Source organism: Niastella caeni, assembly GCF_004834005.1.
Classification (GTDB): domain Bacteria; phylum Bacteroidota; class Bacteroidia; order Chitinophagales; family Chitinophagaceae; genus Niastella; species Niastella caeni.
The window spans coordinates 115,344-173,014 of record NZ_STFF01000012.1 but is presented as its reverse complement, the minus strand read 5'-3'; the positions used below and the strand labels follow the sequence as shown (position 1 = coordinate 173,014).

Sequence of the window (57,671 nt, the reverse complement as noted above, 5' to 3'; positions counted from 1 at the left end):
ACAGTCAACCGGCGGCCCTACCAACATCACGTTCATTGTAAAGGACCAGTATACCGGGTTTGCCGTACCCGGTGCTGTTGTACAGGTAAAAGCGCCCAATGGCAGCACCAGCCAGGTAACAGCGGCCAACGGTAAAGTAGTATTTACAGCCGTGAACGGGAAGTATGACTTCTCCATTGCGGCCAACGGCTACAAACCATTAGCCACTTACTTTTCATCGGGCGAGGTAACCAACATAGAAGCCCGCATTAACCTGGAGCCGGCCAATGAAAACGTGCAACTGCAGCAGCTAGCCCAGTTACGGGTAAGTGCCAATCAAACTACCATCAGCGGGTATGTAAGAGATGAAGAAAAAAACACCCCGCTGGGGGGTGTGCTCGTAAGCACCGGCTCAAACTCTGCAGTAACAGACAGCAAGGGTTATTTCATACTGGTGGTGCCCGCTCCTTCGGCGGCCATTACACCTACGGCTGCACCTGCTAAAACAACGATCACTTTTACGAAGAGCGGGTATGCGCCTTTTACTGTTCAGCGCTATTCCATGCCCGACTCGTATATGATGAAGGTGGCCCTTACGCCCATCGGTTCAGCCCGGATGCAACAGAACGGGCAGCCTGCCATGATAACAGAAAAGGAGGTGCATGGGTTGTACGACAGAACTGCGACAGATGAGCAACAGCGTTATGCAGGACCATCAAATCCCCAGGCAAGAATTGAGGGAGCCCTGGCAGCTACCGTGCCATCGAGCATTCGCGTGGGTTATAGTTGTAACTGTACAAACTGCAGCTACGTTGAAGTAATGAGCCTGGAAGAATATGTACAATCAGGCCTCGATGATGAGTGGATCTCCGGTTGGGCATCCGCTTCCTTACAAGCCGGTGCTGTGGCCTACCGTACCTATGGCGCCTGGTATGTATTGCACCCGGTTAAAAGTAATTACGATATCGCCGCCACTACCTGTAACCAGGCATGGGAAGCCGATAGATTTACCAGAACTATAGATGCCGCCAAAGCTACAGCCGGTATTGTGCTGATAAAGAACGGCGCTATACCCAGAGCGGAATATTCTGCAGAAAATAACAACTCCGGCTGTGGCAATGGATACAGCGGTACTGGTACTTCCAATGGCTGGCCCTGCATTTCCGATGCCCGCTGCGCAGGTTATACACCGGCCGGGCATGGCCGTGGAATGTGTCAATGGGGTTCAAGCCGTTGGGCCAGCGACAAAACCTATACCTGGATCCTGAACCATTATTATAGCCCGGGTAACTACACTATTCAACTGCCACCTGCACCGGCCCTTACCATTCTGTCGTTCTCGGTGAAAAACCAAAGCACCGGCGTGGCCATTGCGAGCGCAGCAGTATCCATTACAAAGCCCAATGGTACTACTGCCACTGCTACTACCGATGCCAATGGTAAACTGGTATATGGACTTGATGCTGGTAAGTACACCTTTAAATTTTCAAAGAGCGGGTATACTGCACTTACCACCTTCTTTACCGGCGGGCCCGATGACAGCGTGTATGCCGACATCAACCTGGATGTTCCCGGTACTGCAAGGATCGCTACCAACACATCTCCCCTGCTTGCTTCTACCGGCAATAATATGGTGCTTACCGGTTATGTACGCGATGCAGATATCAATAGTCCATTAGCAGGCGCGCAAATAAAATCAGGCAACTACACGGCTACAACAGATGCCCGTGGTTTCTTCTCTTTAACCATTCCTGCAGAAACCGTAGCCCCCGGTAAAACACCAGCAACTGTTTCAATACAATCTGCCAAAGCAGGTTATATCACCAACAGCATTCAGCATTTCTACGCTATCCCCGATACCTATGAAATGCAGATTGCCCTTACGGCTGCAGGGTCTGCCCGTTCGCTGACAGCAACCACCAGCGAAGAACTGGTAGTACGCCGTCACGGGTTGTTCGATAAAACCCTGGCTGAACAACTGGAATTTGCCGGCAATCCGGTTCCTTCCACTTCCCGCCAGGAATCATTAACAACGACCACCGCGGTGTTGGCTGTTCCTGCAACCATTCGTGTAGCCACCAGTTGCGCTTGTGCAACTTGCGCCAGTCCACGGGTACAGGTAATGAGCCTGGAATCGTATGTGCAAACCGGTGTGGATGACGAATGGGTGAGCAGTTGGAATGCCGCTTCACTGCAGGCAGGTACCGTTGCCTACCGTTCACGCGGCGCCTGGTTTGTGCAGAATCCGGCCGACGACAACTATGATCTATCGGCTGCGGCCTGTCACCAGACCTGGCAAACCGATCGCGCTGCTTCTGTGAAGAATGCGGCTATTGCTACCGCCGGCATTGTGCTGATCAAGAACGGCGCTATTTACAAAGCAGAGTACTGCGCTGAATCGAACAACTCCGGTTGTGGCGATGGGTTCAGTGGTACCAGCACCGATTATCCCTGTATTGCAGATTCCCGTTGCGCCGGCAGAACTAAGAGTGGACATGGCCGCGGTATGTGCCAATGGGGTTCCAGCTTCTGGGGTACCGATCAAACCTATACCTGGATCCTGGACCACTACTACAATCCGGATGGCGTTGCCATTCAAACGTCTGCCGCCGCTGCTACCAGCAGCACCAGCGATAGCCGCAAGGCAGAAGCAGATGGCACCCTGAAGATCGCACCGAACCCGGTTACCGGAAGCGCTATCACCATCGAATATACGCTGGCTGATGTTAGTCAACCTGCCAGCATTGTTATCACCGACAACTTTGGACAAATAGCGCAACAACGCAATGTGGTATTGCAACAAGGTCTTAACCGCCTTACGGTTAATACCAGCGGTTTAAAAGCCGGCGTATATAACGTAACTGTTCGCCCAGGCACTACCGGCAAGGCGACCAGCAGAAAGTTATTAATAGTGAAATAGTGAGTGGTGAGTGGTTCATCAAATTTTTGCATCCCGCCAACCTATAAGCCCCCAAATTATTGGCAGGGTTGGCGGGTTAATATTCCAAATACAATTTCTAAACACAAACAGAACAACTATGAAAAGAAACACCGCAAGAAATGTGTCTTTAGGTCTTTTGGCACTTATGCTAACAGTACTGTCCTGTAACAAGGCTGAAAATTCAACTGTCACCCCGGGTGCAAATGATATTGAACCGGACCAAACACCGATAACGGTGCCAGTAGAAACCCCGGAAACCGCAGCCGCCGCTGCCGCCAGAGTAGCATCACCGGTTCCGGGTTATAGGGTCACCTATCCGTATGGTATACGGAACCCGGATTATGCGGCCGGGTACCATACCGGTGATGATTATGCTGCTCCCGCTGGTAAACCAGTAGTAGCCGTGCTGGGTGGCACCATCGCATGGTCGAACAACAACGGCGGCGCTTATGGAAGATGGATTGGTCTGCGGGCTACCAACGGCCGCGATTATGTGTATTGTCATCTTTCTGTACGCTCTGTTAGCACCGGCGCTACAGTGGTTGCCGGTCAAAAAATAGGCGAAGTAGGCCGTACCGGCAATGCCACCGGTCCACACCTGCATTTTGAAGATCGTCCAAGAGGTGGTGGCTACGGACAGGTTCGCAAACCTACCTGGTAAGTCGTAAAGAAAGCTGCAAGCCACAAGCTGTAAGCAAACCACAACGCCTGTCAGGTCATAGCGACCTACATGATACCAGCAACACAACCGTACAAGACACCCCTTCTCTTCCGGGAAAATTGGAGGGTTCACCAATGTCTGTTTAAACGGTTTGTTTCAATTGAGTAATGCTCATTAATCACGTGCCCGGTAAGTTCAAAGAGAGCGCCGGGCACCTTTTATTTACTAAACATCAAAACAGAACAAATGAAACAAACAAGATTCATGAACAACATGTTCACTAACAGAGTGCCCGGCCTGTTCACCCTCATTGCATTGATTACTTTTTCCTCCACCGCCTGTAAAAAAGGCGTAGCAGATCAACCGGCAGCTCCCGGGGATGATAACCCGCCTGCTATTACTGAAGTCGCGGAAACCCATACCTATACTAAAATTTTTGATGGTGGAACAAACGGTTATCACTCCTTCCGCATTCCCTCCATCATTCGTACAAACGCCAACACGCTGATCGCTTTTGTAGAAGGACGCATGAGCAGCAACAAAGACCATGGTAATATTAACGTAGAGTATAAACGATCTACCGATCATGGCGCCACCTGGTCATCGATGATGGAAGTAGTAGGTGCAGGACAAGGGACCTGGGGCAACCCAACCGCAGTGGTGGATCGCACAACCGGTCGCATTTGGGTATTTATGAACTGGAACTCTGCCACCAAGAACCTGGGTGGAACAGATGGCTACGATCCCATTGATACCTGGGGCGATCGCCGTGTATACTATTCTTACAGCGACAACGATGGCCTTAGCTTTTCCACCCCTACAGATATGACCAATACTTTGCTGCCACCCAATTATAAATGGGATGCAGTGGGGCCCGGTACTGGTATTCAAACCAGCAACGGCACACTGGTGATCCCGGCCACCGGCAGAAATATTTACAGCACCGATCATGGCGCCACCTGGCATTACCAAATGATCCCCGGCGGCACCAGCGAAGGCGCTATTGTAGAATTAAACGATGGCCGCCTGATGCGCAACGACCGCGCCAGTGGCAGTACATGGGAAACCGCCAAACGCCGTTGGGTATCCCGTGGTACCATCGCCGGTGGTTTCAGCGCTTTTGCACCTGACAATACATTGCTCGATCCTTACTGCCAGGGCTCTATTGTACGGTACACCGGTTCGCCCGATCGTATTATGGTATTGAATTCGGCCAGCACAGAAACCCGTTGTAAAATGCGGGTGCGCATAAGTTATGATGGCGGCGTTACCTGGCCCATCAGCCGTAAAATTTATGACTGGTTAACAGACAGCGAGGCTTTTGCACAAGGCAAGGGCGGTTATTCGAGCATGGTAAAAACAGCCGATTATACCATCGGCGCTCTTATTGAGGTAAATGAAAACACGGGGAGCAGCTCAACAAGCAACCGCTCTATTGAGTTCCACAAATTCAATCTTCCGTGGATGTTAAATGGTAATGCAGAGCCGATTCAATAGATCGTCAGGCGTGACACGGTTCTCCTTCGACTTCGCTCAGGACCGTGTCACGCTTATTACTATAAAGGTACTTGCACCAGCAACCGGCAACCACGCATCGGTTGGGAATCAATATTCATAGTGCCACCCAGGGTTTCGGCCCGGTTGTGGATGTTCAGTAATCCGATACCTTTTGTTTGCTGGTTCACATCAAATCCTTTTCCATTATCCATTATCAACAGGCTTAGCCAACCATTGCTTTTATCAATGGCGATCTTTACATAGCTGGCCTCAGCATACCGTAAAATGTTATTGGTTTGTTCCTGGATGATACGGTACAACATCAACTGAACCTCATGCGACAATTCATCTTCAAGGAAAGGATCGCAATGAAACGTTACTTCTATTGGCCTTACCAATTGCATATTCTTAATGATATCTTCCACCGGATCAATAAACCCAATTTCTTTAATGATAGAGGAGTTGAGCGATTTAGAGATCTTACGGATCTCCTGAATGGCCAGGTCGATGTATTTGGTGGTTTTATCAATCAGGTATTCCTGGTCGTCGGGATTCTGGCGCGACGAGGATAACAAGATCATGGCCGAGGATAAGATCTGGTTCACGTTATCGTGCAACTCCTTCGAGATCTCATTCCGCTCATATTCCTGGCCGGCGATCATGGCCTGTTTAATGCGTAAGCGCTCCTTTTCTTTTTGTTGTTCCAGTTCCGCTTCCAGCTTTCTTTTTTCGGTAAGGTCCTGTATAGCGCCGATGGCCCGCACCGCATTTCCATTCTTATAAATAATATAGCCTTTATCTGATAAATATTTATAACTGCCGTCGGCACAACGGAACCGGTATTCATCATGCCAGTAATTATTACGGGCCATTAAGCAGGCATTGATATGGTGCATCACCCGTTGCCGGTCTTCCACATGGATCTTTTCCAACAGCCAGTACAGATCGTTATCCATATCATTCTGCAAATACCCGGTTAACCGGCTAAATGGTTCGCTGCGATAGATAGTTCCTTTTTCAATATTCCAGTCCCAGATGTAATCGGACGTTGCTTTGGTAGTATAATAAAAACGTTCATTGATCTTTATGATCTCTTCCTGGGCATTTTTTTCTTCGGTGATATCAATAGACTGTCCGCCGATGAGCCGTTTGTTGGTGGCCGTTTGCAACAGGAATTTGAACACCAGGTATACCCCGGGAGAACCATCGCGCCGCAATGAGTTTTCAATAGTGATCAACGGTTGGCCAGTCTCCAGTACTTTGAGGTTATTGGCCACATACTCTTCCACCATGCCGGCCGGCATCAGGTCGCGTATGTTGGTATACAGGTGCCCATCGTTCAGCTTCCACACCCGCTTGAAGGTATCATTCATATAAATGATATAGCCATCTTCATCGAGGATCCACGCAGGGCTGTGGGTATTATTCATGAATGACTGAAAGATGTGCTGACTTTCCGTTAACCGCGACTCCGCTTCCTTGCGGGCCGTAATATCATTAAAGGTAACCGCTACCAGTCCGGGCACTTCGGCATTGAATTCCTCCAGCAAACAGGTATTCACCGACAACCAGGTGAGTTTACCTCTGGCATTAACGAACCCCACCACAATGTGTTGAATAATTTCTCCGGTCTTTAAGGTGATCATGACCGGATATTCCTGTATTGACAAGGTGGAACCATCTTCCTTAAATGCCTTGCCGCCTAATTCCGATAAATTTTTACCGATCAATTGCTCGTGGCTGAAGCCGATGATCTCGCAGGCTTTGGTGTTGGCAGAAACAATGGTACCCTGTTCGCCCTGGAGCAGCATTACCCCCTCCTCTAGGGAGTTGAGCAGGGTTTTATATAACACGCCGGGCTTTATTTCTTTTTTACGGTGAATAGTGGCCTGCAGATCGCGCAGGATGATCACTACATCAAGCAGGTACCGGGTGCCCGGAAATTTATGCGTATAACACGAAATGCGGAAAGTTCTGTCATGGGGCGTAGCCACAAAAATATCTTCTACCTGTTCATCGAGGGCAATGCCTCGCTGGATCTGGGCATGCACTTCAGAATGACCGGGAAACAACAGGTTGAGGAAGTCGACAACATTCTTTTTAGCAGGCCGCCTGGATTGTTTAAACCACAACTCTTCTGCTGCCACATTCCAGTGGACTAAATTAAAATGCCGGTCGGTAATAAATACGGCATCCTGGCAGTCGTTCAAAATAGTTTCCAGCCAGGGAGCCATTTCTCGATAGTTGGTTGTAAATGAAGAATTCATAGGGCTCTCATAAAAAATTAAAGGTCACAGAAACATTTTCTTCACCCCCTAAACTGTGCCAATAACATAACCACTTTACTATCAACGCTGTTCAAATCAGGCACCGGGCTTACTATTCCCACAAATAGAAAAACGTTCCCATGTAATAGTATCTTATATGAACCTTTTGTTTGTGCCTGAAATTTTATTTATCTATGAATTACATAATTTTACTTATCACACGATACATAAAAGTTCAACCCCTGTAGATGCAGGTCTACTATACAAACTTCTTCCATTCTTCCTTCAGCAGTGAATACACACACAGGTCAATAAACTGGTTGTTTATGAATTCGCCCTGCCTGATAATGCCTTCCCGTGTAAAGCCCAGCCTTATGGGGATAGCCTGGCTTTTGTAGTTTGTTGTGGCGGCACGGATCTCGATGCGGTTCAAATGCAGGCGGGAAAAACCTTCATCGATCACTACTTTACAGCACCGGGTGATGATGCCTTTACCCAGGTTTTCCTTATCGAGCCAGTAGCCGATGGAGGCGCTTTTATTGATAAGATCAATGTTGTATAAGCCGAGTCTACCGATCATGACATGGTTGGCCATGATCACATATCCCATTTCCGTATGATTGGCATATCGCTGTTTTGAGCCATTAATGTATTTTCTAAAATCTTCTACCGACCGCATATGGTCAACCCATGGAAGCCACTTCCGCAAATGCAGCCGGTTGATCTTCACCAATTGATACAAGATCTCTGCGTGATGAGAATCTATCAGTTCAAGCAAAAGAGAATCATCTACTTTTAATTTACTGCCCATATTCAATAGCATGCAATTTTCGATTTTGGGATTTCGAGATTTCTGAATTTAATAATTAATCAGGTGTTACCAACAAGAAAATCGAAAAATCTCAAAATCAGAAATCAGATCATTTTCTGTAAACAAGTCGTCAAGAACCATTAACACATTTACACCCCTTCAATATAAATTCGTACATGTTGAGGGAGTACATTTCTTCTGACCCACAACTACAGATCAGGCTTGTCCTGTACTCTAACGACTGCGGCTATTCAGACTTCCGAAAACACCTTCCGTAGTTTTTACGACATACAACCAAAATATTACAACATGCAATCAAAACTGCTATGTATTATCGCGTTTATTGTAGGATTATTTATTTATTCGGGTTCATGGGCGCAAAACAAAATTGTAAAAGGAAAAGTACTGGATGAAAATGGAAGTCCCGTGCCGAAAGCCTCTGTAGTGATCAAGGGATCAAACGCAGGAACCAGTACAACCGATGACGGTTCATTCGAGATCAGCGTTCCATCCAATGCTACCCTGATCATCAGCGCCATTGGTTTTAACAAAAGCGAAGTAAAAACCAGTGGAGAGGGCGCCTTAACCGTTGCCCTTACGGCCGACAACAAACAGTTGAATGAAGTTGTTGTGACTGCCCTCGGTGTAAAGCGGGAAAAAAGAAACCTCACGTTCAGTTCACAGGAGATCAAAGCAGATGAACTGGTTCGCGCTAAAGAATCGAATATTCTCAATGCCATGACGGGTAAAGTAGCCGGTGTTCAAATTACCAGCTCATCCGGTACGCCCGGTTCATCGAGCCGCATAGTTGTGAGAGGCGTTACCTCTATCATTGGCAATAACGAAGCATTGATCGTGGTGGATGGTATACCGGTAAACAATTCCGAAACAGGCGCTGTGAACAGCGGTCCGGGTAGTAACCGGTTGATCGATTTTGATCCTTCCATTATTGAAAGCGTGAACGTATTGAAGGGCGCTGCCGCTACCGCCCTGTATGGTTCAGCAGGCGCCCGCGGGGTGGTTATGATCACCACCAAAAGCGGCGCAGGCAGTAAAAAACCGGCGATCACCATTTCGCAGGACCTGTCGTTCGAGAGCGGCATTTTCCCTGAAATACAAAACAAATACGCACAGGGCGATCGCAAGGAAATAAACGGCGTGGTATACGACAACGTATATTATAATGGTGAAACAGATAAAACCAGCAGCTCGTGGGGACCGTTGATGGATACGCTAAGAGTAAACGGCCAACCGGTAAAGAAAAGAAATCAACTAAAAGACTTTTTTCAAACAGGCGTTACGTCTAACAGCACCATCAGCTTCTCCGGCGTAAACGGTCCGGGCTCCAGTTATTTTGCTTCTTATTCTTACCTCGATCAAAAAGGTATTGCACCAACAACGTATTTAAAAAGACATACGGTGTTCACTAAATTCACTACCAAACTTACCGACAAAATAACCGGTACTTTCCAATTCAATTATGCCAACAGCCGCACCAACCGGATGCCGGAGGGATATATTCTGGAAAGTCCCATCTGGACCATTTATTCAGCGCCCATTTCCTGGGACCCCCAGCCTACAGTGAATGCGGATGGTACGCAGCGTGTTTTCCGTTTTTCGCGCAATAACCCATATTGGGTACTCGACAATATCTATACAAAGGGTACGGTTAACCGCTTTCTGCCGGTAATTACGCTGAACTATGCGCCGTTTACCTGGCTGAATATTACGGAGAGAATGGGAGCTGATATGTACAATGAGCAGGTGAAATATTTTGAGGCTCGCGGTTCGGTAGCCAACCCCAATGGCGTGATCGTTGATCGCACCAATTCTTTCCGGCAGTTTAATCACGACCTCATCATCGATGCCCACAAACAGTTTAACAAATTCAATGTACAGTTGTTGCTGGGTAATAATGTGCTTTCTACTTACAGCCAGAATGTAGAAGGCCGGGGTGTTGGTTTATCTATCACCGGCGGATATGATAATGTAGCCAATGCATCAACGCAAACATATAGTGAAAAACATTACCTCTCCCGCAAAACAGGTTTTTACTCCCAGGCAAATATTGAATACAACCGCATCCTCAACCTGGCATTAACAGGCCGGTACGATGGCAGCTCAGTTTTAGCCAAAGGCAACAATTTCTACCCCTATGGTTCTGTTGCCGCCGGATTTGTTTTTTCTGAATTATTAGATCCCAAACTGTTTTCCATGCTGAACTTTGGGAAATTACGGCTTTCTTATGCTACCGTAGGTAATGATAACGTAGACGTTTATTCGCTCACTACGCCTTACCTGAGCATCAGTAACACAAATGGCAATTTGATTGGCGGCATATCTTTTCCGTTCCAGGAAAACAATGGTTTTTTGCTGAGGGATGTGTTGGGAAATCCTTTGCTTAAGAACGAACTGGTAAATGAATTTGAAGTAGGTCTCGAATTGAAAGGGTTGAACAATCGCCTTGGTTTGGAGGTTTCCTGGTTCAATAAAAAAATACAGGATGGCCTGATACCGGTTACTATTCCTCCTTCTACCGGGTATAACCGCACCACCATCAACACGGCCCGGATGCAAACCAAAGGCATTGAAATACTCCTGAATGCCAACCCGGTTAAAGCAGGCAAATTCAATTGGGACCTGGTATTCAGCTTTACCAAACTCAACAATAAAGTATTGGCATTGCGCGAAAACCTTACCAGCGTAAACCTTGGGTTTACCCAGGCGATCGTTGGTGAGCCCTATGGCGTTAAATTCGGGAACCGCTATGCCCGCGACAGCGCAACCGGTGAACTGTTGATCGATGCCAGCGGATTGCCTTTTGTAGCACCCAAACAAGGCATTCTGGGCAATATTACCCCCGACTGGATCGCCGGCCTGACCAACAACCTGAGCTATGGGCCATTCAGCCTTAGCTTCTTCTTTGATATGAAAAAAGGCGGCGTTACCGAAAATAACGTTGATGGGTACGGTTATTTTTACGGAACGCCAAAAGTTACTGAAGACCGCGAAACACGGGTAGTGGAAGGCATCAATATTACCGACAATAAGCCCAACACCATACCGGTTAAAGGACAAGATTACTGGAGAAGGGTTTCGGGCATTCTTGAATCGGTTATCCAGGATGCCACCTATCTTAAACTCCGCAACGTAAGTATAGGCTATGTGCTGCCGGCAAAACTTATTCAGAAAACACCGCTTAAATCGGCTTCCTTAACCATTACGGGCAGAAACCTTTGGATCCACAGTCCGCACTTTACAGGCGGTGATCCGGAAAACAATTCCTTCGGTTCCTCCAACGGATCGCTAGGTATGTTCTCTTTTTCAACCCCTACCCCACGATCGGTCAATATCAGTTTGAAAGTTGGATTGTAAAAAAGAGTTGTTTTCATTGATTCATTTAAACAAGACCATTATGCGCACAATACTATATACAGTTCTCATCGCTTTTTGTATAGCACCTGCCACCGGATGCAAAAAATTCATTGATGTTAACAACGATCCCAATAACCCTACCAGCGTACAGGAATCACTGATCCTGTCGCCGGTGGAACTGAATGTTTCTTCTGTACTTACCGGCGGCGCAGGTACTGACGGACTGGCCGCCATACTGGTTAATCACTACATGCAAAATGTAGCCTTGAACCAGCCGGTACCGAACCATGGCACCTATTTACTTTTCAATGTAGACCTGGATGAAACCTGGCGAACGATCTATGTGAAAAGCCTGAACAACCTGAAGGTGTTGAACGATAAGGCCACTGCCAATGGTAATTATAACTATTCGGGCATTGCCAGGATCATGAGTGCTTTTTGCTTAGGCATTGCTACTGATTATTGGGGCGATATTCCTTACACCGAAGCACTTAACGGAAGCAACAAATTGCAACCGGCGTATGATTCGCAGGAAAGCATTTATAAAGCCATACAACAATTGCTTGATGATGGCATTGCCGACATCAACAAAAATGCGCTCCTCAAACCTGGCAAGGACGATTACTTTTATAAAGGCAATATGGACCAGTGGAAACGGTTGGCCTATACGTTAAAGGCGCGTTATTACATGCATCTTACCAAAGCGCCGGGTTATACGGCATTGGCGCAAGCAGACCTGGCCTTAACGGCTTTACAAAATGGTTTGCAGGCAAACAGCGACGATATGAAAATGACCTATGCCGGCGGTGCAGGAAATGAGAATCCGTATTATACTGATTTTTTACCGGTGTCTACGCTGGTATTGTCATCGGCTTGTGTAGATACGCTGGTAACGCGTAACGATCCACGGTTGCCCAAACTGATAGCCAAAGCCAAACAAACAGACCAGTACACAGGCCGGCCCATTGGTTCGGTGAACATCAGCGGCAGCCTGAATATATATTCATTGCCCGGTACAGCAGTTGGCGCTGCCAGCTCACCGGTTTATGTGTTCAACTATTCAGAAGCATTATTCCTGAAAGCAGAAGCTACGTTGATAAAATCGGGATATGCCGCCGCAGAACCTGTTTACCAGGACGCCATCAGATCGCACATGACAAAGCTGGGCATAGCAGATGCCGACGTGAATACTTATCTCAACAGTCGGGGTACCTTGACTGCGGCCAATGCCTTGCAGCGGATCATGGAAGAAAAGAAAATAGCCAACTTCTTTTCTCTTGAGAATTTTAACGATTGGCGGCGGACCGGTTACCCTACATTGACCAAGGTTCCCAATGCAACATCGGAGATCCCCCGCCGGATGCTGTATCCGCAGGTAGAGATCCTATCGAATCCGCAGGCGGTACAATCGGCCAGGATCACTGACAGGGTGTGGTGGGATAAGTAGGTTTGTTGTTTGTTGTTTTTGGTTTGAGGTTTGTGGTTTGTGGTTTGTGGTTTGTTGTTATGGCTTCTGTGCAACAGATTGAGTAAAGGATAAATTTCTGACGGTCGAGGTCAGATGAAAACAGTTAAAAGTTTCGCAGTTAGATATCGTATGGCAGAGTCAGAGGTGAGTTCTTTTTTAAGGGCTCACCTTTTTAGTTGCCGGTTACCAGGTACCGGTTGCCTGTTCTCGCTGCCTTGCTGCCTTCTGCCTTGTTGCCTCGTTGCCTTGTTGCCTTCTGCTTGCAGCCTGAAGCTTGCAGCGTGTAGCTCGATGCCTCGTTGCCTTCTGCTTGCAGCTTGAAGCTTGCAGCTTGAAGCTTGCAGCGTGTAGCTTTTGCCATTCGGTTCCCCTCGATGCCTCGTTGCCTTGTTGCCTTCTGCTTGCAGCTTGAAGCTTGCAGCGTGTAGCTCGAGGCCTCGTTGCCTTCTGCTTGCAGCCTGAAGCTTGCAGCGTGTAGCTTTTGCCTTTCGGTTCTCCTCGCTGCCTTGTTGCCTTCTGCTTGCAGCCTGAAGCTTGCAGCTTGTAGCTTTTGCCTTTCTGTTCCCCTCGATGCCTTGATGCCTCGTTGCCTCATTACCTCGATGCCTATTGATTTCTTTTTGTGGCCATTGGTTTTAATTTTACATTTGTAGCCGCCTTTTTGTAAGGTGCGTTCTTTGGCCATTGCCCGATAGTATAATGGTAGTACGACAGATTCTGGCTCTGTATGTAGGGGTTCGAGCCCTCTTCGGGCAACTTTTCTTGCATGCCAAATAAGGAGGCAACCTGTATGATATCGAAGGATTTCGTAAGTTGTAGCCTCAAACATTAAACGGCCGTCTTTTTGAACGAACTGGAACTGATACAATTACTCCGGGCGGGAGACGAACTGGCATTCAAATCATTGGTAGCAAGCTATCAGGACCTGGTATACAATACGGCACTGGGTGTTGTACAAAACAGTGAAGATGCCGAGGACGTTACCCAGGAAGTGTTCATACAGGTATACAAATCAATTGATCAATTCAAGGGCGATGCCCGCCTTTCTACCTGGATCTATCGCATTACCACCACCAAAGCATTGGACCACATCCGCAGCCGGAAGCGAAAAAAGCGCTTTGCCTTTATTACCAGTCTTTTTGGCCCCAACGATGAATTGGTGCACGAACCCGTTGATTTTCAACATCCCGGAGTGGCATTGGATAGAAAGGAACAGGCGGCCCTGCTATTTCGCATGATTGATCAACTGCCTGAAAACCAGAAAGTAGCATTTACTTTGCACAAAACGGAGGAACTGAGTTACCAGGAAATTGCCGAGGTAATGCAATTGTCGGTATCGGCGGTGGAATCGCTGCTGTTCAGAGCGCGGCAAAACCTGCGTAAATTGCTGGAAAAGTATTATCAACAGAATAATTCACAAGACAAGTAGACGGCACGAAGGATTTGCCATTTATTAGCGTCAAATATCTTAGTTTAGATCGTAAATTACATTTATGTCAATCGACTCACAAAACGACCCCAGGATAGATGCGGTGCTGAATAGCCTGGATGGGATACAGCGGGCCAAAGCGCCTGACTTCCTGTATACCCGCCTGCAAAGCAGAATGGAGAAGGAGTTCGACCAGGGTGGTCCGCTTGGCCGTTGGCTGACCAGGCCGGTGCTGGCATTAACGATTGCAGCTATTATTCTCATCGCAAATGCTACCACAGTACTTAAAATGTGGGAACAACATACCGTCTCCAACAATCCCAATGAATCTGGTCAAATAGTAGCCGCTGAATACCCGGCAGGCATCTACCCCGTATATAATGAAAATTCACTGGAACCATGATTAAGCCCCCCCGACAAAGATGGCTTTTGGTACTTGTAGCGATCTTATTATTGACCAACATTGCCACACTTTCTATTTACTGGTTTAAAAAACCCGACCGCGATGGTGGTTTCGGCCGCGATCGTGAAAAAAGAATGGGTCAGTTCCTGGTAGACCAAATGAAATTCGATACTGCCCAGGAAGCCGCCTACTGGAAGTTGCGCGATTCCATAATTGTTATTCAAAAGCCGGTGATGGATTCTATCCGCAACGCTAAGAAAAGATTTTTCGATCTGTTGAAACAACCCGATGCAACAGACTCTATGTTGACCGCCCGCAGTAATGAAATTGGCGTTCTTCAAAAAAGGCTCGACAGCGTCACCTTCCGTCATTTCCAAAAAGTACGTGCTATATGTCGCCCCGATCAATTGCAAAAATTTGATACGGTCATTAAAGAGATCGTTAACCGTATGACCCCTTTCAGAAGAAAGCTGGGAGGTGATTCTTCCATGAAGAAATAAACTCTGAAAATTCAGGAATCCCAAAGCACCAAATAACAAATAATAAGAACCAAATAACAAATAACAAGAACTAAAAGCAAATACCAAAACCCAAAGAAGAGCAAATCCAGTAAAGTAAAATCCTAAAACTGTATTTATTTGGAACCTGATTTTTGTAATTTGGAATTTCATCCAGGCAATAACCTTATAGCGCCTACATCCAGCCTAACCACTTACCACCAATCTTTCATTTTTACCACGAATAGGGTATTAATTGGTACTCATTTTGGTCGTTACTTTGTTTTGCAATAACACCAAAACATTGTTTTATGCGAACAACCTACTTGCTAGCCGGTTTTATTTGCCTGCTCACGAACGCCAGCCTTGGGCAGAATTGCAACGACTACTATTTCCTGCAAAAGAACAAAACCATTGAAATGACCATCTACAATAAAAAAGGAGATGCCAATGGAAAGCAGGTGTATACCGTATCGGATGTCAATAATAGCGGAGGCAGTACTTCCGCCTCAGTTAATTCGGAAATGCTTGACAAAAAAGGCAAATCAATTGCCAAAGGTCATAGTGAAATTGTATGCAGAGATGGCGTTATAATGGTTGATATGACCATGCAATTGCCACAACAACAACAGGAACAGTTTGCCAAGGCAGATGTAAAAGCCGATAAGATCTATATTGAATACCCCAACAATATGAAAGTGGGCGACAAATTAAAAGATGCCACTTTAGATATGACCATAGACAACTCAGGCATGAAACAATCCGTAAATATGGTTACCAGCGATCGCACGGTAACCGGAAAAGAAAGTGTTACAACAACGGCGGGAACCTGGGAGTGTTTCAAGATCACGTTTAAAAGCAAGATCACCATAAAAACGATGGGCATTGGAATGCCATTTAACATGGAAGGAACAGAATGGTTTGCCCCCGGATTCGGCATTGTAAAAACAGAAAGCAAACATGGCGGCACTGCCATTACAGCCATCAAATAAGTAATATCCTCAGTACGGAAACCAGGCCCCGACCTTAGTCGGGGCATTTTCTTTTTAAGCTAACAGCTTAATACATTGCTGCAATGAATCTTTCCATGCAGGAATAGCGCATTGAAATGTTTGTTGAATTTTACCTGTATCCAATAAAGAAAAAGAAGGCCTTTTGGCCGGTGTAGGAAATTGTTCGGAAGGAATGGGATTTACAACACACGCACTACCTGTTAACTCCTTTATCGCAACCGCAAAATCATACCAGCTAATGCGGCCCTGGTTGCTGTAATGATAAATTCCGGGAAACCAGCTGGCAACTGACAATTTACAATTGGCAATTATCTGTAGTATACATTTCGCAAGATCTGCTGCATATGTTGGTGAACCAACCTGGTCGTTCACCACATTGATGGCCGACCGGTCCTGCATCAGCTTCATCATGGTCTTTACAAAGTTCTTACCAAAGGATGAATATACCCAGGCCGTTCTGATGATGATGGCATGGGGATTTGTTTGCAGGCAAAGCTGCTCTCCTTTTAACTTGGAAGCGCCGTACAGGTTCACCGGGTCGGTAGGTGCGTCTTCTTTATATGGAACGGGCGACTGGCCGTTAAATACATAGTCTGTTGAAATATGAATGAACCGCGTATCATATGCTTTGCAGGCGGCGGCCAGCATACGCGTGCCTTCTGCATTCACCTGGAAGGCCATCTCCTGTTCGGTTTCTGCTTTATCTACTGCCGTATACGCTGCACAATTTATACAGTAGGCCGGGCGATGTTCTGCAAATACTTTCTGTACAGCAGCCTCGTCATTCACCGGCATATTTTCATGCGTAGTAAAAATAAAATCAAATGAGGGATGCGATGCCGCCAATACCCGCAACTCCTGTCCTACCTGTCCATTGGCGCCGGTCACTAAAATAACTGGTTGCGACATAAACGACAATTATCCATTAAATTCAAAAGGGTTCACGCAATTGGCAAACACAGGAAGTATGATGTCTTTTTCCGACACAATAGCCTGCTCTAAAGGAATTTTCCAATCTATTTGCAATGCCGGGTCATTGTATAAAATGCCATGTTCATTGACCTTGCTATAAAACTGGTCGCATTTATACATTACTTCCGCCACATCACTGAGCACAGAAAAACCATGTGCGAAGCCGGCAGGAATAAATAACTGCTTTTTATTATCAGCCGATAATTCAATAGAATATACTTTACCGTAAGTGGGTGAGCCTTTCCTGATATCAACTACTACATCGAGGATGGAACCAACCAATGCACGCACCAGTTTTGCCTGGGCGAAGGGCGGAACCTGGTAATGCAATCCCCTGATAACGCCGTACGTTGAGCGGGATTGATTATCCTGTACAAATTGATTTTCAATTCCTGCACCGCCAAAGATTTTCTGATTATATGCTTCGTAAAAAAATCCGCGGCTATCATCAAATACCATAGGTTCAAAAACCAATAAACCTGGAAATCCTGTATCTATAAAAGGCACTATTTTATATTTTGAGATTTTTTGATTTTTTGATTTTGAGATTTTGAGTGCTTCAGTTTTTGAAGTCTCCAGTTAAATCCCGAAATCTCAAAATCCCGAAACCTGCCTGCCGGCAGGCAGGTCAGAAATTTATATTACTTATCATCTCTTCGCGTACTGTTCTTCATAATAATGCTGATAATCGCCCGAAGTTACATGTTTTATCCAATCTTCATTATTCAGGTACCAGTCCACTGTTTTTTCGAGGCCTTCTTCAAACTGAAGCGATGGTTCCCAGCCCAGTTCTTTATTCAGTTTTGTAGCATCGATGGCATACCGCAAATCATGACCGGGGCGGTCTGTTACATAGGTGATGAGTTTGGCAGAAGTACCTTCGGGCCGGCCCAGTTTGGTATCCATTATTTTACACAACAGATGCACCAGGTCAATGTTCTTCCATTCGTTAAAGCCGCCGACATTATACTTATCGCCTGTTTTTCCTTTATGAAAGATCGTATCAATAGCCCTTGCATGATCTTCAACAAACAACCAGTCGCGCACATTTTCGCCCTTACCATAAACAGGCAGCGTTTTATTATTCTTAATGTTGTTGATCATTAATGGAATGAGCTTCTCAGGAAAATGGTATGAACCGTAATTATTGCTACAGTTGCTCATTACCACCGGTAAGCCATACGTATGATAGTATGCCATTACAAAATGATCTGATGATGCTTTGGAAGCCGAATAGGGTGAACGGGGATCGTAGGCGGTTTCTTCCGTAAAGAACCCTTCCTCACCCAATGAACCATATACTTCATCAGTGGAAACGTGGAAAAAACGTTTCCCTTCCATTTTATTAGCTGATTTAGTCCAATACTTACGAGCGATATTAAGCAAGGTAGCCGTACCCAATACATTGGTCTTTACAAACGCCAGCGGATCGATGATCGAACGGTCTACATGACTTTCCGCCGCCAGGTGAATTACGGCATCAAATGCATACTTATCAAACAAAGCCTCCATGCCAGCCGCATCCGTAATATCAGCTCTTTCGAACCGGTAATTGGAAGCGCTTTCCACATCTTTCAGGTTCTCGAGGTTGCCTGCGTAGGTCAATGCATCGGCATTCACGATCAAATAATCGGGATATTTATTTACAAATAACCGCACCACATGCGAACCGATAAACCCGGCCCCACCAGTGACCATGATTGTTTTTGAAAAGGAACTCATAGAATATAAATAATGCGGAACGCTTAACGCTAAATGCTTAACGCATTTTTCCCAGCGTTAAGCGTTCCGCGTTTTGTGTTAGGCCTTAGCAATAAACTCTTTCGGTTGTTTAAACCATTCTTCTTTCGGCAATGATTTAAAATACTCGTAGGTTACTTTCAATCCGTCTTTACGGCTTACTTTAGGGATCCAGCCCAGGATCTCTTTCGCCCGGGTAATATCTGGCTGCCGTTGCTTGGGATCATCCACCGGCAGCGGTTTGTACACAATTTTTTGTGTTGTGGCTGTAAGCGCGATGATCTCTTCGGCAAATTCTTTCAGCGAAATTTCATCAGGATTACCAACATTCACAGGCAAATGATAATCGCTCATCAATAACCGGTATATTCCTTCAATGAGGTCGTCTACGAAACAAAAGCTTCTTGTTTGCGACCCATCGCCAAACACGGTCAGGTCTTCGCCGCGTAATGCCTGTCCAATGAATGCCGGCAGGGCGCGACCGTCGTTCAATCGCATCCGTGGGCCGTAGGTATTGAAAATACGTACGATGCGGGTTTCAACACCATGAAACGTATGATACGCCATGGTCATTGCTTCCTGAAAACGTTTGGCTTCATCATACACACCGCGGGGTCCTACCGGGTTTACATTACCCCAGTATTCTTCGTTTTGCGGATGCACCAGCGGATCGCCATAAATTTCTGAAGTAGAGGCTACCAGAATGCGTGCGCCTTTTGCTTTGGCAAGGCCCAGGCAATTATGGGTGCCCAGCGATCCTACCTTCAATGTTTGAATAGGAATTTTCAGGTAGTCGATCGGACTGGCAGGAGAAGCAAAATGTAAAATATAATGCAGCTCGCCGGGAACATGAATGAATTTCGAAACATCATGATGATAAAATTCAAAATGTTCCAGCTTGAATAAATGTTCAATATTGCGCAGATCACCCGTGATCAGGTTGTCCATGCCAATAACATGGAAGCCTTCTTTTATAAAGCGGTCGCATAAGTGTGAACCTAAAAAACCGGCAGCCCCGGTGATCAATACTCTTTTCTTAGACATAGAAACAGGTAGTTTATTAATGTTTAACACCAGTGGCAGGAACAGCTACAGCCCGGCCCACACTTTCGTAGTAAAATCCTAATTCTTTAATAGCATCGGTTTCAAACAGGTTGCGCCCGTCGAAGATCACTTTATTTTTAAGTGCTGTTACGATCTTCAGGAAGTTAGGCGTGCGAAACTCATTCCACTCGGTGGCAATGATCAACGCATCAGCGCCTTCCAGGCAATCGTATTGATTTTCGGCATACTCGATCTTATTGCCTAACAAATTGCGCACGTTATTGATCGCTTCGGGGTCATACGCACAAACACGGGCGCCTTCTTTTACCAGTTCATCAATGATATATAAAGCCGGAGCTTCGCGAATGTCATCGGTATTGGGTTTGAACGCCAATCCCCACAATGCGAACCGCTTTCCTTTCAGATCATTCTTAAAAAACTTTTTGATCTTGGGAAGCAGGTGCAGCTTTTGTTTTTTGTTTACTTCCATTACCGCATTGAGGATCTGAAAATCATAATCCACTTCGTTGGATGACTTAACCAATGCCTGCACGTCTTTAGGGAAACAGCTTCCACCGTAACCGATACCCGGGAACAGGAAGCGTTTACCAATGCGATCGTCACTGCCAATACCCCGGCGCACCATGTCAACATCGGCGCCTAACCGCTCGCACAACTGGGCTACTTCATTCATGAAGGATATCTTGGTAGCCAGGAACGAGTTAGCGGCATATTTGGTAAGCTCGGCTGAGCGAACGTCCATGAAAATAATGGGGTTGCCTGAACGCACAAACGGCGCATACAGCTCACCCATAACTTTGCGGGCTCTTTCAGAAGAAGCGCCGATCACCACGCGGTCGGGCTTCATAAAATCTTCCACCGCTACCCCTTCGCGTAAGAACTCAGGGTTCGATACTACATCGAAATCGCCTACGTATGTTTTGGAAATCGCTGCGTATACTTTTTCAGCCGTACCTACCGGTACAGTGCTTTTATCAACGATCACTTTATAATCGGTCATCAGTTCGCCCAGGTCTTTGGCTACGCCAAGGATATATTTCAAATCGGCGCTTCCATCTTCACCCGGCGGTGTTGGCAATGCCAGGAAAACGATCTCGGCATCTTTCACGCCCTCATATAAACTGGTGGTAAAGCGTAACCGTTCTTCTTTCACATTACGCAGAAATAATTTTTCCAGTCCTGGCTCATAAATAGTTATTTGACCGGAAGAGAGTTTTTCAACTTTTGTTTTATCGATATCTACGCATGTTACATCGTTACCTGTTTCAGCAAAACAGGTTCCCGTTACTAACCCTACGTAGCCCGTGCCTACTACTGCAATTTTCATTTTGAGGATGTTTTAATAGTGCCTTAATGCAAATAAGGTTACTGTTTATTAATAAACTCCAATACTTTACTGGTAATGAACTGGAGTTGTTCATTACTCAGTTCGGTATGCATAGGTAGGGATAATACACGTTCAGTCAACCAGTCGGTAGTTTTCAACTCAAATGTAGCGCCACCAAAGGCCGCAAACATTTTCTGGCGATGAGCAGGTACAGGATAATAGATCATAGACGGAATACCATGCCCGGCCAGGAACTGGTTCAGGGCATCGCGATCTACACCTTCGAGCAACAACGTATATTGATGGAACACGTGGGTGCTGTAGGGCGCTCTGTACGGAACGGTGATCTTTGGGTGATTGGCAAAGGCCTTGTCGTAAAATTCTGCAGCGCTTTGACGTGCGGCAATATATTCATCCAAATGCGGCAGCTTAACATTTAAGATAGCAGCCTGTATGGAATCGAGCCGGCTGTTGCAGCCAACGCGATCATGGTAATATCTTTTCGCCATACCATGATTGGCAACCATTCTCAATGCTTCAGCCAGCGCATCGTCATTGGTAAAAAGAGCGCCGCCATCACCAAAGCAACCTAAGTTTTTAGAGGGAAAGAAGGATGTGGTACCTATAGTTCCCAGGGTGCCGGTTTTCTTTACGGTACCATTGCTTAAACGGATATCGCCGCCAATAGCCTGGGCGTTATCTTCAATAACGGGAATGTTGTGACGATTGGCTATTTCCAGGAGAGCTTCCATATTAGCCGCCTGCCCATATAAGTGAACCGGTATAATTGCTTTTGTTTTAGGCGTAATGGCCTTTTCAACAGCTATGGGATCAATGCAAAATGTTTTTGGATCTACTTCTACAAAAACAGGTTTCAATTGCAACAGGGCAATAACTTCTGTGGTTGCAATGAAAGTAAAAGAAGGGGTGATCACTTCATCGCCCGGTTGCAGGTTCAATGCCATTAAAGCAATCTGCAGGGCATCTGTTCCATTGGCACAAGGTATAACATGCTTTACACCCAGGTATTTGCTCAGCCCGGCAGCAAAGTCCTGAACAGCCTTTCCATGTATGAAAGAAGTGGTGTTTATCACCTCCTGAATAGCTAAATCTACCTCGGTTTTAATTTTTGCGTACTGCTGCTTTAAATCAACCATTTGTATGGGCTGCATACTATTCCTTTTTTAGTCAAAATGGGCACAAACGTACTGCAAAAAAATGGTGTTAGCAAGCACATCCGTAGGTGCGGCAACACAGAACGCGGGAAGGCACAACCATATGTAAATTTATTGTGGTGTAAATTTAGTGCCGAATGGAAATGTGTTTTATTGGGTAGCGCTATTTGACAATTCTCACGATAAAAACGACATTTGTTTTTTTGAATCCAAACTATTACCGTGCACCTTTTTATTTATAATATCTTTTTGTTTTTATATTCTATTGGAATCCGTGTTACCGCCCTTTGGAACCCTAAAGCCCGTTTATGGCTCAATGGCCGGAGGGATATATGGACTGAGTTACAGGAAACGCTTAATGCAGAACGCTTAATGCAGAACGCAGAAGGCGAAACAAGTAAAACAAAAGGCCATAAAAGAACACCGAAAATTGATTCAACCGGCGCCAAAAGCGAAGCAGAAAATACAGCCGGCAATGCCCGGCAACTGGAAACCGGTATCCGGAAACTGGTATGGATGCATTGTTCTTCCCTGGGCGAATTTGAACAGGGCCGGCCAGTGCTGGAAGCCATCAGGCAACAATACCCCCACACTAAGGTCCTGCTTACCTTCTTCTCCCCCAGCGGCTATGAAGTGCGCAAAAACAGTTCCGGCGCCGATTATGTGATGTACCTGCCGATGGATTCAAAAGCCAATGCCCGCAAGTTCATCAACCTGGTGCAGCCCGACCTGGTGTTATGGATCAAATACGAATACTGGTTTTATTATTTAACCGAATTAAAGAAAAAGCACATTCCATTGGTATTGATCTCAGGCATTTTTCGAAAAGACCAGCCTTTCTTTAAATGGTATGGCCGGTTGCACTGGTATATGCTGGAGAGTTTCAATCACCTGTTTGTGCAAACACCCAAGTCCAAACAACTGCTGGGAACTATTGGCTTTACCAATAATGTAAGCATCAGCGGTGATACCCGCTTCGACCGGGTGGTACAGATAGCCGAACAATTCAAACCAATTGATGCCATTGAGCAGTTTTGTGGAAACAGCCAGGTTATTGTTGCCGGAAGCACCTGGCCCGAAGATGAAGAAGAAATGGACCATTTTGCCAATACCAATCCTCATATAAAATTTATCATTGCGCCGCATGAAATAAACGAGGAACACCTGAAAGAAATAGAGAAGTTATTTAAAAACAGTATCCGGTTCTCGAAATTACCAACTTCCGATTCACCGGTACCCGTTCCCAGGAACCGGCAGTTGAACAGCACCCCGCCCAATACATTGATCATTGATAACATTGGCATGTTATCTAAACTGTACCAATACGCTACTATTGCTTATGTAGGTGGTGGATTTGGCGATGATGGCGTACATAATGTACTGGAAGCGGCGGTATATGGCAAACCGGTGGTATTTGGCCCTGTGTACGACAAATACATTGAAGCTGTTGAACTGGCGCAACAGGGCGGCGCATTTGTGATCAATACGGCCCTTGAACTGGAAAAAACGTTCAATGACCTACTCACAGATACCAGCGCATACCAGGCAGGTTGCCAGGCGGCCCGTAATTACGTTTATAATAATAAAGGAGCCACAGACAGGGTGATGCAGTACATTCAGGAGAACCGTCTTTTAACCAGTTGATAAAAGTGGCGGGTGCTTTCTTTATTTTCATCCCAACCCAGTTTTACCTTCAATTCTCTTTCAATCCAGTACTGGGCCTCGGGCAATATGCGAAAACTATTGATGGTTTTTATACTGCGTTCATACATCACTTCGTCGTTGCGGAACAGTTCGCTGATGAACACAAACCGGTCGTTGATGCCAATGGCGCGGCGCAGGTCGCGAACCGGTGCATCGTTCAACACATGGGCTACTTCCTTCACTTCTTCTTTTAACTTTTCATTAAGGGAGGCCTCCCGGGTTGCCATTGCTTCATTCAGTTCTTTTACCGCTTGTTGATGGGCAAGGGTAGGAATTTCCCGCAGGGGATCAAATTTATAACCGTTTTCGACCAGTTCGGTTTCGTGATGGTGGCCATTGGCGCCGTTATGGCCAGTATGACCGTTATTTTTTTCCACAGTGCCATTCACCACAGCAGAAGTGCTTACCATTGCGGGGATCTCTTCAACCACGGGGTTATCCACAACCACAGGGACCACCGCCGGGGTGGCTATTTCTTCCACTGCAGGCCTATCCGCTGTATGTCGGTTTTGATAGCTATGACCATTAGCCGCCGGCATCACCACTGCCACTTTGCTGGAGTTAACAGTTCGGTGTGTGGACGTCGACATCTGTACCAATTCTGTTTCAATTAATTGGGTAGTCACTAATAGTTGAAACGGATCGGCATTTTGTGCAAATTGTTCATTTAATTTGCCAATAAGTTGTGCTAAACGTTCCATAATAAGCGGGTACTTTTTTATGGTTAGAGTTAATTGATAAAGTTAACAATTATTGTACCTATTTCCGTTAAGATGTTTATAGAACCTAATATATCGGGTGAACGCCGGGGCAGTATTGAAGTAATTTGCGGGTCTATGTTTTCCGGAAAAACCGAAGAATTGATCCGGAGACTAAAACGGGCAAAGATCGCCAACCTGCGGGTAGAAATCTTTAAGCCTAAGATAGATGTGCGGTATGATGTGCAGAACATCGTATCACACGATGAAAACGCCATTCTGAGTACTCCTATTGATAACTCCCAAACCATATTATTATTGCATGGGGAGGCGGATGTAATTGGCATCGACGAAGCGCAATTCTTCGATGATCAGTTACCGGATGTTTGCGACCAGTTGGCATTCAAAGGAATTCGGGTAATTGTTGCCGGTTTAGACATGGATTATACCGGTAAACCATTTGGGCAAATACCATTTATGCTGGCTAAGGCCGATTACATAACCAAACTGCACGCCATTTGCGTAAAATGCGGCACAATTGCCAATTATTCCTATCGTAAACAAGCGAATACTACGCAGGTTTTGCTGGGCGAAAAGGACCTGTACGAACCGCGTTGCAGGAAATGTTATTATGAGAGGAGATGAATTAACAATTTAACATGTTAAAAAGTAAATAATAGTCAATTGAAGCACATACTGGCTTTAGTAAAAAAAGACCTGCTGCTCGAGATCAGGCAGCAATACACTTTTTATGGCATTTTACTATATGTAGCGTCAACCATATTTGTATTATACCTGGCCATGAACCAGCCTGAAGAAAAAGTGTGGAACGGGCTGTTCTGGATGATACAGTTGTTTATTTGTGTGAATGCAGTAGCCAAAAGTTTTCTGCAGGAAAGCCAGGGCCGGATGTTATACTTTTATACAGTTGCCGGCGCGCGCGATTTTATTCTTTCCAAATTATTATTCAATGCCGGGTTAATGATACTCATGAGCCTGGTTAGCCTGTTGTTATTTCAATTGCTGATGGGTAATCCGCTGCAAAACCCTTTTCGGTTCGTAGGCTTTGTTTGCCTTGGCGGCTGTAGTTTGAGCCTGGTATTTACTTTTCTGGCCGCTATTGCTGCCCGTGCACGCCAGGGTGCCGCTCTGATGGCCATACTGGGCTTTCCATTAATTATTCCGCAGGTATTGTTACTGATGCGCATGTCGAACACCGCTTTTGCCGATGTGATACAAGCCGGATTATTACAAATAATATTATTACTGGTTGCACTTGATATACTGGTGATTGTACTGGCTATTATTCTGTTTCCTTTTCTCTGGAAAGATTGAAGCTGGTTACAGGTTACCAGATGCCGGTTACCGGGCCCTGGAAACTGGAAACCGGGAACTGGAAACTTGCCTCCTTTCCCCTAATTTTGCCCCACCTATTTCGGATTATTGGGTTATTCGATTGCTTTTCAGGTACCAATGATCATACAATAAACTACAGGACTCTATGCGCCAGTACTGGTGGAAAATACTGACTATTATACTATTGCTCTATACTTTTATTGCAGGTCTTTTGGTACCGCTCCCGCATGAAACAGCTTATGTAAACAGCAACCTGTACGAGAGCATGCGCAATTTCTTCTTTCATGTGCCCATGTGGTTCGGTCAGTTAGGGCTGATCACCGTTTCCCTGGTTTATTCCATCAAATACCTGCGCAAGCCCGATCCTGTTTACGACATTTACGCCACAGAATTTGCCCGTACCGGAACCGTATTTGGCATCCTGGGATTGATCACCGGCGCCATTTGGGCCAATTATACCTGGGGAGCAGCCTGGAGCAACGACCCCAAGCAAATTGGCGCTGCCATAGCACTGCTTATTTATGTAGCCTATTTTGTATTGCGTAATTCCATGCCCGATATTGATAAAAGAAGCCGGGTGGCGGCGGTTTATAACATATTCGCTTATTTTATCTATATACCCATGATCCTGATCTTACCCCGGTTAACAGAATCTCTGCACCCTGGCGGTAAAGGATCAGAAGGCAACCCGGGTATGGGTGGCAACAGTCTCGACGCCACGTTGAAGCTTGTATTCTGGCCCGGCGTATTGGGCTGGACACTTTTAGCCACCTGGATCTCCACCCTTCGGCTACGCGTTCGATTACTGGAAGAGAAAAAACACACCGCTTAATTTTTAGTATGAAGCAACTAATTGTAACCATGATCGTTTTATTTGTCCAATTACTGGCCAATGCCCAGGATACTGTGCATAATGTTGAAAGAACACCTACCGGTTTGTATACCGGTAACAAGATCTACGTGGTGATGGTAGTGGCTGTAACTATCCTGGTCGGTTTGTTCCTGTACGTGATCCGGCTCGACAGAAAAATTTCAAAGCTCGAAAAGAGCTAGTGGTAAGTGGCGAGTGGCTAGTGGGATTTCTCATAAGACACTCTCCACATACTTACTGGCATTCTTTATAAGCGATAAAGGCAATGGGGAAGTGGCGGGCTAAAACCCTACTAGCCACTAACTACTAGCCACTAGCTTGCTATATACTGCTCAATACATAAACAAAAACAGCTTAGTCATGTCAGATTACAGTTTTTTTGGCGCGGTGGAAAAGAGTTTCGATAAAGCCGCGCAATTCACCACCTGGGATCCCGGTATCCTGGAACAGATCAAACAATGCAATGCCGTATACCGCATGCATTTCCCGGTAAAAATTGGCGATAAGATAGAAGTGATCAAAGCTTATCGCGTACAACACTCTCATCACAAACTGCCTTGTAAAGGCGGTATTCGGTTCGCCCTTTCCGTAAACCTCGATGAAGTAATGGCCCTCGCCGCCCTGATGACGTACAAATGTGCCATCGTAAACGTTCCGTTTGCAGGCGCCAAAGGCGGCATCACCATCGACCCCAAAAAGTATACGCCTTATGAACTGGAAAAAATTACCCGGCGTTATACCTCAGAACTAATTAAGAAGAATTTTATTGGACCTGGCATTGACGTACCCGCTCCTGATTATGGAACCGGCGAACGTGAAATGGCCTGGATCGTTGATACCTATGCAAGTATGCGCCCCGGCGAAATAGATGCTCTGGGTTGCGTAACCGGAAAGCCCGTTACACAAGGTGGTGTACGCGGCCGTCGCGAAGCAACCGGGCTGGGTGTTTTCTATGGCTTGCGCGAAGTGTTGTCGATGAAAGAGGTGATGGACAAAATAGGTTTACCGGTTGGCGTGGAAGGCAAACGGGTAGTTGTACAAGGCTTAGGTAATGTAGGTTACCACACCGCTAAGTTCTTCCAGGAACACGGCGCCAAAATTGTTGGATTGAGTGAATGGGAAGGCGCTATTTACGATATGAATGGACTGGATGTAGATAAAGTAGTAGAACACCGCAAGGTAAAAGGCTCCATATTAAATTTCCCCGGCAGTACCAACTTTGCCAAAAATACCGATGCGCTGGAAATGGAATGCGATATCCTGATCCCTGCTGCATTGGAAAATGTGGTCAATGGCACCAATGCGCCCAATGTAAAAGCAAAGATCATTGGCGAAGCCGCCAACGGACCGCTCACCCCTGAGGCTGATGAAATATTTGCGAAAAGAGGCATCCTGGTGGTACCTGATATGTACCTCAATGCCGGTGGTGTTACGGTATCGTACTTCGAATGGCTGAAGAACCTTAGCCATGTGCGTTATGGCCGGATGGAAAAACGCTTTACAGAGAACCTCAACACACACATCCTGGGGCAAATTGAAAGCCTTACAGGCAAGAAAGTGAACGGAAAGGAAAAAGAGTTGATCCTGCATGGCCCTGAAGAGGTAGACCTGGTTCGCAGTGGTTTGGAAGAAACGATGATCACCGCTACCCGCGAGATCATGGAGGTTTGGAAAAAGAATCCGCAAATACCTGATATGCGTACAGCCGCCTACGTGGTAGCTATTAATAAAGTAGGCACCAGCTATGCCGAGTTGGGGATCTTCCCATAAAGGTTAACAGCAAAAAGTCTTACATCCCATTCGCCAAAGCGGGTGGGATTTTTTTTGGCCCACACGATATATTAAATATTTTCATAACTTCAAACTTTACTGATTTTCTTCTACTTAGGTCTAAAGGTTCCCGCAAAACCATTGTTAACAGTAAAAAGGAAGTTGTCTGATCGGACTACTTTTATTAACTTTATGGCCAACGACAAAATACGGGAACTATTCTTCTACAAAGGCTATTTCAAAGAATTTTATGATCGGTTATGAGGCATTTAAATTAGGGGTGCTTCTTCAGGAAGCAAGGCAAAAAAAAGGGTTAACCCAAGAACAGGTTGCTGAACTTTCAGGAACCAATAAATCGTATATCTCTAAACTGGAAAAAGACCTGAAAGATGTTCGGTTTTCTACACTGCAACGAATAATTAAAGATGGCCTTGGCGGGCATCTGGAAATATCCATCAGGTTTTAAACTTTACTTTATTCCTTCTACTTATACAACGCCTGGTCCTTCACATAATCAATGCCATTCTCCTTCAGGTAGGTAATCCCCCACTCGCTTATAAAAAGGTACAGGGGCGACAAGGATCTTCCAAATACAGTTAAACTATATTCTACGCGAAAAGGCTTGGCCGACAATACTTTCTTTTCAATTAGTTTATCACGCTCCAGTTCCTTCAATTGCTGACTCAACATCTTTTCTGATACACCCGGCAGGTTATCCCTGATCTCACTGAATCCCTTTTTTTCAAACCGGTGAAGATGAGAAAGTATCAGCAACTTCCACTTACCGCCAATAAAGCTGAGGGTAACATCAACAGGACAGGTATATGTTTTATTATGCAGACTGATCATTGAAAACAGTTTCTGCAAATTAATAAACAAAATATTGGCCGGGCTTACTTTCAGGTAAGTTATTGTTTCCCCCACCTGTACCCGCTAACTTGGGCCGAAAATCAATTACATACATGAAACAGATAATATTACTGCTGTTTGTAACAGGATGTATTTCGATCAACAATTTTGCACAAACAAATCGTAACAATATGGAGAAGAAAAAGAATTACTCGGTTGAAATTATCCGGTACAACATTGCTACCGATCAACAAAAGAACTTTGAACAGGCTTATACCAATGCCGCCAGATACCTACAATCATCGCCTTATTGCCTGGGCTATAAAGTGATTCACGGAAAAGAAGAACCGAATCATTACATCGTGGTCATTCATTGGACGTCGATGGAAGAGCATTTAAATGGCTTTAGAAAAAGCGCCGACTTTATGCCCTTCCTTAACCTGGTAAGGCCCTATTACAACAACATTGAAGAAATGAAACACTACGATACCACGGCCATTGAATGGGAAAAAGAATAAAAGAGATTAATTGTTTGATGGCTGAATGGTTTGATTGTTATGATTTCCGAAATTTGGCTAGGTTGAATAAATTCAAACACCCCCATGCCTTCACCCCAGCCATCTAACAATTCAACCATTCAGCCATCTGTGCTTTTCTACGGCCATAAATTAGTTATTGGTTAAGCTAAAGAAAGCATAAATAGCGTTAAGAACAACTTAAAACCCAAAGTCGGGCAAACCGTCAAGCAATTGCAACTGGTTATTTTTTCTTAAATAACCAAAACAGGACGAACCATTGGTGATCACGAGGTAAGGTACCGGTACGGCTATGTTATACCGTAATACCTGTTGCAATACGGCATCGTTCAATAAAACATCCATGCCTTTGCATTCTACCATCAGCCAGGGTTGATGCTGTGCATCGTATACCAATATATCAAACCGTTTTTTTAACTCCCCCAACCTGATCTCTTTTTCAATAGCGGTAAGCGAAGCCGGGTATTTCTTTACCTGGAGTAAGTATTGCAGAAAATTCTGACGCACCCATTCTTCCGGAGTCAGCCGAAGCCATTGACGGCGGTTCTCATCAAAAATAAATTCTTTGCCGTCCTCTTCTTTCATGCGAAAGGGGAAAGAAGGATATTCGATCCTGATCATAGCGTCAAAACTACTATTTGTTACTTCTATTATTAAAAAACTACATGATTTGCCGAAAATAAACGAAATTTATTGAGTATCTTAAACCTTATCGCCATCTAACGACCAGGTGCTTACCTGCCCGCCGAATCTGCCAGCTGGCGGAGAGCGAGGGCCCAATTCCCTTCGCGACAAATCCCTACCGGGATTAATGATTGACCCAACTAAAAAAAGCAATGATATAAAAGATGAAAACAAAAGAGGAAATTGTCAAAAACTGGCTGCCCCGCTACACAGGAGAGTCCCTGGAAAATTTCGGAGAATACATTCTGCTCACCAACTTCAGCAATTATGTAAAGATGTTTGCCGAATGGAACAACGTTCCTATTATCGGCGTAGACCGCCCCATGCAATGCGCTACCGCAGAAAACATTACCATCATCAATTTTGGTATGGGCAGCCCTACCGCTGCCACCGTTATGGACCTGCTAACCGCCATTGAACCCAAAGCCGCCCTGTTCCTGGGTAAATGCGGCGGATTGAAAAAACGCAACAATATCGGCGACCTGATCTTACCCATCGCAGCCATCCGCGGCGAAGGTACTTCCAACGATTACTTTCCGCCCGAAGTGCCCGCCCTGCCGGCATTCGCCCTGCAAAAAGCAGTCTCCACCACCATTCGTGATTATGGTGTTGATTACTGGACCGGCACCGTGTATTCTACCAACCGCCGGGTATGGGAGCATGATGAAAATTTTAAAGAATACCTGCAAAAAGTAAGAGCCATGGCCATTGATATGGAAACGGCCACCATTTTCTCGGTAGGCTTTTATAATAAAGTGCCAACCGGCGCCCTGTTACTTGTTAGTGATTCGCCCATGATACCAGAAGGCGTAAAAACCGAAGAAAGCGACAAAAAGGTTACCGCCAACTATGTAGAACGCCATGTACGCATAGGCATCGATTCGCTGAAACAATTGATCAATGATGGGTTAACGGTTAGGCACCTGAAGTTTTAGGTTACCGGTTTCCAGTTACCGGATACCGGGGATGCAAAATACAGTTACAGGTTGCAGGTTACAGGGAAAACAAAATACAGTTACCAGTTACCGGGTTCCGGTTACCGGGAATACAAAATACAGTTACCGGTTATTAAGTTTAAGAGTTCGCCTAACAACTCAATAACTTAATAACTATCGAACTACCCGGTAAACAGGATATCTCAGGTAATCTGGCTCAAAATAGGGTGAGTTTCTATATACAAAATCCAGTTGGGCAGATGCGCTTCTGGCAAACGCCGTATCACTTGCCCGGCGTTCTTCCAACTGCTTTTTAATATCAGGATGCCCGTTGAGGTATTGCGCGGCAGTATCTTCAAATGCATACGAACTGAACCCTTCTTTGCGGCCCAGGATAGCGTCGAAATAATTCCAGGCAAAGTAAGAGTCATCGCTCTGGGGTTCCAGCACCGTTACCAGGAAACGATTGGCCACCTGAGTTACCGGAATATAATAATCCCCTTTCCTGAATTTCATCACCTGCTTGCTGGTACTTACTTTCACCTCGGTGTTCGGGTGATGCATCTCGTACTGGCGGGGCCAGGTTTTATAATCTTCGATATGATATACCTCCACTTGTATGCTGGTATCTTTGGGCAACGTGATCATCTGCACCTTATTTATCTTCAGCAGATCGATCACTTTCCACCAGCCTTGTGGAATGATGTAAGCTACCGGCTTTTCGATGATAGTCTTAGGCGTATAAAAATTATAGTAAGGCAATTGCTTTTCGTACGGTTTGCTGCGATCGTAATACAGGCGTGGCAGACCCGAAACCTCGCTGTTTTTCTGACCAGCTTCATACCCTTTGAACAGCACCTGCTCGTGCCGGGTAGTATCGAGTTTCCAACTCACCGGGAAACTGGTTTGTGTAAGCGCCGCGGCTTTCCCTTCCAGCCTCAACTGTTTTATGGCAGCACTGTGCACTGCCGTAAATTCTATGGCCGTTTGCATGAAGGCGTAGGTAGCCTTTACCCGTTGGTCGTAGGGTTTCAGCATATGCGTTTCGGGCACAAAAGCAAAGCTGTGCCACAAAGTAGCATAGCCACTGCTGTAACGCGGACCGTCAAAATAAGCGGTGAGACCGGCATCGGGTGTATTCCCGGCAAAATCAACATACGGCACCAGATCGTATCCCTTTTTTTTCATCAGTATGTACAATCCGGGTTCAAATTCCTGATGTAAATAATCGCCCATTATACCGCCTAGTTTATTATACTGGGTAGCGAGCAGGGTCATGATGTGCTGGTAGTCGGCGCCATTGCTAACATGGTTATCTATAAATACATCGGGATCGCATTGGTGAAAGATGGCCGCAAAGGAGCGGGCTTCTTTGGAATCGCATTTTATAAAATCACGGTTCAGGTCGAGGTTTTGCGAATTGCCGCGGGAGCCAAATTGGTCCGGTCCGTTTTGATCGGCGCGGTACCAGGCGCTGCGGTTGAGGCAACCGCCAATATTGTACACCGGTATGATGGCCAGCACCACATTATCGGGCAATTTTGTTTTGCGAACGGCAATGTCGCGCACCAGTAACATGCTGGCATCGATGCCATCGGGTTCGCCGGGGTGAATACCATTATTAATAAGGATGATGCGTTTGTTCTTCCGGTGCAGACTGGCCATATCAAAATCGCCGTCGTTCGATACCAGCACCAGGTGCAGCGGAAAACCAGCATCGGTGGGGCCCATGGACTGCATTTTAATGGTAGCGAAACGGTCGTCCATCATTTTCCACCAGGAAATGATCTCGCTATAGGTAGGTGTTTCCTTAGCGTGGGTTTGTTCGTATTTCGTGAGAATGGGTTGGCTGAAGAGAGATACTGGAAATAATAGAATAAGCAATATTCTCATAGTGTGACTGTTGGAGGCTAAATATACGGAGAAGAAATATTGAATATCGGATTTTGGATATCGAATGTAGAAGTAAAGAAGGAAGTTGGAAGTCGGAAGCCGGAAGCCAAAAATCGGGAACCTGAAATAATAGCGAGCACCCTCTATGCCTTGTTGCCTCGTTGCCTTGCTTTCCCCCAAATAAAAAAACCTCCCGCGTGAACGGGAGGAAAAAACAAAAAAAAATAATATCGTTTTGATCTGGTTGGCGACTCGTTGTACAAGCGCTTAACCAGCCAATAGGAATCTAAACTTATTTTGCCAGGGTATTGATCTTCTTAGCCAGCTTGCTTTTCAGGTTAGCGGCTTTGTTCTTATGGATAATACCTCTTTTAGCTAATTTGTCGATCATTGAAGCTACTTCAGGAAACTCTTTAGCAGCTTCCGCGCCACCCTTAATTTCTTTCAGGTCACGGATGGCATTACGGGTAGTTTTACCGTAATACTTATTTCTTTCACGTCTTTTAGCGGCTTGACGCACGTCTTTTTTGGTAGCTTTATGATTTGCCATTTCGTTCCAATGTTTAAATCCGAATAATTTTCGGGGATGCAAAGTTAAGGATTTGCACCAAAAAACGAAAAATAATACAGGAAAATTCTTGAACCTATTTCCGCCAGTATGAAAAACAGGCAATTATCGGTTCTTTTTTCCACTAAATTACCATAGAATGCACGTTGGGTGCGGGTTTTAGCTCCCCACCGCGATAAATGCCGTCAAAAAACACAAAATCAGGCAAATTGGCTTTCGTTCCTACCTTTTTTGACCGATATTTGTACCCCGATTTTAAATAACTCAATACACTTTAAGCTTCAATTGCATCCTCATGAAGGATTTTTCGTATATCACCAATTCCCACCCGGCCTTTATTGAAAACCTGTATCAGGATTTCTTACAAGACCCAAACAGTGTTGATCCCGACCTTAAAAAATTTTTTGAAGGATTTGACTTTGCCGTGGGACAAGGCAAAAATGGGACAAATGGTGCCGCTTCTTCAACAGAAGCCGGCGCAGCCACAGAAAGTATCGATTGGAAAAAAGAAGTGGGCGCCTACCGCCTTATTTTGGGTTACCGCAACAAAGGCCACCTGATCGCTAAAACCAACCCCATTCGCCCGCGTAAAGACCGCGGCGCCAATCTCGACCTCGGGTTCTATGGTTTTACGGAAGCCGACCTCGATAAAACATTCCACGCAGGCAATATGATCGGGCTGGGCACCACTACCCTGCGTAATATTCTGCAGCATATGCAGAAAACCTACGCCTCGCATGTGGGTATCGAGTTCAAATACATCAGCGATCAGAAAAAAGTTGACTGGCTCACCAATGAAATGGAACGGAACTTCAGCAAGCCGTTGCCCATCAACAAGAAAAAACGCATCCTGGAAAAACTCAACCAGGGCGTTATATTCGAAAAGTTTCTCCATACCAAATATATCGGCCAGAAAAGGTTCTCGCTCGAAGGCGGAGAAACCACTATTGCCGCCCTTGACGAAATAATCACCACCGGCGCCAACAACGACGTACAGGAAGTGGTGATCGGTATGGCGCACCGGGGTCGCCTGAACGTGCTGGCCAACATCATGGGTAAAACCTATGAGCAGATCTTCAGCGAATTTGAAGGCACAGCCAAGCTCGACCAAACCATGGGTAGCGGCGACGTAAAATACCACATGGGTTATGGCAGTGAAGTGCAAACAGCCGATGGCAAGACCGTTCACCTGAAGCTGATGCCCAACCCTTCGCACCTGGAAGCAGTAGACCCTGTAGTGGTTGGTTTTGCAAGAGCAAAAGCAGACGTTTTATACAACAGCGAATTCGATAAAATATTACCCATCTTAATACATGGCGACGCTTCTGTTGCCGGCCAGGGTGTGGTATACGAAGTGGTGCAAATGAGCGACCTCGATGGTTACTATACCGGAGGCACCATTCACTTCGTGATCAACAACCAGATCGGGTTCACTACCGATTTTGAAGATGCCCGCAGTTCTGATTACTGTACTTCACTGGCAGCCATGATACAGGCGCCGGTATTGCACGTAAATGGCGATGATGCAGAAGCGGTTGTTAAATGCGCTGAAATAGCTACCCGCTACCGCCAGGAGTTTAATTCAGATGTATTCATTGACATGGTTTGTTACCGCCGTCATGGACACAACGAAGGCGACGACCCTAAATTCACGCAGCCGCACCTGTATGCGCTGATTGAAAAGCACGTTAACCCACGCGAAGTATACACCAATTATTTGCTGGAAAACGGAGAAGCAGATGCGAAAGACCTGGCGAAGGAAATGGAGAAGAAATTCTGGGGCGACCTGCAGGAACGCCTCGACGAAATAAAGCAGAACCCGCTGCCCTACCATTATCAACAGCCTGAATTAGCCTGGAAAAGCTTACGCAAAGCCACCGAAGACGACTTCGACAAATCGCCGGTTACTGCTGTAAAAGAAGATGATTTCAAAAAAGTGTTTGAAGCCCTCATGAAATGGCCTGATGATTTTAAGCCATTGAAAAAGGTGGAAAAGATCATTCAGGATAAAATAAAATTATATAACGAAGAAGGTAAGATTGACTGGGCAACCGGTGAACTGCTGGCCTACGGCAGCCTGTTACTGGAAGGAAAAGATGTTCGGATGAGCGGACAGGATGTACGCCGCGGCACCTTCTCGCACCGCCATGCTGTATTGCGCGACGAAAACAACGACAAAGCATACAGCCGGCTAAGCAACATACCCGGCGCCAATGGCCAATTCAGAATATACAACTCCTTACTGAGCGAATATGGCGTATTGGGCTTTGAATATGGTTACGCCATGGCCAATCCCAATGCACTGGTATTATGGGAAGCACAATTTGGTGATTTCTGTAACGGTGCGCAAACCATGATCGACCAGTTCATTTCAGCCGGTGAACAAAAATGGAATCGCATGAATGGCATTACCATGTTGTTACCGCACGGTTATGAAGGACAGGGCCCCGAGCACAGCAGCGCCCGTATGGAGCGTTTCCTGCAAATGTGCGCAGAATTAAATATGGTGGTAACCAATATTACAACTGCTGCCAACTTCTTCCACGCATTGCGCCGTCAGGAAGCATGGCCTTTCCGCAAACCACTGATCAATTTCTCACCAAAAGCCAACCTGCGCCATCCCGGTACTTATTCGCCTGCACAGGAGTTTTTAAGCGGCGGCTTTAAGGAAGTGATCGATGATACATACGCAGATGACGCCAACCGCGTACGGAAAGTATTGTTCTGCAGCGGTAAAGTATACTTCGACCTCGCAGATCGCCAACAAAAAGAAAACAAAAAAGACACCGCCATCGTACGGCTCGAACAATTATATCCTTTACCAGTAAAACAGTTGGAAGAACTGTACCGCAAATACAGCAAAGCCACCTGGTTCTGGGTACAGGAAGAACCGTTGAACATGGGCGCAGCCTCTTTCTTACAAATGAACCTGAAGAGCATCAATTACGGAGTGATCAGCCGCCAGCCAAGCGCAGCTACAGCTACCGGTTACGCCAAGGTGCATGCACAGGAACAGGCTGAAATTATTGATACAGCATTTTCAATATAAAATTCAATGGCTTGATGGCTTGATGGTTAAACCATTAAAAAAATTGACGATAAATAAGAAACGTTTTTTATGATAGATATAAAAGTTCCGACAGTTGGAGAATCCATTAGCGAGGTTACTTTATTAAGATGGACAAAAAACAGCGGAGATTATGTAGAACGTGATGAAGTGATCGCTGAACTGGAAAGTGAAAAAGCCACTTTTGAAGTAAATGCCGAGCAGGCAGGCACCCTGCAACAATCAGCCAAAGAAGGTGATACCCTTAAAATTGGCGATGTACTGGCCTCTATTGATGAAACAGCAGCCAAACCAGAAAAGCAGGCAGGCTCCAACGGAACGCCGGTTGAAACGAAGTCGGAAGCAGGAAGTAAGAAAACTGAAGCTCCCGCATCTCAAACTTCACAAGCCCCGGTAACAGCAGTATCTAACGACATAAAGGCAACGCCTGTTGCCGCTGCCATCATTGCCGATAAAAAAGTAGATCCCAAATCGGTAACCCCCAGCGGTGTTAATAGCAAGATCGTTAAGAGCGATGTACTGGCAGCATTATCAAATCCTGGCAAAGTAACTGGCGGAAAACCGCTGTTCAGCCGCGAAGAGAGAAGAGAAAAAATGAGCCAGTTGCGCAAGACCATTAGCCGCCGCCTGGTAGAAGCCAAGAATACAACGGCTATGCTCACTACCTTTAACGAGGTTGACATGAGCCGCATCATGGAAATACGCAAGCAGCATAAAGACAAATTCAAGGAGTCTCATGGTGTAAACCTTGGCTTCATGAGCTTTTTTGCCAAAGCCTGCGCCATTGCATTGCAAGAGTGGCCGGCTGTAAACGCCTACATCGATGGCGATCAACTGGTGTACCACGACTATGCCGATATTTCAGTAGCAGTTTCTACTCCCCGTGGATTGACCGTTCCGGTGATCCGCAACGTAGAAAGCCTGAGCATGGCCGATATTGAAAAGAAAGTGATAGAGCTGGCCGGCAAAGCAAGAGATAACAAATTATCAATGGATGAATTAACGGGCGGCACCTTTACCATTACCAATGGTGGTGTGTTTGGCTCATTAATGAGTACTCCGATCATCAACCTGCCACAAAGCGCCATCCTGGGTATGCACAAAATTCAGGAGCGCCCTATGGCCATTAACGGACAGGTGGTTGTTAAACCGATGATGTACCTGGCATTAAGCTACGACCACCGTATCATTGACGGTCGCGAGTCGGTAAGCTTCCTGGTACGGGTGAAGGATTTATTGGAAAATCCGGAGCTGTTATTGTTTGGTAAAGATCCGGTGAAAGCGTTGCTGGAATTGTAAGCGATAAAAGATAAAATAAGAATGCCTCATGCTAAACATGGGGCATTTTTATTTTAAGATCGTTTAGTGAGTGGTGAATGGTGAGTTAGCTCGCGAATTTTGAGACTAATATGCCGCTTGAAATTCATTATCCATTGCCAACCTTCGTTTATTGTTTTATGGTGTATGATGATGAGCGTGATGATGGTGATGTACACCTGATGGTCCTTTCTCAGGATTTACCACCTCAAAATGACCCATCATACCTGCTTCATGATGTTCAAGAATATGACAATGATACATCCACATTCCTGGCCGGTTATCAGGCATCCATGCGATCTTGATCTTACTTTTGGGTTTAAGGTTATAACTGTCTTTCCATGCTTTATAAACCGGAGCTTTTCCATTTTCTTCAATTACCTGAAAGAAAAATCCATGTAAATGAAATGGATGATCCATCAGGCTTGTATTGGATACTTCCCACACCTGTAACTCTCCAACGTTTACCTGTTTGTCAACATTATGCAATTGGCCGTTTACAAGAAAATCAATACCATGCTTCCAGCTTGCACCAACAGAGAATTTTACTTTCCTTGTTATTTCCGCACCCTGTGGCGCCAGTGGTTCTATTTCTCTTAAGTTGTATGGCAACCTGGCAATAGAGGGTTTTGTAGCACCAACCTTAACGGTTGCAATATTCCTGTCTTTTGTTTTTAAAAATGTGGTCCGGTTATAAGCCAGCGATTCAATTAAAAAATTCTCACCTTCAGTAAAGGGACCTGCCGCAATATCCATCCGTTCTCCGGGTATTATCAATACTTCGGTAACTTCTTCAGGATGTTCGAGCAATCCTCCATCTGTACCTATAATTTTAAAATCTTTGCCGCCTAAATACAATCGAATATACCTGGCGCTGGAAGAATTTATAAACCGCCATCTTTCAGTTTGGCCTGCATTGATATTGATTTCCGGTTCTTCTTTTCCATTCAATAAAACAATATCTCCCTGGCGACCGTCATGCCGTTCCATCCATCGTTCAATAAAATTGCCTTTTCTGAATTCGTTGTCAGCGGTTAGCTTTATATCATCCATCATCAGCACTTTATCTGCATCAAAAACCGGTTCCGTATCATCTTCTACTATCAAAGCCCCGTACATCCCCCTTTCCATTTGCCGGGTTTCATTGAAATGAGAATGATACCAGAATGTACCGGTATCCGGCACTATAAAACGGTATTCAAACTCTTCGCCTGGTTGTATAGGCTTTTGTACATCGTCTGTGCCATCCATCGAAGCCGACAGTCGAATTCCGTGCCAATGAATAGTCGTTGCTTCCTGCAGGTCATTCTTTACTTTAATAACCATTGTATCGCCTCTTCGGGCTTTTAATACCGGACCAGGGAAACTTTGATTAAAGCCCCAGACTTTAATAGTTATCTGATCTGAAATTTTCCAGTCAAACTCAGTTGCTGTCAATTGATAAAACCTTGTTGTTGTCGTTTGCATAATTTAAGTTTTATTGATAATAGTAACAACAACACAAAACTACTATCATGCACAGCGAGGCCTCTTATGCTATTGGGGGAAATATGTACATAATTTTTGGATCATATGTTGTCGAGCGACTTACGCTTTGCAGCACCGATTTTTCTGAAATGTGAAGGGGTAAGCCCGGTAACTTTTTTAAACTGGGATGACAAATGGTGCACGCTGCTAAACCCTGTTTGATAAGATATTTCTGTAAGTGAGAGCTGATCGTATACAAGCAGTTCTTTAACTTTTTCAATTCGTTGTAGTATAAAGAACTGTTCAATAGTTCTTCCTTCAATAGAAGAAAACAGATCGCTCAGGTAACTGTAATCATAAGGATTTTTTTTAGTTATAAAAGTAGATAACTTCGTGTTTTGCGCATCCATTCCCAGGTATAAATATTCTATAAGCGCCTGCTTAATATCCTCAATTATTTTATTTACCCTTGTTTCTATTAGTTCGAATCCCACCTTTTGTAACCCCCTTTCTATTCGCTCCCGTTCAGCTTCTGTAGGCTTTGCCGGAACTTCCACTTCACCCAAAGAGACCCTGGTGAAAGGAATATTGAGGCTGTTCAATACGCTTTCCACAGTCATTATACATCTCGGGCAAACCATATTTTTTATAAGAAGCTTATGGATAATATCTGCCATTCAAAAGCGATTAAATATGTATACTAAATTAAAAATTTTCTTTCATTTACCAGGGTAGCCCATTTTTAATACTCCTTAAAATGCATTTCCGTTGCATTCTCTTTTTACTGGTTTTATCAAACCAAAAATAGTTGCATGAATACCTTATATATGTTTAGTTTATAAGGCCGCAAGAACTAAATTGCACCCCTATGAAGTATTTCTCCCACATGAACACCGCTGTGCAGTTGCTGCAACAATACAACGGCAGTCAACCCTTTGGGAGCTTTATAAAACAGTTCTTTAGCCAGCATAAGAAATACGGGTCGAAAGACCGGAAGAATATTTCGCAGTTGTGTTATGCCTTCTTCCGCCTGGGAAAAGCGGCATCTCAACTGCCGACAGAAGAACACATACTCACCGGCTTATTCCTTTGCAGCCACGAACCCAATGAATTGCTGCAACACTTAAGACCCGAGTGGAATGACAAAACCAACCTTCCATTAACAGAAAAAATATCCCTGGCTGGCATTCACCATTCACCATTCACCATTCACGATTTATTTCCCTGGAAAAATGAATTGAGCAATAGCATAGATCATGAACCATTCTGCTCCTCATTTCTCACCCAGCCCGATCTCTTCCTGCGACTGCGGCCTGGTAAGGAACAGATTGTAAAAAGCAAACTGCAACAGGCGGGAATTACTTTCCAGGAAATCAGCAGCACCTGCATCGCGTTACCCAATGCGTCGAAAATAGATACCGTAATTGAAACGGACCGCGAGGCAGTGATTCAGGATTACAGCTCGCAACGGATTGGGGAGTTGATGGAGGTAATTCACACTTCGACTGCGCTCAGTGCTCAGGACCCTACCCCTTCGACTACGCTCAGGGTTTCGGAGACAACAGACACTCCTTCGACTTCGGCCTCCGCCAAGGCTTCGGCAGACAAGTCGCTCAGGGTTTCGGAGGCAACAGACACTCCTCCGACTTCCGCCTCCGCCAAGGTTTCGGCAGACAAGTCGCTCAGGGTTTCGGAGGCAACAGACACTCCTTCGACTTCGGCCTCCGCCAAGGCTTCGGCAGACAAGTCGCTCAGGGTTTCGGAGGCAACAGACACTCCTTCGACTTCCGCATCCGCCAAGGCTTCGGCAGACAAGCCAGCAAACAAACCACTCAAGCTCTGGGATGCCTGCGCTGCCAGCGGCGGAAAATCCATACTCGCCTACGATATATTCAAACACATTGACCTTACGGTGTCGGATGTAAGAAAATCAATTCTTAGTAACCTCGAAAAGCGTTTTGCTGCTGCCGGAATAAAACAGTACAATTCCTTTATAGGCGACATCTCTACTTCAACATCCGAAATTCAACATGCTACATTCGATATTATCATAACCGACGTTCCCTGCACCGGGTCCGGCACCTGGAGCCGTACGCCGGAACAATTGTATTATTTCGACCCACACCAAATTGAAAGGTATAGCGCCCTGCAAAAAAAGATCGTAAGCCATGCCATCCCGCACCTGAAACCGGGCGGCTTTTTGTTGTATTGTACCTGTTCGGTATTTAAAAAGGAAAATGAAGACGTAGTGCAGTTTATCAGCGAACAATACCCGCTGCAATTACTTGAAAAGGAATTAATGACTGGCTACGATAAGAAAGCCGATACTTTGTTTGGAGCTGTATTTCAAAAAAGATAAAGCCAGTTATTTCTTAAACACCTTGCGATCGTAGATCCTTTTATTGTTGTTGTACACCGTAACTTCATAAATACCGGCCTTCCAACTACCCGTTTGCACCGGCGTGCTAAAATAACCCGCAGGTTTGTCGGCTTTTTTCGCAAACACGATGCGGCCCATCATGTCGGTTATTTTGATACCCATATTAGGTACTGCATCCGGCGTATTCACTACCACCAGCAGTTGCTGATCGAAGGGACTGGGTACAACGATCAATGTATTATCAGGAAAACAAACCGTATTGATCGTTTCCTGCAAACTGGCAATTACAATGGCCGTATCGGCAGACCGCATATTTTGCACAATGCGGTATTGAACTATACCGCTGCCGGCTGCCCGAAGCGTATCGTTGTATGTATAGCTGTTTGCCTTAAACGATAAAGATGTTGAAGCAACCGTGCTGATCACTGAAAAATTTGTTTCGCCGGGTAACTTTCTTTGCAAAGTATATACAGAACTGGTGTCGTCCTTGCTTTTCCAGTTTATACCAACTATACAATTATTAATAGTTGAAATGGCCGTAGCATATTGCCGGGTGAGCAGCGCCACAGCTTTTTTGAAATTGGGAATACCGTGGCCAAACCGGTAATCGGGACTGGCGTATTTGTTCGCACTCTTTTGTATAGCATCGATGATCTCCATGTTGGTAAATTCGGGAAACGCCTCCCAAAAACAGGCAGCCAGACCAGCGAAATTCGGGCAGGCATAAGAAGTACCGCTGCCCGAAGTAGGGTTGCCGGTTGAGGCAGCAGCTATCACCGCATTCATCCCAACAGACACTATATTGGGTTTTAACTTCCCTGCGCCATTAGGCCCCCAACTGCTCGATGAAGCTAAATTCGCATTTACATCAATAGAACCAACGGTGAGCACACTATCGGCATCTGCCGGACACGCAACGTACTTCAGGTCGGTTGAATTATTACCACTGTTTCCGGCCGACACAACTACCAGTATCCCTTTCTTTGCGGCCAGATCAGCCGCTATTGAGATCATGGCCGTATTACCATTGCGTTGTGCATAACTGTAATCGAAGTTCGAACCATCAAAATCGGAATAGCCAAGCGAAGTAGAGATCATATCAACACCCGCGCTGTCGGCAAACTCAGCCGCTACCACCCAGTTCTGTTCTTCAACCGGATATTCAGAACTTATCTCTTCCGTTCTTAACAACCAGTAACTGGCATGCGGCGCAGACCCCACGAGCACACCGGGCCGGTTACTCGCCAGCAGAGAAAAAACGTAAGCCCCATGCGAATTGTCTTCATTTACGCTGGCTTCGTTATTTACATAATCCCAGGTGCCCAGCACCCGGCCCTGCAATCGCACACTGTCAAATGCAGGATTGGTGAGATAGTATAAAAACCCGGCATCGAGCACCGCAATGGTAACCCCACGACCGGTGAAACCCAGCTTGTGCAAATAGTCGCCATTATGAATATGGATCTGATTATACATACTGCCATAATCAAATACTGTATTAACACCTGTTTGGCCAGCAACATGCTCAACCGAAACGGGCGAGGCGGGTGTTTCTTCAGCCAACCCATTACTGAGGTTATTATGCGAACCTGACCTCGCCGCAATAGCGTTCGTCTTTTTTACAAAAGGGAATGAATTTATTTTGGTAATTGCAGCGGCATCTGTGGTCCTGATAAGTACCTGGTTCAACCATTTGGAACTATTCAGCACAGTAACATTGGGAACTTTACGAATGCTATCGAGGTAAGCCGGGTTGACCGGCAGATCGGTAGAATCGAGCGCAATGTGTTGATTGGTCCTGCGGGCTATTGCTTTTGCAGACAAATAAGCTGACGAAGACGTAAACGTATAAGGCGTTCCTGTTTTATCGGTAAACTGAACGATGTAACGTGCAAACTGCGCCTTCGTTAAACCGGTAGACGCAATAAGTAAAATTATCAGCGTAGCTGTCCTTTTCATGGAAGGTAGTCGTTTATAGTAAGTGACCTTCGGCTGTTAGCCGTGAACGCACAGATTAGTTATGACCAATGATAGTCATTTTTATTCCAAATCCGTGCCGGTATCCTGAACTGGAGCCGGTAGGTGGCTGGTATTCCCACATTTCCACTTCTTTATACACCAGTCCGATGTTCTTTGCATACTTTTCAACCCAAAAGGTCTTAGAAGCGGGTATGCCTGCAGTAATCGGCAGATTGGTTGAATCGGCGATCTGCACAACGGTAATGGTGCTGTCGTAAGTCTTGTTATTAAAGGAAGCAGACATGCCTATATCGTGATAGGTATAATCCCAATCCTGTATATCTTCATCATTGCTGAATTCGTACAGATCTACATAAGGGTTATCTGGCAAATACCCATTGCCCCGCCAGCTATACCCTTCTTTTACCGGTAATACGAGTTTTAGGTACCGGAAGTTGGCTTCATTCACTTCAATATTTTCCCGGGTTGGAATTACCTGGTAAGTAAGCACTGGCCACCAGTCGCTTTCACTGGTACTGCCGGTATCGCGCAGGTAACGTACAATTCGCCAGCCTGCCCGGCCCAGGTTATCTGTAACCTGGCCTTCCACTACATCTTTAGCATGGTAAGAAATTACGGTATCCTTTTGTCCGAAACTAACGAACCGGGTAGAATCGAGACGATATAATACATACTTGCCGGTCTGCAGGTTTACATAATCCGTTACTGCGTCAGAAGTAAAACCATCATTCTTTTTATCGCAACCGGCTAACTGCATACATGCAAACAGCACACCGACGATGATTACAGAGGTAAAAAATTTCTTCATACAACAATTTGTAAAACAGCGACTTTGTTACAGGACAACCACAGGGGTATTTTAGTTGCTTGCCCATGGCTCACTTACCCCTTCCCGGCCACGAAATTAAAAAACCGTCCCGATATGCCGGGACGGTTGGTAACGTTGATTAACATTTATTTATTGCCTGAAAATCAGGCTAATTGTCCTCGCTGTATTACGCCGCCGCCTATCACATCATCGCCTTCATAAAAAACCGCGCTTTGGCCGGGCGCAATGCCTTTGGCATAGTGTGAGAATTGCACCAGCACGCCATTTTCATGCGTGTGTAAAGTACTCAATGCGCCTTTATCTTTATAGCGGATCTTCGTAAGCGCTTCCATTCCATCTGTAATGCCGTCGTATTTTATCCAGTTGATCTTACTTACCAGCATTTCCTGGCGGTTCAGATCATCTTCTTCACCCAGCATCACCGTATTGGTTTCGGGAATGATGTTGGTAACATAAACAGGTTTACCAAAAGTAATATCCAGGCCCTTGCGTTGCCCGATGGTATAAAATGGATAACCTTTATGTTTTCCCAACACTTTACCATTCTTATCTACAAAAACACCGCCTGTTACTTTTTCTTCCAGCCCTTCTACCCTTCTTTTCAAAAAGCCGCGGTAATCATTATCGGGCACGAAGCAAATTTCATAGCTCTCGCTTTTCTTGGCCAGTTCAGGATAACCATAGTCAAGCGCCATTTGGCGGATGGCGGTTTTATGATACGTGCCAAGCGGTAACAGGGTGCGGCTCAGCAGGTCCTGCTGCAAGCCCCACAACACATAGCTTTGATCTTTCGTTTCATCTACCCCTTTGCTGATGTAATACCGCCCATTGTTGTGTTGATGCACATTGGCATAGTGACCGGTTGCAATGTAATCGCAACCCAGCGCATCGGCCCGTTTCAACAGCGCCCGCCATTTAATATGGGTATTACACATTACGCAGGGATTGGGGGTGCGGCCAGCCAGGTATTCATCCACAAAATTCTCGATCACAAAATCGCCGAACTCATCCCTGATATCCAGGATATAATGAGGGAACCCGTGCTGTACGGCAGCCATACGGGCATCGTTGAAGGAATCGATATTACAACAGCCGGTTTCTTTTTTGCCACCGCCACTGGTGGCATAATCCCATGTTTTCATGGTAATGCCCACCACTTCATATCCCTGATCATTGAGCATCAAGGCCGTAACGGTACTGTCGATACCGCCGCTCATTGCCACCAAAACTTTTCCTTTCCGGCTCATATCTTAAAAAAATTAGCGTGCAAAGATAACTCTGATTTCTGATTTTGAGATTTTGAGATTTTGAGATTTCCTATTACACAGCAACTCAATAAATTGTGAAATCCCTAAATCAAGAAATCCCCTAAATCGGCAATCTCAAAATTTGTGTCTTATCTTCCCGGGCTAAACCTAATCAAACCAAACGCAGAGTCATTATGAGAAGACCCGATTTCAACAATCGTATATGGGCGATTGTTCCCCTATTCCTATTTATTTTTTACACCTCAAAGGCCCAGGACCTTACCTATTACCTGCCCGATAGCGTAACGTACAATTCCGCCATTCCAAAACCAAAGGATATTATTTATCATGAACCTGGCGAATGGCATGTTACCCACGACCGGCTGGTAAATTATATGCAGGCTATTGCCGCGGCGGCGCCCAACCGGGTAAAGCTGGAACACATGGGCTTTACATATGAAAGCCGTCCGCAGGTTTTGTTGATCATTACTTCCCCGCAAAATCATCAGCGGCTGGAGGCCATTCGCGAGCAACATGTTCAACTTAGCGATCCGCAAAGATCAGGGTCGTTGAATATTGAAAACATGCCCCTCGTGGTATACATCGGCCATTCCATACATGGCAATGAACCGAGCGGGGCGAATGCCGCTTTGGTAAGCGCTTATTACCTGGCCGCTGCCCAGGGAAAACAAATGGATGAATTGTTAGAAAATACGGTGATCCTTTTTGACCCTGCCTTCAACCCCGATGGCCTGCAACGTTTTTCAACCTGGGTGAATCAGCATAAAAGCAAGAATCTGGTCACTGATGCGGATAGCCGCGAATTCAATGAAGTATGGCCCGGCGGAAGGTTCAACCATTACTGGTTCGATTTGAACCGCGACTGGTTACCCCTGGTGCATGTGGAGAGCCGGAACCGCTTGCAATGGTTTCATAAATGGAAACCCAACATTTTAACCGACCATCACGAACAGAACTCCAATGCCACTTTCTTTTTTCAACCCGGTGTGCCTTCGCGTGTAAATCCGTTGACACCGGCCGCCAACCAGGAGCTCACTGGTAAGTTGGGCGCTTATCATGCGGCGTTCCTGAATCGCATCGGCTCATTGTACTTCACCAAAGAGAGTTATGATGATTTTTATTACGGCAAAGGCTCTACGTATCCCGACATCAATGGCGCTATTGGTATCTTGTTTGAACAGGCATCATCACGCGGGCATGCGCAGCAAACGGAGAACGGCATTTTGCGTTTCCCATTCACTATAAAAAATCAGTTTACGGCTACTTTATCTACCCTGGAAGGCGCCAAAGCTCTGCGAAAGGAATTCCTTACCTACCAGCGGGATTTTTATAAGAACGCACAGGCCGAAGCCGCCGCTACCCCGGTAAAGGGTTATGTATTTGGAAGCGCCCGCGACAAAAGCAAGACCGCCCTCTTTGTTGACCTGTTGCGCCGCCAGCAGATCGAGGTATATGAATTGAACAGCCCGATCCAGGCAGATGGATTTTCATTTGAAAAAGGCAACGCGTTTATAGTACCGGCACAGCAAACCCAGTACAAAGTGATCAGAACTATTTTTGATAAAACGTTCACTTATAAAGACAGCCTGTTCTACGACATTACCGCCTGGACTTTACCGCTGGCCTTTGGCCTGCCATATGCAGAATTAAACGCTGCCCGTTTTTCTGCATCGTTGATGGGAACAAAAGTTGACAAAGCGCCCCGGCCAACCGGAACCGTCGCTGGTGGCAAAAGCAATTATGCCTACCTGTTTGAATGGGATGAATTTTATGCACCCCGCGCGTTGTATGCCTTACAGGAAGCGGGTGTTCTTACCCGTACCGCCACCAAACCATTTGAAATACCTGTTCACGATGGCAATAGAAAATTTAATTACGGGGCCATTTTCATTCCGGTAAAATTACAAACCATCGATGCCGACAAACTACACGAAATTGTAAAGGGAATTGCAGCTCAAAATGGCATCACCGTGTATGCAACCAATACAGGCAATGTAACCAGCGGCAGCGACCTGGGCAGCTGGAGAATGCGGCCGGTTGCACAACCAACTATTGCCATGTTGACCGGCACCGGGGTGAACGCTACCGATGCCGGCGAGATCTGGTTCCTGCTCGACCAGCAGTTTAACATACCAACCACCCACCTCGACGTGCCGGTATTTAATCGCACAGATCTGAATAAATACAACACGCTCATAATGGTGGGCGGCACGTATAATGGCCTCGATAAAGAAAAGCTCCGTAACTGGATACAGGCCGGCGGCACTTTTATTGTTACAGAAGAAGCCGTGCAATGGGCGGCGCAGAATGGATTAACGACTGTAACTTTCAAAAAGCCCAAAGAAGATTCGGCCAAACAGATCGCTTATATAGAACGCGAATACCGCACCGGTGCGCAAAAGATGAACGGCGCTATTTTCAGGGCCGTCCCCGACCTGAGCCATCCGCTTGCTTTCGGTTACAACTACACGTTTGTAGACCTGTTCAAGTCCAATGCGGTTTTTCCGGAGCGCAATAAGAACCCCTATTCCAATCCGCTTGTTTATGGCGACAAGCCCCTGCAAAGTGGATTTGTGACAAAAGAAAATTATGACGCCATCAAAAATTCCGCGGCGGTGCTGGTGAACACATTGGGCAATGGCCGGGTTATTTCTATAGCCGACAATCCCAATTTCAGGGCCTTCTGGCTGGGCGGCGCCAAATTGTTTATGAATGCGATCTTCTTTGGAAGGCTGATTGAACCAGGATCTGGCAAAAACGACTAGAATAATGTGCTGATCTATTGAATATTGTCTATTGCAAATTGCAAATTGAAACCGTACTTGCTACGCAGTCACAAAGCTCATGATTACCAGACCTGTATTCATTTGCACATTTTCGCATTTGCTAATTTGCACATTTGCCACTGAGCTCATAAATGCCTCAACTCACAAGCTTTGAGACTTAGTAAGAACTTTTCCCCAGTCCTAAACGGATTGTTGTCACTATTGCGGGAAACCGTAAATTGCCAGACAAAACAATATTTAAGTACGACGCTAAATTTATTAAGTATGATTAAGTTACAAGTAATCGGCAACCTGGGTAAAGATTGTGTTACCAACAACGTGAACGGAAAGACTGTAATGAACTTTACGGTAGCACACACAGAAAGATTTCGTGATGCCCAAGGGAACCAGAAAGACAAGACCATTTGGGTGGATTGTGCTTACTGGAGTGACCGTACTGGCATTGCGCCTTACCTGCGCAAAGGCACCCAGGTATACGTAGAAGGAAATCCAGAAATAAGAACCTTTACTAAAAACGATGGTACGTATGGCGCCTCACTAACCCTGCGCGTACAAACTGTACAATTATTAGGCGGTCGTCCTGAAGGAAGCGGCGGCGGAGACTATAGCGGCGGAAACAACAACTATACAGCGGCACCCAAGGCAAACAACAATGTGCCTTCGAGCAATGAGGTAAACGAGCCGGTTGATGATCTGCCGTTTTAAGGGGGAATGGTCAATGGTGAATAAAAGCCGTTTAACTTTTTAGCATAATAAAAGCCGGTAATGTCGAAAGATATTACCGGCTTTTTGCTTTTGGCCCTTTTTGCCTTGTGGCTTTAGACTTTAAGCTTTTCCTCGTTGCCTTGTTGCCTTTATGCCTTTGCTTGCGGCTTGAGGCTTGAGGCTTGAAGCGTGCAGCTTTCCTCCTACCACTTCACCACCCGCAAAGCAGTGCGCACACCATTGTTAACAAACACCACCAGGTAATTACCTTTCGGGAGCCTGCCAGTAGCTAAAGTTGTCTGCCTGCTGCCTTTGGTTACTGTTTGCGTTAGGTATACTTTACCATCGATGCTGGTTATTTGAATATAGGCAGGTTGGGTAGTGGCCGTATAATTAACTTTCACCTCCTGGTTGCCGGTGAGCAGCCGCGGTGTTACCGTAAGTGTATTGTTGCCTGGATTTTTTATTGTTATTATCTGACTGTAGGTAACCTTTCCATCCTTGTCGACCATTTGCAGGCGGTAGCTAATTTTACCTGCCATTGGCCGGTAGTCTGTTGCCGAATAATTGCCGGTTTCAATACCGGAAGTATTTACTTTTTGCAAAGCGGTAAAATGAACGCCATCCTCGCTTCTTTCCACTATAAAGTGACTTGTATTTACTTCATCAGCGGTTTGCCATTGCAATACAATATTATTACCCTGGCGACTGCCATTAAAATGCAATAAGGTCAATGGCAGCGTTACCGTTGAGCAGAAGTTCAATTGCACGGCACTGGTCCTGGTATCGGTACAACCATCTATATTACTTGTAACGGTTATCAGGTACCGGCCGGTATCGGCTTGCGTTACCGGGTTAAGCGTAATGGTATTACCGGTAACCGTATTACCATTGGGCGTTTGCCAGCTATACGTATAATAAGGGTTCGCTGGCAATGAAAGCGTGGCCGTACCACCCTGACAGGTACTTCCTATGGTGGCGATGGTCGTAAGCCTGAGGCTGTCGATGGAAACATTGCGCGAATAACTGTTGCCGCAGGCATCTGCCATCAGCATATTATAGGTGCCTATGGGTAAGTTAGCAAATACAGGGTTCGATTGCATTGGCGTGGTTACTGCCCCTGAAGTTATTCTATATTGGTAAGGCGCAACACCCACTGTGCTGTCGGGCAATAATGCCACTGTACGGCTACCGCCACAAACGGCTACAGCCGGCGAAAGCGCAAAAGCAGGCTGGGCATAGGGTGGCACCACAACAGTTACCGGTATTGTATCCTGGATCGCATAGGACATCCCCTGGAGATGGTATATAATTGGTATGGAAGCCGTGTATTGGTAATAAAGGGTATAGGTACCTGAAGACAGATTGACGAGAGAATCAGTATCGGCAAACGAAGTAGACCACTGGAATCCACCTGAGGCGCCTGGTGTTAAAACAAAAGCTGAAAGATTACCGGCGCTACCCATATTGGAGGTTGCGTTCCATATAATTTTATTGGCGCCGATACAACCTCTTTTAAGGGTGGCGCTAAAAGTATCATGTCTTAAATTTGCCTGGGTGATAGTAAACGTTACACTATCTTTTTGTCCGCAGGTGTCCATGGCAATCACTTTCCAGGTGCCGGCAGTGAGGGCGTGTAAGTAAACGCCGCTGTTATAAAAATTTATATCCTTAACAGTATCCGGATACGTATACGTATGTACGGCACCGTTTCTATAGGTTACAGAAGGAGGCCCCTGGGCAATGATAACACTGCCGGTATTGGCTGAAGAAATACCCAGCCTTACCACCGTAGTACCATCCCTTGTGACATATTCACGATGGAAGTTGTACCCAAGGATTTTGAAATCAGGTGCTGTGGCCCAGTTGAATTGAATGGTATCTTTCATGCAACAATCTTCCCGCACTACTCTATATCCGTTGCCTGCCGGATAACCGGAAAAAGTTGAATTATTGGTTTGCGTGGTTAAAACAAGGCCAGCCGGGCTCACGAGGGTATAGGTAATAGTATTACAATGCAATCGCGAAGAAGGGGTTGCTGTTTCGCTGTTATCATAGGGATCGAACGTATAACGGTATTGCTTGCTACAGTCAGGAATAAGCTGGGAACGCGTCCACATATTGAATGTATGTGTGTCATAGTTATTTGTGACAGCGGTACCACAACTGTTTACGACATTCAGTGTTATTTGCCTTGATGTGTAACGCTGATGAACATAACGGAAATGAAAAGTATCGAGTATGGCATTAGCTGCATTGCTGGAAGTGAGTACATGGGTCAGTACATTGCCGTCTGGCAACGTTAAAGTAGCGGTGTAGGGAAGTTTCACATAGCCCAAACCAATTGAATAGGCGATGGAGAAAGAATCACAATTTTCATAGTACAGGTCAAAATAGTTGAACCAGAAAGAACCAGGATTGCCATCTGGCAATGTTACTGTCCTGGTTTGAAAATTACCGCATGAGTCTGTTACCTGAACCGAATAGGCGCCTGCCGGCAGCCCGGTAAACTGGTTGCCAGCCTGGGGTGGCGCCGTTACCGGTGAGGGACTGACGAGCGCATAGGTGAATGGCGCTCGCCCATTCAAAACATTAACCGTCATACTACCATCCTGATTACCCGGACATGTTGGTGATTGAAGGTCAGGATAAATTTCAGGTACGGCATAGGAACCCGAAACAACAAATGTTCTTGTTCTACTGGTTCCGCAGTTGTCTGTTACCTGAACTGTATAACTGCCGCTTTGCAGCGATTGAAATACATTGGATGATTGTGCAGGCGACAGCGCCGGCCCGGCTATAATGCTGTATATAAAAGGAGCTGTGCCGCCGGTTACCTGTACAGTAGCCGTACCGGATGACTGACAACGGCTTTCGGTTGTAACTACCGGGTTAATTGATAAAGGAACGGGAGCAGGACATTGTGCTGATGCTGCATGTGTAAATAACAATAACAGGCATGCGTATAGGCTGGGTACGAAATAGCGCATATTGGATTATATTAAATATATCCACTACAAAGTCTGGTTAGAGGAATGTGGTTAGCGCTGTTTTTAACGAAGCAAAATTTTGTTTATTGGGAAGGTAAAAACAGAAAAATTAAAGTAATATAATAATGACAGTATCGTGAATGGCTGGGCTTGGGGGGCGAGCGGCAGGTGGTGAGGAGTGAATGGCAGGTTGTTGGTTGTGAGTGGCTGCGAGCAGCAAGTGGTGAGTGGTGAAAACGGGTGGTGAGTGGCGGGTAGTGAAATGCAAGCTGAACGCTGAACACTGAAGGCAAATACAGCGGAAAGTTGAAAACGGGAAGCCCTTAGTAATTGTATTGCTTGAGGCTTAAAGCTTTTCCATCTTGCCCATTGCTTATTGACCTACTGCCTGTACACTGGTAACCTCTTTGCTTCATATTCCTTCACCAACTTTTCTACTTCTCCCTTACTCACCGCCTTCTTCTGATCATCGATATCTATCACATACAAATACCCCCTGTTACCGGTAGTAGCAGTAAACGCACTCACCAGGTTAAACTGATCGCTCACCAGTAATCGCCCGTTCGATACATTCCACAATTCCTTCGCGCACAAACAACCCATGGTAGGCGTGAGCGGATACCAGGGTTTGTTTCGAAAATATTCCGGATCGATGGTAGTGCCATGCGCAATGATGGAATTGCGGCCCAGTTTCCCGGCATAAAACGCTTCCGTTACCGAAGGGATCGCCCGCATGGAAGGTGGTAACAATTGCAAATACGACCACAGCGCATCATTCGCGGAACTCCATACGCTGTCGGTTAAATGAAAGTAGGTTGTCCATTTTCTTTCATAAGGCATTATCAGTTGCAGGTTAGGCGTGGGACCAATGAGTTTGTTATAGGTCACTGCCGTTCCCTGTATACTGTACACGCCTTGCGGTGTATTGCCATCTGGAATAAAATAAGGCAACCCCGAAGCAGAGCGGGCCAATTGTTCAAACACCATGAGCCGGCCATCAGCAAATCGCATAAAACTACCATCGGCATTTTGTACAATAGCCATTCCGGCATAATCGCGGTTATGCCGTTGAAAGGAGTAAATGACCTTCTTCTTCACTGTTTGCTGATAGCGGAACAGTTCGATCAGATCATTAAAGGCCGGCGCTTTATAATGCGTATAATTATGCAGGTATTTATCCAGTTCGTTCAACACCGTATTATTGATATAATTGGGGAATTGCTCCCTGATCCTTTTCCTGATCGTACTGGCATTCGATTTCGACGTATCGTAACGGAGAGAATACGCTGCGGCAATTGAAAACAACAACGGATTGGTTTCTTTGGCCAGCAGCAGTTGAATGCTTTGAATGTATTGATCGGGGTACACGCCATACACGGTTTCCAGCATGGCGCGTTTGGTGTCGTACTGCAAAGAATCGTACTGAACAAACAATTGGGTAATGCCCAGCTGGGTGGTATCGTTGTCCAGCATGAATTGAACTATGGCCCGGCAGGCGGCTTCATACCTGTATTCTGTATTACTATCGAGCGGTGCTAAAAAAGCTTTGCCAACAACATTTTCGTGGAGGTCTTTCAATAACAGTTGCCGCTTCTTATATAGAACAAAATCACTATAAATATCTTCGCGGCGCGGCTGCGCAGCAACATCATATAATAATAAAAAGGTAAGTAAACACAGAAGTACGGCCCTAACCATCATAATTGTAAATATACTTTACCGGCTGATAAAAAATCTTGAATAATTGGTAACTTGAATTCCCAGGTCTGGTTCTCAAAGCTTAACGGCAGGTACTCAGCAAGAAACGTGCAGTTATTAATTTATATAGTTTAAATCTGTTTTTAATGTTTGTGGTTTGGTTTTTGCACTTTGCCACCCCGTTAACCTGAGCATTGAACCTTGTGCCCTGAGCCTTAATTCTTATGATATGAATAAAGATTACGCGTCGACCCGGCGGAAATTCTTACAACAATTGTCAGCCTCCGCAGCGATGCTGGCGGCCTCGCCGTTTGCCTCTGTAGCCAACCCCGAACAACTGGAAGAACGCATTATTCGGTATCAACGGCCGATCAGTGCGAACGATACCATTCGCATAGGCCTTATTGGTACCGGCATTATGGGTCACCAGGACCTGCAAACGGCCCTGAAAATACCGGGTATTGAACTGGCCGGCGCCTGCGACCTGTACACCGGCCGGCTCGACAGAATGAAGGAATTGTACGGCAGCTCATTATATACTACACAAGACTATCGCGAACTACTAAATAAAAAAGATATTGATGCCGTGATCATTGCCACCAGCGATCACTGGCATGCCCGTATTGCAACCGATGCTTTTCGCAAGAACAAACATGTTTATTGCGAAAAACCCATGGTACATAAAATAAGAGAAGGATTACCATTGATCGGCGCCCAGCGATTGAGCAAAAAAGTATTGCAGGTGGGCAGTCAACGGGTAAGTAGCATCGCCTATATCAAAGCAAAAGAATTATACAAAGCCGGGGAGATCGGCGCACTCAACTGTGTAGAAGCTACCTACGACCGGCAAAGCGCCATCGGCGCCTGGGAATATACCATGCCTACCGATGCATCGGCCCAAACCGTTGATTGGCGACGCTATATTTCAGGCATGCCGCCAATTCCGTTCGATCCCAAAAAGTTTTTCTGGTGGCGTAATTATAAAGCATTCGGTACCGGTATGGCGGGCGACCTGTTTGTGCATTTGCTGTCGGGCATTCATATGATCACAGATTCCAAAGGGCCGAACCGCATAGTATCGAGCGGACAATTATCCTACTGGAAAGATGGCCGCGACGTACCGGATGTAATGACGAGCATTCTTGACTATCCGGCAACCAAGGACCATCCGGCTTTCCAGGTAATGCTGCGGGTGAATTTCATCAGCGGCGGCGGTAATAAAAGTGTTATCCGGTTGTATGGCACGGAAGGGGTGATCGAGATGGAAGGAAATAGTTTTACCGTTACACACAGCATGCTGCCCAAAGCGCCGGGCATTGGCGGTTACGATGCCCTGAACACCTACCCTACCGCCATGCAGGAAGAACTAAAAAGACAATACTATACCCGCTGGACAAAAGACGACGAGAAAAGACCGGAAAAAGCGCCGGTAAAATATAAAATGCATGATGGTTATAGCGATCACCTCGATCACTTCACCAATTTCTTCGATGCCATTCGCACGGGCACCATGGCCAATGAAGGCCCTGAATTTGCCTTCAGGGCAGCGGCGCCCTGCCTGGCCGCCAATGACAGCTACTTTCAGAAAAGGATCATCTTTTGGGACCCTATTAACATGCGGTTGAAAGGAGCGTAAGCGAATGTGCTAATGTGATAATCCCGACTAAAGCCGGGACAGATTATGATAATGCGCTAATTGTCAGGAATTCTGTTCCGCCAGACCCAATACAGCAATAATTATTTTCACATCATTTTTACGTAGAAATGGTATAAAAATAATTAATAACATACCGTTTTTACGTAAAAATGGTGCGCTACCAATTATTTTCAGTGTGTTTTTACGTAAAAACTATACATAAATAATTATTTCCACCCATTTTTTAATTAGAAATGGTACGCTAATAATTATTTTCCTGCTGTTTTCGTGCAAAAACGCTCTTCCTCCAATTATTTTCATATCGTTTCTAATTAGAAACGATACGCTACCAACTATTACGCACCAGTTTCAATTTTTACAGATCAATTTTAGTTAGAAATAACACTGCATCCAGGCGGAATGGACCAACGAACTAAATAACTCAGAACTAAAAACTAAGAACTTTCTTTTCTTTGCACCATGCCAGAAAAAATATACTCGTACCAACAACTATTCAATTTTACCACCCAGGTTTTCCAACACATGGGCTGCCCGGCAACCCAGGCGGAACTGGCCGCCGAAGTACTGATAAGCGCCGATCTGCGGGGTATTGACTCGCACGGCGTTGCCCGCCTCAGCGGATATGTACGCCTGTGGGAAGCCAAACGGGTGAACGCCAAACCCAATATCAGGATCATTCATGAAACACCTTCCACTGCAGTGGTTGATGGCGATAGCGGATTAGGCCTTGTAGTAGCCCCCTTTGCCATGCAGGTAGCCATCGAAAAAGCCAAAAAAGCAGGCACCGGCTGGGTAAGCGTACAAAATAGCAATCACTTCGGCATTGCCGGCTATCACGCCATGATGGCCCTGGAATACGACATGATCGGAATGGCCATGACGAATGCCAGTCCGCTCGTAGCCCCTACTTTTTCTACCGAACGATTACTCGGCACCAATCCCATTTGCGTAACCATACCGGCCGGGGAAGAACCGGCATTTGTTGCCGACCTCGCCACTACCACTGCCGCTAATGGCAAGCTGGAAATCTTGCAACGCAAGAA

The 57,671-nt window shown here is 45.7% G+C and carries 46 protein-coding genes and 1 tRNA gene (2 of these 47 cut by a window edge); 26 read left to right on the top strand and 21 right to left on the bottom strand.

Annotated features, from left to right (window positions below; genetic code table 11):
• From FAM09_RS28205 to FAM09_RS28195, 3 genes are all read left to right on the top strand, one after another.
• On the top strand, positions 1-2,899 hold the 3' portion of the coding sequence (locus FAM09_RS28205; protein ID WP_166437292.1) for a carboxypeptidase regulatory-like domain-containing protein. The gene continues 59 nt to the left of window position 1, outside the view; 2,899 of the gene's 2,958 nt are visible here — the last part of the coding sequence; its start codon lies beyond the left edge, outside the window; its stop codon occupies positions 2,897-2,899.
• Positions 2,900-3,017: 118 nt separating this feature from the next.
• Positions 3,018-3,581, top strand: a complete 564-nt coding sequence (locus FAM09_RS28200) for a M23 family metallopeptidase (protein WP_136580511.1) — start codon at positions 3,018-3,020, stop codon at positions 3,579-3,581.
• A 246-nt stretch (positions 3,582-3,827) separates the two neighbouring features.
• Positions 3,828-5,078, top strand: coding sequence for a sialidase family protein (locus FAM09_RS28195; protein WP_136580510.1), 1,251 nt, complete (start codon positions 3,828-3,830; stop codon positions 5,076-5,078).
• A gap of 59 nt (positions 5,079-5,137) precedes the next feature.
• On the opposite strand, the gene FAM09_RS28190 is transcribed toward FAM09_RS28195, so the two are convergent.
• Both FAM09_RS28190 and FAM09_RS28185 read right to left on the bottom strand, forming a co-directional pair.
• Positions 5,138-7,345, bottom strand: coding sequence for a sensor histidine kinase (locus FAM09_RS28190; RefSeq protein WP_136580509.1), 2,208 nt, complete (start codon positions 7,343-7,345; stop codon positions 5,138-5,140).
• 259 nt (positions 7,346-7,604) lie between these two features.
• Positions 7,605-8,156, bottom strand: coding sequence for a GNAT family N-acetyltransferase (locus FAM09_RS28185; RefSeq protein WP_166437291.1), 552 nt, complete (start codon positions 8,154-8,156; stop codon positions 7,605-7,607).
• Positions 8,157-8,465: 309 nt separating this feature from the next.
• Here FAM09_RS28185 and FAM09_RS28180 point away from each other — a divergent pair, with 309 nt between their 5' ends.
• Complete coding sequence (locus tag FAM09_RS28180; RefSeq protein WP_136580507.1) at positions 8,466-11,531, top strand: SusC/RagA family TonB-linked outer membrane protein; 3,066 nt, start codon at positions 8,466-8,468, stop codon at positions 11,529-11,531.
• Between the two features lie 40 nt (positions 11,532-11,571).
• Entirely contained in the window at positions 11,572-12,978 is a 1,407-nt protein-coding gene (locus FAM09_RS28175) for a SusD/RagB family nutrient-binding outer membrane lipoprotein (RefSeq protein ID WP_136580506.1), read from the top strand.
• A 193-nt stretch (positions 12,979-13,171) separates the two neighbouring features.
• On the opposite strand, the gene FAM09_RS28170 is transcribed toward FAM09_RS28175, so the two are convergent.
• Entirely contained in the window at positions 13,172-13,684 is a 513-nt protein-coding gene (locus tag FAM09_RS28170; protein ID WP_136580505.1) for a hypothetical protein, read from the bottom strand.
• On the opposite strand from FAM09_RS28170, the gene FAM09_RS28165 reads away from it, so the two are divergent.
• The 5 genes from FAM09_RS28165 to FAM09_RS28145 all read left to right on the top strand — a co-directional run bounded on the left by FAM09_RS28165 (position 13,685) and on the right by FAM09_RS28145 (position 16,320).
• A tRNA-Gln gene (locus FAM09_RS28165) sits at positions 13,685-13,755 on the top strand. It begins immediately after the preceding gene.
• A gap of 88 nt (positions 13,756-13,843) precedes the next feature.
• The gene (locus FAM09_RS28160; RefSeq protein ID WP_136580504.1) at positions 13,844-14,428 is read left to right on the top strand and encodes an RNA polymerase sigma factor; all 585 of its coding nucleotides are present in this window, start codon (positions 13,844-13,846) and stop codon (positions 14,426-14,428) included.
• Between the two features lie 64 nt (positions 14,429-14,492).
• Positions 14,493-14,831, top strand: a complete 339-nt coding sequence (locus tag FAM09_RS28155) for a hypothetical protein (RefSeq protein WP_136580503.1) — start codon at positions 14,493-14,495, stop codon at positions 14,829-14,831.
• On the top strand, positions 14,828-15,331 hold the full coding sequence (locus FAM09_RS28150) for a hypothetical protein (protein WP_136580502.1): 504 nt from the start codon (positions 14,828-14,830) through the stop codon (positions 15,329-15,331). The genes FAM09_RS28155 and FAM09_RS28150 overlap by 4 nt, the downstream gene beginning before the upstream one ends.
• 308 nt (positions 15,332-15,639) lie before the next feature.
• The gene (locus FAM09_RS28145) at positions 15,640-16,320 is read left to right on the top strand and encodes a TapB family protein (RefSeq protein ID WP_136580501.1); all 681 of its coding nucleotides are present in this window, start codon (positions 15,640-15,642) and stop codon (positions 16,318-16,320) included.
• Positions 16,321-16,374: 54 nt separating this feature from the next.
• Here the strand turns inward: FAM09_RS28145 and rfbD are convergent, their stop codons facing one another.
• The 6 genes from rfbD to FAM09_RS28115 all read right to left on the bottom strand — a co-directional run bounded on the left by rfbD (position 16,375) and on the right by FAM09_RS28115 (position 22,617).
• Positions 16,375-17,250, bottom strand: a complete 876-nt coding sequence (rfbD, locus tag FAM09_RS28140; protein ID WP_136580500.1) for a dTDP-4-dehydrorhamnose reductase — start codon at positions 17,248-17,250, stop codon at positions 16,375-16,377.
• 9 nt (positions 17,251-17,259) lie between these two features.
• Positions 17,260-17,820, bottom strand: coding sequence for a dTDP-4-dehydrorhamnose 3,5-epimerase (gene rfbC, locus FAM09_RS28135; RefSeq protein WP_136580499.1), 561 nt, complete (start codon positions 17,818-17,820; stop codon positions 17,260-17,262).
• Positions 17,821-17,961: 141 nt separating this feature from the next.
• A complete protein-coding gene (rfbB, locus tag FAM09_RS28130; RefSeq protein WP_208025670.1) occupies positions 17,962-19,035 on the bottom strand; it encodes a dTDP-glucose 4,6-dehydratase in 1,074 nt (357 codons plus the stop codon).
• A 78-nt stretch (positions 19,036-19,113) separates the two neighbouring features.
• Entirely contained in the window at positions 19,114-20,097 is a 984-nt protein-coding gene (locus tag FAM09_RS28125; protein ID WP_136580498.1) for a UDP-glucuronic acid decarboxylase family protein, read from the bottom strand.
• Between the two features lie 16 nt (positions 20,098-20,113).
• Positions 20,114-21,445 (bottom strand): UDP-glucose dehydrogenase family protein, encoded by a 1,332-nt coding sequence (locus tag FAM09_RS28120; protein WP_136580497.1) that lies wholly within the window; start codon positions 21,443-21,445, stop codon positions 20,114-20,116.
• Between the two features lie 38 nt (positions 21,446-21,483).
• Positions 21,484-22,617: a DegT/DnrJ/EryC1/StrS family aminotransferase gene (locus FAM09_RS28115; protein WP_136580496.1), complete on the bottom strand. Its 1,134-nt coding sequence runs from the start codon at positions 22,615-22,617 to the stop codon at positions 21,484-21,486.
• Between the two features lie 225 nt (positions 22,618-22,842).
• Here FAM09_RS28115 and FAM09_RS28110 point away from each other — a divergent pair, with 225 nt between their 5' ends.
• Entirely contained in the window at positions 22,843-24,264 is a 1,422-nt protein-coding gene (locus FAM09_RS28110; protein ID WP_136580495.1) for a 3-deoxy-D-manno-octulosonic acid transferase, read from the top strand.
• On the opposite strand, the gene FAM09_RS28105 is transcribed toward FAM09_RS28110, so the two are convergent.
• The gene (locus tag FAM09_RS28105; protein ID WP_136580494.1) at positions 24,237-25,025 is read right to left on the bottom strand and encodes a hypothetical protein; all 789 of its coding nucleotides are present in this window, start codon (positions 25,023-25,025) and stop codon (positions 24,237-24,239) included. The two genes, FAM09_RS28110 and FAM09_RS28105, sit on opposite strands and share 28 nt — an antisense overlap.
• Positions 25,026-25,097: 72 nt before the next feature.
• On the opposite strand from FAM09_RS28105, the gene FAM09_RS28100 reads away from it, so the two are divergent.
• The 6 genes from FAM09_RS28100 (at position 25,098) to FAM09_RS28075 (ending at position 29,485) form a co-directional block, all read left to right on the top strand.
• A complete protein-coding gene (locus FAM09_RS28100) occupies positions 25,098-25,667 on the top strand; it encodes a thymidine kinase (RefSeq protein WP_136580493.1) in 570 nt (189 codons plus the stop codon).
• 39 nt (positions 25,668-25,706) lie between these two features.
• Entirely contained in the window at positions 25,707-26,357 is a 651-nt protein-coding gene (locus FAM09_RS28095) for a heme exporter protein CcmB (RefSeq protein ID WP_136580492.1), read from the top strand.
• Between the two features lie 166 nt (positions 26,358-26,523).
• Entirely contained in the window at positions 26,524-27,210 is a 687-nt protein-coding gene (gene ccsA / locus FAM09_RS28090) for a cytochrome c biogenesis protein CcsA (protein ID WP_136580491.1), read from the top strand.
• 8 nt (positions 27,211-27,218) lie between these two features.
• Complete coding sequence (locus FAM09_RS28085) at positions 27,219-27,431, top strand: CcmD family protein (protein WP_136580490.1); 213 nt, start codon at positions 27,219-27,221, stop codon at positions 27,429-27,431.
• Positions 27,432-27,609: 178 nt separating this feature from the next.
• Positions 27,610-29,019: a Glu/Leu/Phe/Val family dehydrogenase gene (locus FAM09_RS28080; protein WP_136580489.1), complete on the top strand. Its 1,410-nt coding sequence runs from the start codon at positions 27,610-27,612 to the stop codon at positions 29,017-29,019.
• A gap of 250 nt (positions 29,020-29,269) precedes the next feature.
• Positions 29,270-29,485: a helix-turn-helix domain-containing protein gene (locus FAM09_RS28075; protein ID WP_136580488.1), complete on the top strand. Its 216-nt coding sequence runs from the start codon at positions 29,270-29,272 to the stop codon at positions 29,483-29,485.
• Positions 29,486-29,502: 17 nt separating this feature from the next.
• Here the strand turns inward: FAM09_RS28075 and FAM09_RS28070 are convergent, their stop codons facing one another.
• The gene (locus FAM09_RS28070; protein ID WP_136580487.1) at positions 29,503-29,868 is read right to left on the bottom strand and encodes a winged helix-turn-helix transcriptional regulator; all 366 of its coding nucleotides are present in this window, start codon (positions 29,866-29,868) and stop codon (positions 29,503-29,505) included.
• 113 nt (positions 29,869-29,981) lie between these two features.
• Here FAM09_RS28070 and FAM09_RS28065 point away from each other — a divergent pair, with 113 nt between their 5' ends.
• Positions 29,982-30,386 carry an antibiotic biosynthesis monooxygenase family protein gene (locus FAM09_RS28065; RefSeq protein ID WP_208025669.1) on the top strand — a complete coding sequence of 135 codons (405 nt, stop codon included), beginning with the start codon at positions 29,982-29,984 and terminating at the stop codon, positions 30,384-30,386.
• A 198-nt stretch (positions 30,387-30,584) separates the two neighbouring features.
• Here the strand turns inward: FAM09_RS28065 and FAM09_RS28060 are convergent, their stop codons facing one another.
• Positions 30,585-31,025 carry a type I restriction enzyme HsdR N-terminal domain-containing protein gene (locus FAM09_RS28060; protein WP_136580486.1) on the bottom strand — a complete coding sequence of 147 codons (441 nt, stop codon included), beginning with the start codon at positions 31,023-31,025 and terminating at the stop codon, positions 30,585-30,587.
• A gap of 227 nt (positions 31,026-31,252) precedes the next feature.
• On the opposite strand from FAM09_RS28060, the gene FAM09_RS28055 reads away from it, so the two are divergent.
• Complete coding sequence (locus tag FAM09_RS28055) at positions 31,253-32,023, top strand: AMP nucleosidase (RefSeq protein WP_136580485.1); 771 nt, start codon at positions 31,253-31,255, stop codon at positions 32,021-32,023.
• Between the two features lie 174 nt (positions 32,024-32,197).
• Here the strand turns inward: FAM09_RS28055 and FAM09_RS28050 are convergent, their stop codons facing one another.
• Positions 32,198-33,916 carry a M14 family metallopeptidase gene (locus FAM09_RS28050; RefSeq protein WP_136580484.1) on the bottom strand — a complete coding sequence of 573 codons (1,719 nt, stop codon included), beginning with the start codon at positions 33,914-33,916 and terminating at the stop codon, positions 32,198-32,200.
• A 292-nt stretch (positions 33,917-34,208) separates the two neighbouring features.
• A complete protein-coding gene (gene rpsT, locus FAM09_RS28045; RefSeq protein WP_136580483.1) occupies positions 34,209-34,466 on the bottom strand; it encodes a 30S ribosomal protein S20 in 258 nt (85 codons plus the stop codon).
• A gap of 313 nt (positions 34,467-34,779) precedes the next feature.
• On the opposite strand from rpsT, the gene FAM09_RS28040 reads away from it, so the two are divergent.
• Both FAM09_RS28040 and odhB read left to right on the top strand, forming a co-directional pair.
• Positions 34,780-37,533, top strand: coding sequence for a 2-oxoglutarate dehydrogenase E1 component (locus tag FAM09_RS28040; RefSeq protein WP_136580482.1), 2,754 nt, complete (start codon positions 34,780-34,782; stop codon positions 37,531-37,533).
• Between the two features lie 69 nt (positions 37,534-37,602).
• Positions 37,603-38,850: a 2-oxoglutarate dehydrogenase complex dihydrolipoyllysine-residue succinyltransferase gene (odhB, locus tag FAM09_RS28035; protein ID WP_136580481.1), complete on the top strand. Its 1,248-nt coding sequence runs from the start codon at positions 37,603-37,605 to the stop codon at positions 38,848-38,850.
• Positions 38,851-39,006: 156 nt separating this feature from the next.
• Here odhB and FAM09_RS28030 read toward each other — a convergent pair whose 3' ends face one another.
• Positions 39,007-40,335: a multicopper oxidase family protein gene (locus tag FAM09_RS28030; protein ID WP_136580480.1), complete on the bottom strand. Its 1,329-nt coding sequence runs from the start codon at positions 40,333-40,335 to the stop codon at positions 39,007-39,009.
• A 101-nt stretch (positions 40,336-40,436) separates the two neighbouring features.
• Positions 40,437-41,012 carry an AraC family transcriptional regulator gene (locus FAM09_RS28025; RefSeq protein WP_243751796.1) on the bottom strand — a complete coding sequence of 192 codons (576 nt, stop codon included), beginning with the start codon at positions 41,010-41,012 and terminating at the stop codon, positions 40,437-40,439.
• A gap of 191 nt (positions 41,013-41,203) precedes the next feature.
• Between FAM09_RS28025 and FAM09_RS31335 the strand changes: the two genes are divergently transcribed.
• Entirely contained in the window at positions 41,204-42,694 is a 1,491-nt protein-coding gene (locus tag FAM09_RS31335) for an RsmB/NOP family class I SAM-dependent RNA methyltransferase (protein ID WP_243751795.1), read from the top strand.
• A gap of 6 nt (positions 42,695-42,700) precedes the next feature.
• Here the strand turns inward: FAM09_RS31335 and FAM09_RS28015 are convergent, their stop codons facing one another.
• The 3 genes from FAM09_RS28015 to mnmA form a co-directional block, all read right to left on the bottom strand.
• Positions 42,701-44,674 (bottom strand): S8 family peptidase, encoded by a 1,974-nt coding sequence (locus tag FAM09_RS28015; RefSeq protein WP_136580479.1) that lies wholly within the window; start codon positions 44,672-44,674, stop codon positions 42,701-42,703.
• A 55-nt stretch (positions 44,675-44,729) separates the two neighbouring features.
• Entirely contained in the window at positions 44,730-45,503 is a 774-nt protein-coding gene (locus FAM09_RS28010) for a hypothetical protein (protein ID WP_136580478.1), read from the bottom strand.
• A 164-nt stretch (positions 45,504-45,667) separates the two neighbouring features.
• A complete protein-coding gene (gene mnmA / locus FAM09_RS28005; RefSeq protein WP_136580477.1) occupies positions 45,668-46,771 on the bottom strand; it encodes a tRNA 2-thiouridine(34) synthase MnmA in 1,104 nt (367 codons plus the stop codon).
• A 194-nt stretch (positions 46,772-46,965) separates the two neighbouring features.
• Here mnmA and FAM09_RS28000 point away from each other — a divergent pair, with 194 nt between their 5' ends.
• A complete protein-coding gene (locus FAM09_RS28000) occupies positions 46,966-49,557 on the top strand; it encodes a M14 metallopeptidase family protein (RefSeq protein ID WP_136580476.1) in 2,592 nt (863 codons plus the stop codon).
• A gap of 285 nt (positions 49,558-49,842) precedes the next feature.
• A complete protein-coding gene (locus FAM09_RS27995) occupies positions 49,843-50,283 on the top strand; it encodes a single-stranded DNA-binding protein (protein ID WP_136580475.1) in 441 nt (146 codons plus the stop codon).
• Positions 50,284-50,486: 203 nt separating this feature from the next.
• Here FAM09_RS27995 and FAM09_RS27990 read toward each other — a convergent pair whose 3' ends face one another.
• The gene (locus FAM09_RS27990) at positions 50,487-53,273 is read right to left on the bottom strand and encodes a hypothetical protein (RefSeq protein WP_136580474.1); all 2,787 of its coding nucleotides are present in this window, start codon (positions 53,271-53,273) and stop codon (positions 50,487-50,489) included.
• Positions 53,274-53,654: 381 nt separating this feature from the next.
• Positions 53,655-54,974: a hypothetical protein gene (locus FAM09_RS27985; RefSeq protein WP_136580473.1), complete on the bottom strand. Its 1,320-nt coding sequence runs from the start codon at positions 54,972-54,974 to the stop codon at positions 53,655-53,657.
• 226 nt (positions 54,975-55,200) lie between these two features.
• On the opposite strand from FAM09_RS27985, the gene FAM09_RS27980 reads away from it, so the two are divergent.
• Positions 55,201-56,607, top strand: a complete 1,407-nt coding sequence (locus FAM09_RS27980) for a Gfo/Idh/MocA family protein (RefSeq protein ID WP_166437290.1) — start codon at positions 55,201-55,203, stop codon at positions 56,605-56,607.
• Positions 56,608-57,087: 480 nt separating this feature from the next.
• On the top strand, positions 57,088-57,671 hold the 5' portion of the coding sequence (locus FAM09_RS27975) for an Ldh family oxidoreductase (protein WP_136580472.1). Its footprint extends 496 nt past the window's final position; only the first 584 of its 1,080 coding nucleotides appear in the window; it begins with the start codon at positions 57,088-57,090; the stop codon falls past the right edge of the window.

Coding starts and splice junctions, on each gene's coding strand:
- FAM09_RS28200 (WP_136580511.1), top strand. CDS start 3,018: ATGAAAAGAAACACCGCAAGAAATGTGTCTTTAGGTCTTTTGGCACTT.
- FAM09_RS28195 (WP_136580510.1), top strand. CDS start 3,828: ATGAAACAAACAAGATTCATGAACAACATGTTCACTAACAGAGTGCCC.
- FAM09_RS28190 (WP_136580509.1), bottom strand. CDS start 7,345: ATGAATTCTTCATTTACAACCAACTATCGAGAAATGGCTCCCTGGCTG.
- FAM09_RS28185 (WP_166437291.1), bottom strand. CDS start 8,156: ATGGGCAGTAAATTAAAAGTAGATGATTCTCTTTTGCTTGAACTGATA.
- FAM09_RS28180 (WP_136580507.1), top strand. CDS start 8,466: ATGCAATCAAAACTGCTATGTATTATCGCGTTTATTGTAGGATTATTT.
- FAM09_RS28175 (WP_136580506.1), top strand. CDS start 11,572: ATGCGCACAATACTATATACAGTTCTCATCGCTTTTTGTATAGCACCT.
- FAM09_RS28170 (WP_136580505.1), bottom strand. CDS start 13,684: ATGGCCAAAGAACGCACCTTACAAAAAGGCGGCTACAAATGTAAAATT.
- FAM09_RS28155 (WP_136580503.1), top strand. CDS start 14,493: ATGTCAATCGACTCACAAAACGACCCCAGGATAGATGCGGTGCTGAAT.
- FAM09_RS28150 (WP_136580502.1), top strand. CDS start 14,828: ATGATTAAGCCCCCCCGACAAAGATGGCTTTTGGTACTTGTAGCGATC.
- FAM09_RS28145 (WP_136580501.1), top strand. CDS start 15,640: ATGCGAACAACCTACTTGCTAGCCGGTTTTATTTGCCTGCTCACGAAC.
- rfbD (WP_136580500.1), bottom strand. CDS start 17,250: ATGTCGCAACCAGTTATTTTAGTGACCGGCGCCAATGGACAGGTAGGA.
- rfbB (WP_208025670.1), bottom strand. CDS start 19,035: ATGAGTTCCTTTTCAAAAACAATCATGGTCACTGGTGGGGCCGGGTTT.
- FAM09_RS28125 (WP_136580498.1), bottom strand. CDS start 20,097: ATGTCTAAGAAAAGAGTATTGATCACCGGGGCTGCCGGTTTTTTAGGT.
- FAM09_RS28120 (WP_136580497.1), bottom strand. CDS start 21,445: ATGAAAATTGCAGTAGTAGGCACGGGCTACGTAGGGTTAGTAACGGGA.
- FAM09_RS28115 (WP_136580496.1), bottom strand. CDS start 22,617: ATGCAGCCCATACAAATGGTTGATTTAAAGCAGCAGTACGCAAAAATT.
- FAM09_RS28105 (WP_136580494.1), bottom strand. CDS start 25,025: ATGGAACGTTTAGCACAACTTATTGGCAAATTAAATGAACAATTTGCA.
- FAM09_RS28100 (WP_136580493.1), top strand. CDS start 25,098: ATGTTTATAGAACCTAATATATCGGGTGAACGCCGGGGCAGTATTGAA.
- ccsA (WP_136580491.1), top strand. CDS start 26,524: ATGCGCCAGTACTGGTGGAAAATACTGACTATTATACTATTGCTCTAT.
- FAM09_RS28085 (WP_136580490.1), top strand. CDS start 27,219: ATGAAGCAACTAATTGTAACCATGATCGTTTTATTTGTCCAATTACTG.
- FAM09_RS28080 (WP_136580489.1), top strand. CDS start 27,610: ATGTCAGATTACAGTTTTTTTGGCGCGGTGGAAAAGAGTTTCGATAAA.
- FAM09_RS28075 (WP_136580488.1), top strand. CDS start 29,270: ATGATCGGTTATGAGGCATTTAAATTAGGGGTGCTTCTTCAGGAAGCA.
- FAM09_RS28070 (WP_136580487.1), bottom strand. CDS start 29,868: ATGATCAGTCTGCATAATAAAACATATACCTGTCCTGTTGATGTTACC.
- FAM09_RS28065 (WP_208025669.1), top strand. CDS start 29,982: ATGAAACAGATAATATTACTGCTGTTTGTAACAGGATGTATTTCGATC.
- FAM09_RS28060 (WP_136580486.1), bottom strand. CDS start 31,025: ATGATCAGGATCGAATATCCTTCTTTCCCCTTTCGCATGAAAGAAGAG.
- FAM09_RS28055 (WP_136580485.1), top strand. CDS start 31,253: ATGAAAACAAAAGAGGAAATTGTCAAAAACTGGCTGCCCCGCTACACA.
- FAM09_RS28050 (WP_136580484.1), bottom strand. CDS start 33,916: ATGAGAATATTGCTTATTCTATTATTTCCAGTATCTCTCTTCAGCCAA.
- rpsT (WP_136580483.1), bottom strand. CDS start 34,466: ATGGCAAATCATAAAGCTACCAAAAAAGACGTGCGTCAAGCCGCTAAA.
- FAM09_RS28040 (WP_136580482.1), top strand. CDS start 34,780: ATGAAGGATTTTTCGTATATCACCAATTCCCACCCGGCCTTTATTGAA.
- odhB (WP_136580481.1), top strand. CDS start 37,603: ATGATAGATATAAAAGTTCCGACAGTTGGAGAATCCATTAGCGAGGTT.
- FAM09_RS28030 (WP_136580480.1), bottom strand. CDS start 40,335: ATGCAAACGACAACAACAAGGTTTTATCAATTGACAGCAACTGAGTTT.
- FAM09_RS28025 (WP_243751796.1), bottom strand. CDS start 41,012: ATGGCAGATATTATCCATAAGCTTCTTATAAAAAATATGGTTTGCCCG.
- FAM09_RS31335 (WP_243751795.1), top strand. CDS start 41,204: ATGAAGTATTTCTCCCACATGAACACCGCTGTGCAGTTGCTGCAACAA.
- FAM09_RS28015 (WP_136580479.1), bottom strand. CDS start 44,674: ATGAAAAGGACAGCTACGCTGATAATTTTACTTATTGCGTCTACCGGT.
- FAM09_RS28010 (WP_136580478.1), bottom strand. CDS start 45,503: ATGAAGAAATTTTTTACCTCTGTAATCATCGTCGGTGTGCTGTTTGCA.
- mnmA (WP_136580477.1), bottom strand. CDS start 46,771: ATGAGCCGGAAAGGAAAAGTTTTGGTGGCAATGAGCGGCGGTATCGAC.
- FAM09_RS28000 (WP_136580476.1), top strand. CDS start 46,966: ATGAGAAGACCCGATTTCAACAATCGTATATGGGCGATTGTTCCCCTA.
- FAM09_RS27995 (WP_136580475.1), top strand. CDS start 49,843: ATGATTAAGTTACAAGTAATCGGCAACCTGGGTAAAGATTGTGTTACC.
- FAM09_RS27990 (WP_136580474.1), bottom strand. CDS start 53,273: ATGCGCTATTTCGTACCCAGCCTATACGCATGCCTGTTATTGTTATTT.
- FAM09_RS27985 (WP_136580473.1), bottom strand. CDS start 54,974: ATGATGGTTAGGGCCGTACTTCTGTGTTTACTTACCTTTTTATTATTA.
- FAM09_RS27980 (WP_166437290.1), top strand. CDS start 55,201: ATGAATAAAGATTACGCGTCGACCCGGCGGAAATTCTTACAACAATTG.